This window comes from Kitasatospora sp. NPDC096140 (assembly GCF_040303045.1).
Classification (GTDB): Bacteria; Actinomycetota; Actinomycetes; order Streptomycetales; family Streptomycetaceae; genus Kitasatospora.
In genome coordinates, this window is the sequence record NZ_JBEOUW010000019.1 from 6,108 (window position 1) to 63,076 (window position 56,969).

A 56,969-nucleotide genomic window follows, 5' to 3' on the forward strand; every position below is an offset into this window, starting at 1 on the left:
ACGCCACCGACCTCACCGAACGCACCGCCACCGAGACCGCCCAGGTCCGCGCCGCCGCCGACACCTACGCCACCGAACAGCGCGAGACCGCGGACACCTACGCCACCGGCGTGCGGGCCGAGGCCGAGCAGGCCGCCGGCGAACTGCGGGCCCTCGCCCAGCGCGAGACCACCCAGCAGCGCGAGACCGCCGAGGCCTACGCCGACCGCGTCCGCACCGAGGCCGAACAGCACGCCACCGACCTCACCGAACGCACCGCCACCGAGACCGCCCAGGTCCGCGCCGCCGCCGACACCTACGCCACCGAACAGCGCGAGACCGCGGACGGCTACGTCGCCGAGCAGCGCGAAGCGGCCGACACCTACGCCACCGAGCAGCACGAAGCGGCCGACACCTACGCCACCGAGCAGCACGAGGCCGCCGACGCCTACGTCGCCGAACAGCGCGAGGCCGCCGACGGACTGCTGGAGCGCGCCGCGGCCACCGCCGAGCAGCGCCGGACGGAGGCCGCCAGGGACGCCAAGGCCGTCCGCGAGAAGGCCGCCGCCGAGCTGGCGCTGGCCAACGAGCAGGCCGAGACCGTCCGGGCCGAGGCCGGCCGTGAGCTGTCCGAGGCCCGCGCCACCGCCGACAGCATCCGGGGCGAGGCCGCGGCCGAGCTGGAGCAGGCCGAGGCCGACCGCGCCGAGCTGATCGCCGCCGCGAAGGCCGAGGGCGCCGAACTGGTCGCCGTCGCCGAGGAGGAGGCCGCCGAGGTCCGCCAGTCGGTGGCCGGCATGCACGAGGCCGCCGCCGAGCAGATCGCCGCGCTCAGGGCCACCGCCGAGCAGGAGGCCGCCGAGGTCCGCGAGGCCGCCGCACAGGCCGCCGCCGAGGTCCGCGACCTCGCCGACCGCGAGACGACCGAGCAGCGCGAGCTCACCGACCGGGAGACCGCCGAGCAGCGCGCGACGGCCGAGGCGTACGCCGCCGAGGTCCGCGACCTCGCCGACCGCGAGACCGCCGACCTGCGCGCCCGCACCGAGGCCGAGACCACCGCCCTGCGCGAGCAGACCGAGCTGGAGCTGGCCGCCGAGCGCAAGGCCGCCGAGGCCGAGCTCGACCGGCAGCGCGCGGAGGCCCACGCCTACGACGAGCAGCTGCGCACGGACGCCGAGGCCGAGCTGCGCGCCGCCCAGGAGACCGCCGAGCAGCTGCGCATCGACGCCGACGCCCAGGCCGCCCGTACCGTCTCCGAGGCCGAGGCCCGGGCCGCCCGCACCGTCGCCGACGCCGAGGAGCTGGCCGCCGGGCTGCACGCCGAGGCGGAGGAGTACGCCCTCGCCACCCGCACGCTGGCCGACGAGTACGACAGCGCCACCCACGCCCGGGCCGACGCGTTCGACGCGGAGACCCGGGAGGCCGCCGAGCAGTTCGACAAGTCCACCCGCGAGCGGGCCAAGTCCGTCCTGGAGAAGGCCTTCGCCGACGCCGAGGCGCTCGGCGAGGACGCCCAGACCACCGCGCTGGCCACCACCGCCGCCGCCGAGGAGCAGGCGGACGCGATGGTCGCCGCCGCCCGCAAGGAGGCCGACCGGCTGGTCGCCGCCGGCGAGGCGGGCGGTCTGGCCGAGGTCGAGAAGGGCCGCTCGGACGCCGACGCGCTGCTCGCCGAGGCCCGCCGGGACGCCACCGGGATCCGCGAGCGCGCCGAGGAACTGCGCGAGCGCACCGACGCCGAGGTGGAGGCGCTGCACGAGCGCGCCCGCAAGGAGAACGCGGCGGCCATGAAGTCGGCCGGCGAGCGGGTGGACGCGCTGGTGACGGCCGCCCAGGAGCAGCTGACCGAGGCCGAGGAGCAGGCGGTGGCCACCGTCGCCGAGGCCGAGGACCGCGCCGCGGCGCTGGTCGCCGCCGCCGAGGACCGCGCGAACGAGCTCACCTCGGAGGCCTCCGCCGAGGCCAGCAAGGTCCGTCTCTCGGCGGTCCGCAAGGCCGAGGGCCTGCTCAAGGAGGCGGAGACCAAGCTCGCCACCTCCACCGACCGCGCCGAGGCGCTCATCGAGAAGGCGGAGGCGAAGCTGCAGTCGGCCGAGGCCGAGGCGGAGGAGCGGCTGGAGCGGGCGGCGACGGAGGCGGAGAAGCGCCTGCGGGACGCCGAGGAGACCGCGGACGAGCAGGTCGAGCTGGCGAAGGCGGAGGCCGAGCGGCTGCTCGCCGAGGCCAAGGCCGAGGCGAAGCGGGTCACCGACGAGGGCCGGCGCGAGCTGGACGAGCTGGTGCGCCGCCGCAAGGACATCAACACGGAGATCTCCAGGGTGCAGGACGTGCTGTCCGCACTGGAGGCCTTCGAGGCGCCTGCGCCGGTCGCGCAGACCAACGGGGGAAGCAGCAAGAAGGACGGGGGCGCCAAGGCCGGTGCCGGAGTTGGCTCCCCCCGGTCGGGTGGCAATCGCTCCAAGAACGCACCACCCGATTGAGCGGACATTGTCCGCGAGAGAACGGCATTTCGCCGTCGACACTCCGGTACCGTGTCAGGATTCCCTCAACCACCTCAGCGGTTTGACGACAGGAAGCCCAGAACCCCATGAGCGACAGTCACTCCCCTCACGGCTTCGACCTGGTACGCCGTGGGTACGAGCGCGCCCAGGTCGACGAGCGGATCACCAAGCTGGTGGCCGACCGTGACAGTGCCTTGACCCGGATCAGCGCGCTGGAGAAGCGGATCGAGGAGCTCCACCTGGAGACCCAGACCGCCCAGGCGGCGGTCGTCGAGCAGGAGCCCTCGTACGCCGGTCTCGGTGCCCGGGTCGAGAAGATCCTGCGGCTCGCCGAGGAGGAGGCCAAGGACCTGCGCGACGAGGCGCACCGCGCCGCCGAGCAGCACCGCGAGCTCGCCGAGGCCGCCGCCCAGCAGGTCCGCACCGAGGCCGAGAACTACGCCAAGGACCGCAAGGCCAAGGCGGAGGACGAGGGTCTGCGGATCGTCGACAAGGCCAAGAGCGACGCCGCCCAACTGCGCGCCGAGGCCAACAAGGACGCCCAGAACAAGCGCGAGGAGGCGGACGCCCTCTTCGAGGAGACCCGCACCAAGGCCGCCCAGGCCGCGCTGGAGTTCGAGACCAACCTGGCCAAGCGCCGCGAGCAGTCCGAGCGCGACCTGGCCGCCCGTCAGGCCAAGGCCGAGAAGCGCCTGGCCGAGATCGAGCACCGGGCCGAGCAGCTGCGCCTGGAGGCCGAGAAGCTGCGCACCGACGCCGAGCGCCGCGCCCGCCAGACCGTCGAGACGGCCCAGCGCCAGTCCGAGGACATCGTGGCGGACGCCAACGCCAAGGCCGACCGCATCCGCAGCGAGTCCGAGCGCGAGCTGGCGGCGCTCACCAACCGCCGCGACAGCATCAACGCCCAGCTGACCAACGTCCGCGAGATGCTGGCGACGCTGACCGGCGCGGCCGTGGCCGCCGCCTCGCTGCCGAACGACGACACCATGGGCGTGCCCGCCCAGCAGTCGCGCTGACGCAGCTCCGCACCTGACGGCCGGCAGGCCCTCACCCGCCCGGGTGAGGGCCTGCCGGCCGTCGTGCCGTCATCACCCCGGGCGGTTCTACCGGGGGTAGGCGCCGTCCGGTCGCTGGTGCCCGCTGCTGAGCTGGTTGCCCTCGTCGTCGGAGACGGTGCCGAACCAGGAGGTGCACCAGACCGAGACCGAGTCGGGCCAGTACTGCACCTCGAAGGGGTGGCCGGAGCCGTGGTCGCCGTACGAGGTGACGATGAAGGTCTCCCCCGGGCGCATCCAGTAGTCCTCGCCGAGCGGTTCCAGGGTCAGCTCGACCAGCCCCTCGCTCCGGTTGGTCACGGGCATCCGGCCGCTCACCTCCAGCGCCGAGAAGTCCCAGGCGGCCGCGTCCTCGTTCATCCGGCGGCCACCCGCCGCAGCAGGGCCCGGACGGCGGCGTCGAAGGCCTCGGGCGCCTCCAGGGGGCTCAGGTGGCCCACCCGGGGGATGACGGTCAGCTCGGCGTCCGGCCGGGCCCGCAGCATCAGTTCGGCCTCCTCGGGCGCCACCAGGGCGTCCTGGGCGCCCGCCACCACCGCGACCGGCACCCGCAGCCCGGCGAGCACGTCCAGGGAGTCGGGGCGGGCCGCCATGGCCCGCAGGGCCCAGGCGACGGAGGCCGGCGAGGCGGCGGCGACCATCGACTGCACCCGCTCCACGAGGTGCTGCGAGTCGGGCCCGAGCTGCCCGGCCGCGACCTGCTCGTCCAGCAGCAGCTGCACGCTGTCCCGCGCGGTGACGGCGGCGGCGATCCGTTCCCGGTTGGCCCGGACCGCGTCGCTGTCGGCGGTGGCGCGGGTGTTGGCGAGCAGCAGACCGGCCAGCCGTCCGGGGTGGCGGCGGGCGAAGGCCAGCGCCACGTAGCCGCCCATCGAGATCCCGCCGACCACCGCGCGCTCGATCCCGGCCGCGTCCAGCAGCAGGGCGAGGTCGTCCGCGACCGCGTCCAGCGAGGGCGTGTCGGCGCCCAGCTCGGTGCCGCCGAACCCCCTCTGGTCGGGGGCGAGCACCCGGGCCCCGTCCCCGGTCAGGCCGGGCAGCGCGTCCAGCTGGGACGACCACATCGAGGCGTTCAACGGATAGGCGTGCAGCAGCACGAGGGGTGTTCCGGTACCGCTCTCGCGGACGGACACCGCGGCAGGGAGCTCGGTCATGCGCCCACCGTATTCCGGCACGCCCGATGAACCCACTCAGCGGGCCGCGATATCCCGTTTGTCCTAGCCTGACAGCGAGTAAGGGAGCGCGAATGATCGAGTTGCACGACCTGACAAAACGTTACGGCAAGACGCTCGCGGTGGACCGGCTCAGCTTCACCGTCCCCCGGGGCGTGGTGACCGGCTTCCTCGGCCCGAACGGCGCGGGCAAGTCCACCACCATGCGCATGATCCTCGACCTCGACCGCCCGACCGGCGGCCGGGTCACCATCGACGGCAAGCGCTACGGACAGCTCAGCGAGCCGCTCAAGTACATCGGCGCGCTGCTGGAGGCCAAGGCCGTCCACCCCGGCCGCACCGCCCGCGACCACCTGCTCTGGCTCGCCCAGAGCAACCGCATCCCGGAGCGCCGGGTGGACGAGGTGCTCGCCCTGGTCGGCCTCACCCCCGTCGCCCGCAAGCGGGCTCGCGGCTTCTCGCTCGGCATGGGCCAGCGCCTGGGCATCGCCTCCGCACTGCTCGGCGACCCGGAGATCGTCATGTTCGACGAGCCGGTCAACGGCCTGGACCCGGAGGGCATCCTCTGGATCCGCAACCTGATGAAGCGCCTCGCCGGCGAGGGCCGGACGGTCTTCGTCTCCTCCCACCTGATGAGCGAGATGGCCGTCACCGCCGACCACCTGGTGGTCATCGGCAAGGGCCGACTGCTCGCCGACCTGCCGATGCCGGAGTTCATCCGGCGCAACTCCCGCTCCGCCGTACGGCTGCGCAGCCCCGAGCCCGAGCGGCTGCTCGACCTGCTGGCCGGTGCCGGCCTGCGGCACGAAGCCGGCCCGGACGGCTCCTACGAGGTGGTCGACGGCGACCTCGCCCGGCTCGGCGACCTGGCCGCGGCGAACGGCGTGGTGCTGCACGAACTCAGCCCGCAGCAGGCCTCGTTGGAGGAGGCGTTCATGCAGATGACGGCCGACTCGGTGGAGTACCACGCGGGCGACGGGCCGGGCCTGGACGCGGCCGGCGCGCCCGGCGCCTGGGGCGCCGGCTGGAAGGCGGACGGCGCCCGGCCGGCCGCCGCGGCACAGCAGGAGGAGAACTGAGATGGCGTCCTACCCGGCGATCCTGCGCTCCGAGTGGACGAAGATCCGCAGCGTCCGCTCGACGGTCTGGACGCTCGCGCTGACCTTCGTCGTCACCGTCGGCATCGGCGCGCTGCTGTCCCTGCTCACCAACAACAACTTCACCGAGTTCCGCCGCAACGAGCAGACCCCGTTCGACGCCACCGGAACGGCCTTCGCCGGCATCATGCTCGGCGAGCTGGCCATCATCGTCTTCGGCGTGCTGGCGATCGGCAACGAGTACAGCAGCGGCATGATCCGGGTCACCCTGGCCGCCGTCCCGCAGCGCGCCACCCTGCTCGGCGGCAAGGCCGCGGTCCTCGGCGCGCTGGCCCTGGCGGTCTCACTGGTGACGGCCTTCGTGACCTTCTTCGTCGGCCAGTCGCTGCTCGGCTCGCACTCCACCACGATCGGCGAACCGCACGTGCTGCGCGCGGTGTTCGGCGCCGCGCTGTACCTGACGATGCTCTGCCTGTTCTCGGCGGGCGTCACCACGATGCTGCACAACCAGACGCTCGCGCTCGGCGTGCTGGTGCCGTTCTTCTTCCTGCTCTCGCCGATCCTCTCGGCGGTGCCGAAGGTCAAGACCCTGGCCCACTACTTCCCCGACTACGCGGGCTCGCGGATGCTGCTGGTCTACGAGCAGCACGGCCAGCCGTACGGTCCGTGGGCCGGTTTCCTCATCTGCCTCGCCTGGACCGCGGCGGCCCTGGTCGGCGGCGTGCTGGTGCTCAAGAAGCGCGACGCGTGAGGCGGTTCGGCAGGCCCGGCCCGGTCGGGGGCCGTCAGTACCGCGGAGCGCCGCGGCCTCGCAGGACGTTGGAGGCCCGGCGCTCCCGCGCTCCCCAGCACGCGCGGTGCCAGTGCCGCCGGTCGTCCACCCCCGCGCCGTGCATCGGCCAGGCCACCACGTGGCCCACGCCCGACGGGATCTCCTGGTCGCAGCCCGGGCAGCGGTAGGCCCGCCCCGACGTCCCGGCGACCGTCTGGACCACCCAGTCGTCGCCCTGGTAGCTCTCGGTGCGGCGCAGCGAGCCGCCGAGCGGGGCGGCCGGCTGGCTGCTCTCGCGGGGGGCGGCGCTCTTGATCCGGTTGCGGCGCGGCGACACGGCGGACTGCCTCTCTTCCGGGGGCTCTGGGCCGTTCCAGCCTACGGCCGGCGGGCCCCCCGAACGGCCACTATCACGGGTCCGCCCGACACTCCGGTCTTTTTACCGAGATCCACCCGATCATCAGGGAAATTCGGGGTTCGGCGTGCCATTGGCACATGACATCCGATACCCACAAGGGGTAGAGGCGGGGCTCGCAGACCCTGCGCGCACCCGAGGAGGCCCAAGGATGACCAAGACCAGCGCCCGTGCCGAGACCCGTCGACCCGTCGGGGTCCGGCCGCCGGCCCCCGGCCCGACGCTGGCCACCGTCCCGCCGGTGACGGCCGTCGCGGGCGAGCCGCTGCCCGCGACGCAGCGCGCGGGGGCCCTGTCGGCGGACACCGCGCCGGTGCGGGTCGGCCTGTTCCTGCTGTCCGCGCAGTTCCCCGGGCAGAGCCACGGCGAGGCGCTGGAGCGCACCGTCCGGTCCGCCGTCGAGGCCGAACGGGCCGGCCTGGACAGCGTCTGGCTGGCCGAGCACCACTTCGTCCCGTACGGGGTCTGCCCGGACGCCGCGACGCTCGCCGCGCTCCTGCTCGGCCGCACCCGCCGGATCGGCGTCGGCACGGCGGTCAGCGTGCTGTCGACCCGCCACCCGGTGGCGCTCGGCGAGCAGGCCGCGCTGCTGCACCTCACCTCCGGCGGGCGCTTCACGCTCGGGGTGGGCCGCGGCGGGCCGTGGATCGACCTGGACGTGTTCGGCGACGGCGTGGACGCCTTCGAGAACGGCTTCCCGGAGCGGCTGGACCTGCTGCTGCGTTGGCTGCGCGGCTCCCGGGTGGGCGCGGACGGCCCGCAGTTCAGCTTCCCCGAGGTGGCGGTGGTGCCACGGGCCGCCGAACCGCTGCGGCGGCCCGGCCTGGGCAGCTGGCTCGGCCTCGGCGAGCAGGCGGGCCCGGTGCGCTTCCCGCGCCAGCGCCAGGACGACGAGGGGCTCGGCGAGGAACTCACCGCCACCGGACGGCCGGTGGCCGGCCCGCCGGTGGTGGTCGCCTGCACCTCCCCGGGCGGGGTGAAACTGGCCGCCGAGCGCGGACTGCCGATGCTGCTCGGCATGCACTCCGGGGACGACGACAAGGTGCGGATGCTGGAGCTGTACCGCTCCGCCTGGCTGGCCGCCGGGCGCAGCGAGGAGCAGCTGCGCCGGGTGGGCCGCCGGCACGTGGCGGCCGGGGTCGCGCAGGTCGACGACCGCGCCGCGGCGGCCCGCTCCACCCTGCTGAACGCGATGCCCGGCTGGTTCGAGTACGGGCTCGGCGCCCACCGCACCGTGGACGGCCGCGAGCGCAAGATGCGCGACGCGCACCAGTACACCGAACTCCTCTGCGACCTGCACGCGGTGGGCACCCCGCGGCAGTGCGCCGACCGGCTGCTGGCCACCGCCGAGCGGACCGGCATCCGCCGCTTCGCGCTGCTCGCCGAGGGCAGCGGCGACCACGAGGCGACCCTGCACAACATCGCCCGGCTCGGCTCCGAGGTGCTGCCGCAGCTGGGCTGAGGGGCGCGCCGCCCCCGTCCCCCACCGCCGGGCCCGGGCCGCCGCCCCTCCCCCCGCACCGGGGGACGGGGGCGGCCGGCGCCGCGGTGGCACCGCGTCGGTCGGTTGCCGGGGCTCAGCAGTCCCGCAGTTCGTCGGACTGGTTGAGCAGCTGCTCCCGGACGGAGGTGAAGCGCGTGAACCGTGCGTCGTTGGTCTCCGACGGCAGGAACACCGCCACCCGGTGACAGTTCTGGAAGGCCAGCCGTACGCCGAAGTGGCGCTGCAGGGCGCCCCGGATGGCATCGCTGGCCAGGGCGCGCAGCAGCTGGCCGCGGGCCTGCTCGCTGGGCGGCGGTACCTGGTTGTCGGCGAAGTCGGTGCCGTCGACCTTGGCCTGGGCGACCAGCGAGCTGATCAGCTCCCAGGCGTACGGCAGCGAGACGCGGACGCAGTCGACGAATTCCCGCTCGTCGACCTCGCCCCGCTCAGCCTTTTCCAGCAGGGCCGGTGAGACGTCGAGCGACATGGATTCTCCTCTCGCGGTCCACCCGCGCGGCGCCCGGGTGGTCGTGCGTAGTCCAAGCTCAGTGAGGGTGGGCGAATCGCGTGTGGTGTCCGGAACACCGTGGGACGGGGGCTGCCGGCACCTTCGCGACCAGCGGCGGCGGTACGGGACGTGACGTCCCGAACACCGACCGCGCTCAGAACAGCGTGGCAGTCAACGGCGGAGCAGGCCGGTCATTCCTGGGGATTGCTCCGGAAATACGGTGTGGTGCACCAGATTGGCCGGATCCTGTCGGATCGTTCATCTGAAGTCTCCATCCCCGTTGACAGCGATCCCGCAAGCATGCCGTCACACACCGTAGCGACCGGACGGGACGGGCGCCAGACCGCGGCGGGCAGGAGACGAACAGGAGCGGAATCGCCGGACCTCAATGTTCGCGGGGTTCGCGCTTTCTTCACCCCGTCGTCGCGGAATCGCATCAACTGGCCCCGGTGGGCTAGCGTGGTCGACCGTGCGTCTCGTAATTGCCCGCTGCTCAGTCGACTATGCCGGTCGGCTCTCCGCCCATCTGCCCTCCGCCACCAGGCTCATCCTGGTCAAGGCCGACGGCAGCGTCAGCATCCACGCCGACGACCGCGCCTACAAGCCGCTCAACTGGATGTCCCCGCCGTGCGTCCTCAAGGAGGCCGACGGGGTCTGGACGGTGGAGAACAAGGCCGGCGAGAAGCTCATCATCACGCTGGAGGAGGTGCTTCACGACTCGTCCCACGAACTCGGGGTGGACCCGGGGCTGATCAAGGACGGTGTCGAGGCACACCTCCAGGAGCTGCTCGCGGACCGGATGGAGGTGCTCGGCAGCGGCTGGTCGCTGATCCGCCGCGAGTACCCGACCGCGATCGGCCCGGTGGACATCCTCTGCCGCGACGCCGACGGCACCACGGTGGCCGTCGAGATCAAGCGCCGCGGCGAGATCGACGGCGTCGAGCAGCTCACCCGCTACCTCGAACTCCTCAACCGGGACCCGCTGTTGGCCCCGGTCAAGGGCGTCTTCGCCGCGCAGGAGATCAAGCCCCAGGCCCGCGTGCTGGCCACCGACCGCGGCATCGGCTGCGTGGTGCTGGACTACGACGAGCTGCGCGGCATCGACGACGACAAGCTCAAGCTGTTCTGACCGTTCAGAGCCCGGGAACGGCCGGAGTGGCCGATCCGCTCGGGCTCTGCGACGAGGACGGCGAGGTCGTCGGGCTGCTCGGGGGTGTCACCGGCGGCGTCGACGGGCTGGTCGACGGTGTCGTCGGCACCGTCGTGGGGCGGCTGGTCACCGGCTTCGGCGGCTGCGACTGACCCGGGACGGTCGGCTGCGGCTGCTGGGCGGTCGGCGACTCGCTCGCCCCCGGCGAGGAGCTCGGCTTCCTGGTCGGCGAGGCGCTCGCCGAGTGCGAGGCGCTGCCGCTGACCGACGGCACCGGGCTGCCGCTCGACGCCGTCGGGCTGCCCGGCACGGTGCCGGGCGCGCCCGGGGAGACGCTGCCGGAGGGCTGCGGGAACGGCGCGTCCTGGGTGCCGCCGCCCTGGTCCATCCGGCCGCTGTGCGGGTCGTTCGAACGGTGCTCGTCCGGCCCGGTGAGGCTCATCGCCACCGCCGTCCCGAGCACCCCCATGGTCAGCACGACCGTGGAGACCACGGCGACCCGCCGCCGCCTGCTGGACTTCAGCCGGGCCGGCACCCTGGCCGCGATCTTGCGGATGACCGGCGCCCGGCTGGACACCGCCGGCGCGGCGGCCGACAGCTGCCGCCCGTCGGCGCGCAGCAGGTCGAGCATCCGGCGTGCGGAGGCCACCCCGCGCTGCTCCCCCGCGGACGCCCGCAGGGTGAGCGCGGTCTCCAGCTCCGCGACGGCCCTCGACGGCTGCCGGACGCAGATCGCGTGCACGCCCGCCTCGTGGTGGAACCAGGCCTGGTCGCTCGCCGAGCCGGCCCGGCGGGCCGCCTCCTGGCCGAGCTGCAGCACCCGCTCCCAGGCGCCCCAGCGCAGCGCCAGCGCCAGCGCGGGCGCCGCCGCCCGGGCCAGCCGGACCACCGCCTCGTGGCGTCCGGCGTTCCGGTCGGCGAGCAGGACGCCGATCACCACCTCGGCCTCGGCGGCGATCTGCTCCAGCGTCACCGAGCTGTGCCCGACCCACCAGGCGAAGTGCTGGGCGGCGCCGTCCACGCAGCCGCGGGCCGGCCAGTCCGGGGCGAGCAGGTCGAGCGCACCGGCGGTCAGCCGGTGGTGCCCGCCGATGGACACCGTCAGCCCGGCGTCGGAGAGTTCGGCGAGGGCGGCCTCGCCCAGGCCGACGTCGATCAGCGCGGGCAGGTGCGGCGCGGTGGGGCACTCCCCGCCGAGGGCGACGGCGAGCCGCAGCACGGCCTGCGCGGGCTCGCTCAGGCCCTCGGCGAGCCGGACCGCGGGCGAGGCCGTCTGCGCGACGGAGGGCAGCGGGACGGTGCGACGCAGCGCGTCCTCCCGGACCGCCGGGTCGGGGTCGCGGACGGGCCCCTCGACCGCGCCGAAGACGTCCATCCGGTCGTCCTCGGCGGCGACCAGCGCGTCCACCGAGACGTCCCGCTGGCGCAGCAGGGCGGCGGCCTGGACGAAGCGCAGCGGCAGGCCCTCGGACTCGAACCAGAGGTCGACCGCCCAGGCCTTCTCGGCGACGTCCAGGGGGCGCCCGGCCAGCCGGGCGGTGAGGGCGAGGCAGGCGGAGCGGGAGAGCCCGGCGACGAGGTGGTCCCGCAGCCGGGAGCCGGCCGGCAGCGGCGGGCTGTCCGGGGCGGCCGCGACCAGGAAGGCGCAGCCGGGGGCGACGGCCGGCAGCTGCTCCAGCTCGGCTTCGGAGAGTTCGGCGGCGTCGATCACCACGACGGCTCCGACCTCGGCGAGGTGGACGGCCAGCTGGTCCGGGTCGGGACGGTAGCCGGGGGCGTGGTGGGTGGCCGTGAAGAGGTCTTGGAGCAGGTCGGCGAGGGTGCGGCGGTGGCCGCAGAGCTGGACGACACCGCCGGGGGTGAGGTCGGCGGCGGCCTCGGCGACGGCCGACAGCAGTGCGCTGCGACCGGAGCCGGCCTGGCCGACCAGGCGTATCGAGCGTCCTTCGGAGAGCAGGCCGAGCAGTTCGGCGATGTCCGCCTCGCGGTCCAGCAGCGGCAGGTCGGCCGGGCCGGCGCCGAGTGCGAGCGGGCCGACCGCGCGGCCGACGCCGCCGGCCGGGCCGCGGGCGGGTTCGCTGCGCTCGATCCGGCGCGGGCGGGGCCGCCACTCCTCCGGGCAGGGCCTGGCCTCGGAACCGTCCGGGGCGCCGACTCCCACCAGCAGGCCGCCGGAGACCAGTTCGCCGCCGCGGGTGCGGACGGCCTCCTGCCGGAACTCCCCGGATGGCTGTGCCACGTTCTGCTCCGCATCGTGCTCGGCCGTCGGCGCCCCGGGCCGGTCGGCTGACGTCTCCCGGTCGTGGCCGCGGGCGGTCTGGGGCAGCCCCGGCGGCCGTTTCTGACGGGCAGACTCTTGCACATCCGGGCCCGCCCGTGCAGGGCGGTCCGGGTCGGGGGGCGGTCGTGAACCGCTGACCAGGGACGTTGCGGGGACGTACGGCCCGCGGCGTGCTACATGGCGATGCCGTGCGCCTCGGCGACGCCGCCGTCGACGGCCAGGATGCGGTGCAGTTTGGTGGCCACCAGCAGCCGTTGGAGCTGGGCCGGGACGGAGCGCAGCACCAGTCGGCGGCCGATCCGGCCGGCCCTCCGGTGGGTGCCCATGATCACGCCGAGGCCGGTGGCGTCCCAGAACTCCAGTCGGGCGAGGTCGAGCACGAGGTCGCCGAGGCCGCCGTCCACGGCCTGGTGCAGCTTGGCCCGCGCGTCGGCGGCGGTGCGCACGTCGAGGCGGCCTTCGATGGCCAGCGCCGTGTGGTCGCCGGTGATGCGCATGCTCTCCTCCTTCGCCTGGACGGCCTGGTGCGGGTGGGGCCGACCCGGCCGGACCGGGTGCGGGAGCGGAGTGTGCGTCCGGGCGGGCCGCGGCCCCACGCCCGGATCCGGTCGGAAGGCCGGGTTCCCCCATCTGACGGCGAACCTGCTCCGCAGGTTGCTGGTTCCGGCCGGATCTGAAGCAACTTCACTCGTCCGAGGGAATATACGCAGGAAGTCTCCACACCTACGCTCGATTACCGCCCAAATCACCCGTCTGCGGCACCCGGCGTGAGGAAACTCACCCGACCCGGCGGAGCGGGCCGCGCGACGCTCCGATCGCACGGCCCGCCGGGTCGTTCAGCCCCGTCGGCTCACTTGCCTTCGTACGGGTAGAAGCCGCGGCCGCTCTTGCGGCCCAGGTCACCGGCGGTGACCATGCGGGCCATGATCTCCGGGGCGGCGAACTTCTCGTCCTTGGTCTCGGTGTAGATGTTGTGGGCGGCGTGCAGCAGGATGTCCACGCCGGTCAGGTCGGCGGTCTGCAGCGGGCCCATCGCGTGGCCGAAGCCGAGGCGGCAGGCGGTGTCGATGTCCTCGGCGGTGGCGACGCCCGACTCGTACAGCTTGGCGGCCTCGACGACCAGCGCGGTGATCAGGCGGGTGGTGACGAAGCCGGCCACGTCGCGGTTGACCACCACGACCTCCTTGCCGACGCCCTCGGCGTAGGCGCGGGCGGTGGCCAGCGTCTCGTCGCTGGTCTTGTAGCCGCGGACCAGCTCGACCAGCTTCATCATCGGGACCGGCGAGAAGAAGTGGACGCCGACGACCGACTCCGGGCGCTGGGTGGTGGCCGCGATCCGGGTGATCGGGATGGCGGAGGTGTTGGAGGCCAGCACGGCACCGTCCTTGGCGAGCTTGTCCAGCTCGCGGAAGACGGCCTCCTTGACGTCCAGCTGCTCGAACACGGCCTCGACCACGATGTCGGCCTCGGCGACGGCGCCCAGGTCGGTGGTGGTGGTGATCCGGCCCAGCGCGGCCTCGGCGGCCTCGGCGCTCAGCCGGCCCTTGGCGACGAACTTCTCGTACGAGGCGCGGATGCCCGCGAGTCCGCGCTGCAGCGCCTCCTCGGTGACGTCCCGCAGCACCACCGGGTGGCCGGCCTGCGCGGACACCTGGGCGATGCCGGCGCCCATCAGGCCGGCACCGATCACGGCGATCTGCTTGCTGGACGCATTGCTCATGGCTTGGTCTCCGATGCCGTCGCCGCCCCGCGGGCGGGCCCTGAAGGCGGCTCAGGGCAGGGGTGACCGCCGTGGAGCCGCATCGCTCGATCTTCCTGCCTCGCCTGCGCTCGGCAGTCGCTTGCGCGGAGCTCGCTGCTTCGTTCGTTCACTCGCTCCGCTCGCTCACGCGGACTCTAGTGCCCGAATCCCCCACGCAGTAGCAATCGGGAGTGTGATCTGCAACCGACCTGGTCAGCCGCCCGGGTGACCGGTCGGAGCCCGTCGGCCGGGCGCCCGGGCGCCCGGAAGCTCCGGCGGCCGGATGGTCGGACGGTCAGATGGTCAGGCCGAGGTCCTGGGCCAGGATCGCCGCCTGCACCCGGTTGCGCAGGCGCAGCTTCGCCAGGATCCGGCTCACGTGCGTCTTGGTGGTCGCCTCCGCCATCGCCAGCCGGGTCGCGATCTCCCCGTTGGACAGCCCGGCCCCGATGCAGGCCAGCACCTCCCGCTCACGGACGGTCAGCCCGGACACCGCCTCCCGGGCCTCGGGCCCGACCGGCCGATCCGGACGGGCGAAGGCGCCGATCAGCCGCCTCGTCACCGAGGGCGCCAGCATGCCGTCCCCGCGGGCCACCGTCCGGATGCCCTCGATCAGGGTGTCCGCCTCCAGGTCCTTGAGCAGGAACCCGGCCGCGCCCGCCCGCAGCGCGCCGTAGACGTACTCGTCCAGGTCGAAGGTGGTCAGCACGAGCACCTGGCCGGCCCCGGCGGCGACCACCTCGCGGGTCGCCGAGACGCCGTCCAGCCGGGGCATCTGCACGTCCATCAGCACCACGTCGGGCCGCAGCTCCAGCGCCAGCCGGACGGCCTCCTCGCCGTCGGCGGCCTGCCCGACCACCTCGAACTCCGGCTCGGCCCGCAGGATCATCACCAGCGCCGCCCGCACCGCCGCCTGGTCCTCGGCCACCAGCACCCGGATCGTCATGCCCGCCCCTCGCTCCCCTGCGTGTGCGGCAGTACCGCGCGCACGCTCCAGTACCCGTCCTTCGGGCCGGCCTCGAAGCTGCCGCCGAGCAGCCCGACCCGTTCCGCCATGCCCACCAGTCCGGCCCGGGCGCCGGGCAGTTCGCGGCCCGGCTCGCCGCGGTACGGGCTGTCGACCGCGATCCGCAGGTCCTGCGGCCCGAACTCCAGCCGCAGCCGCACCAGTCCGGGCCCGGCGTGCTTCAGCGCGTTGGTCAGCGACTCCTGGACGATCCGGTACGCGGCCAGCCCGACCGGCACCGGCACCTCCCCGCGCTCGCCGTGCTCGGCCAGCTCGAACTCCAGCCCGACGTCCTGGCCGGCCGCCCGGGCCTTGGCCAGCAGGGCGTCCACCGCGGCGAGGTCGGGCGCCGCGTACGACTCGTCGACCTCTCCCCCGCCGCTGTCCCGGAGCAGTCCGATCATGCGACGCATTTCGGCCAATCCCTGGACGCTGTTCTCCCGGATCACCGCCAGCACCTCCACCAGCGGGTCGTCCGCGGGCAGGCTCCGGCGCTTGGCGACGGACTGCGCGCCGGTGGCGTGGATCGCGATCGCCGACAGGTGGTTGGCCACCACGTCGTGCAACTCCCGTGCCATCCGGGCCCGTTCCGCGCCGACGGCCTCGCGCCGGTCCATCTCCGAGAGCAGCGCGGTCTGTTCGGCCCGCAGCCGCTCGGCCTCCGCCTCCTGCCGGTGCTTGCGCACCACGTCGCCGGTCCACACCGGCGCCAGGAAGACCAGCGAGCTGATCACCGCGACCAGCAGCCCGGACGGGGTGCCGGCGGCGTACCAGGCCAGGCTGGAGAGCACCAGCACGGTCGAGCCGCCGGTCAGGTGCAGCACCCGCGACATCCGGCGGTTGCCGTAGATCACCGCGGCGTACAGCAGATCGGTGTACATGATCAGGGTCGCCAGCAGGCTGCCGGTGAACAGGCTGGCCGCGAAGGCCAACCCGCCGAGCGACACCGCGAGCACCGGCCTGGTGCGCCGGCACAGCTCCAGCCCGGACATCACCAGCATCGGCAGCACCACCGCCCACAGCTGCACGTGGTCGGCGTTGTCGTACACCCGGAAGACGATCAGCACGGCGCCGCCGAGCAGCCCGCAGAGGGCGATCAGCTGGTCCTGCCGGCGCGGGGAGAGAGACGGGACGGGAACGGGCACGCCCCCATCCCACCATCCCCGGCGGACCGTCCGGCTCCGGTCCACGGAGGAGCCCGCTACATCGAAAGATGCAGACCGGGACGGCACCGCACGACGACGACACGGGCGCACCCGCGCACGAGGCTGGACACACCGCCGAACGTCCGGGAGCAGAACGTGATCGTCACCCTCATCGTCGCGGCCGAGATCTCCTGGTGGATCGTCCTCGGCCTGGCCCTCTCCACCCGCTACCTGCTGCGGTGGCGCCGCACCAGCACCGTCCTGCTGCTCGGCCTCCCGGCCGTCGACCTCGCGCTGTACGCGCTCACCGTGCTCGACCTGCGCGGCGGCGCCGAGGCGAGCTGGACGCACGCGCTCGCCGCGAGCTACGCCGGGTTCTCGGTCGGCTACGGCCCCTCGCTGGTCCGCTGGGCCGACCGGCGCTTCCAGCACCGTTTCGCCGGCGGCCCCAAGCCGCTGCCCTCGCCGAAGTACGGCCCCGAGCGGACCAGGCACGAGTGGCAGATCGCCGGCCGCACCGTCGTCTCCGCCGCGATCACCCTCGGCCTGATCACCCTGCTCGTCCCGCTCTCCGCGGGCTCCGCCCACTACGGCACGTTCCTGCAGTGGTACCTCAAGCTGGGCATCGCGGCCGTGGTCAACGTGGTCGTGGCCGGCTGCTACTCGCTGTGGCCCAAGGAGGCGCCGGCCGGCGTCCTGGTCGAGAACGGCCGCGTGGTGGAGCCGGAGAAGGCCCCGGCGGAGTCGTCGCGCTAGCGCGCGCGGCTAGCGGTTCTCGCCCGGCACCCAGAGCACGTCGCCGCGCTCCTTGTTGGCGACCCGGGCCAGGATGAACAGCAGGTCGGACAGCCGGTTGAGGTACTTCGCGGTCAGCGGGTTGACGGTGTCCCCGTGCTCCGCGATCGCCGCCCAGGTCGAGCGCTCGGCCCGCCGCACCACCGTGCAGGCCAGGTGCAGGTGGGCCGCGCCGGGCGTGCCGCCGGGCAGGATGAAGCTGCGCAGCTTCTCGACCTGCTCCAGGTAGTGGTCGCAGTCCTGCTCCAGGCGGTCGACGTAGGACTGCAGCACCCGCAGCGGCGGGTACTTCGGGTCCTCCACCACCGGGGTGGACAGGTCGGCGCCGACGTCGAAGAGGTCGTTCTGGACCCGCACCAGCACCGCCGCGACGTCCTCCGAGAGCGCCCCGACCGCCAGGGCCACCCCGATCGCCGCGTTCGCCTCGTTGGCGTCCGCGTAGGCGATCAGCCGCGGGTCGGTCTTGGTGGTCCGGCTCATGTCGCCGAGCGCGGTGGTGCCGTCGTCGCCGGTACGGGTGTAGATGCGCGTCAGATTGACCATGCGGCCACCCTAGCCCGCGACGTTAGGCGGCGTTAACCCCGCAAGGACATCGCACGCCCCGACCCGAGGGTCTCGTCGCTACGCGACGTTGACCTCCCCCAGCCTCCGGCCGGGGGCGCCCCCACCCCGAGGGTCTCGTCGCTACGCGACGTTGACCCTCTGCCCGGGCGGGGCCGCCTCCAGCCAGGCCAGGAAGCCGGTCAGCGCGTCCTCGCTCATCGCCAGCTCCAGCGGCTCCCCGCTGTGCAGGCAGCGCAGCACCACCGAGCCGGAGAGCAGAGCCAGCTCCTCCTGGCCCTCCGGGTAGCGCCGGCCGAGGACCTCGATCTCCCGGCGCGGCAGCACCTTGCGCGGCCGCGGGGCGTACGAGAAGACCCGGAACCACTCGATCGAGTCGCCGCTGTACCGGCCGATACCAAAAACCCACCCCTTGCCGTCGGTCGGGGGGACCGGGGCGGAGGTGGGCTTCCCGTTCTCGTCGAGGTCGGGCTGCGTCGAGGCGTCGGCGGGCATTTTAAGCCGGTAACTGCAGTCGAACGTTCCGCCTACCCGCTGGATCAGCCGGCGGCGGACGGCGAAGGCCACCAGGCCGATCACACCCAGGGCCACGACCGCCGCACACACCACAAGCGCGAGGACCATGCTCACCTACCTCCTCGCTACCCGCGTTCCCCGTAGCGGTCGTATCAAGCGACCGCGCTGACCTACCAACTACGACGACAGTCCCGGGGTCACGCTCACGCGTCCCCGGGACCGTCGGTCGACCCCGCTAAGCCGGGGTCCGGCGCACTCAGGCGTGGGCCTTGAGGCCGCGCGCCGCGAACAGACGGACCTCGGCGCGCCGCTCGGCGTGCTCGTCCAGGCCCGACTTGGCCTTCTCCAGTGCGCGCTCGGCACGCGCGACGTCGATCTCGTCCGCCAGCTCGGCGATCTCCGCGAGCAGAGACAGCTTGTTGTCGGCGAAGGAGATGAAGCCGCCGTGCACCGCGGCGATCACGGTGCCGCCGTCCACCGTGCGGATGGTGACCGGACCGGTCTCCAGCACGCTCAGCACCGGGGTGTGGCCCGGCATGATGCCGGTGTCACCGGAGGCCGTACGGGCGACGACGATGGTGGCCGCACCGGACCACACCTTGCGGTCGGCTGCGACCAGCTCGACGTGCAGCTCAGCCAACGTGGGCTCCTAGGCTCATGCAACGCCCGATTACTCGGGAGTTTCGGTAAGAATAACGGCCCCGCACCCTCGGCATGAAACCGGCGGCACGGATTTGACCGGAATCACAGCCGATGCGACGCGAGGGGTGGTCCCCAGGCTCGGGGGCCACCCCTCACGGTCACTCAGCTGCTACCGGCCGCGATTACTTCTTCGCCAGCTCGGCGGCGTTCTTCTCCAGGTCCTCGATGCCACCGCACATGAAGAAGGCCTGCTCCGGGACGGAGTCGTACTTACCGTCGGCGATCGAGTTGAAGGCCTCGATGGTCTCCGACAGCGGCACGGTCGAACCCTCGACGCCGGTGAACTGCTTCGCCACGTAGGTGTTCTGCGAGAGGAAGCGCTCGATGCGACGGGCACGGTGCACCGTGATCTTGTCCTCTTCGGACAGCTCGTCGATGCCGAGGATCGCGATGATGTCCTGGAGGTCCTTGTACTTCTGCAGGATCCCCTTGATACGGATGGCCGTGTCGTAGTGGGTCTGCGCGATGTACCGCGGGTCGAGGATGCGGGACGTGGAGTCCAGCGGGTCGACGGCCGGGTAGATGCCCTTCTCCGAGATCGGGCGCGACAGAACGGTGGTCGCGTCCAGGTGGGCGAAGGTGGTGGCCGGGGCCGGGTCGGTCAGGTCGTCCGCGGGGACGTAGATCGCCTGCATCGAGGTGATCGAGTGACCGCGGGTCGAGGTGATGCGCTCCTGCAGGAGGCCCATCTCGTCGGCCAGGTTCGGCTGGTAACCCACCGCGGAGGGCATGCGGCCGAGCAGGGTCGACACCTCGGAACCGGCCTGGGTGAACCGGAAGATGTTGTCGATGAAGAGGAGCACGTCCTGCTTCTCGACGTCACGGAAGTACTCCGCCATGGTCAGCGCGGACAGCGCGACGCGCAGACGGGTGCCCGGCGGCTCGTCCATCTGGCCGAAGACCAGCGCGGTCTTGTCCAGAACGCCCGAGTCGACCATCTCGTCGATGAGGTCGTTGCCCTCACGGGTGCGCTCGCCGACGCCGGCGAACACCGACACACCACCGAAGTTCTCGGCGACGCGGTAGATCATCTCCTGGATCAGAACGGTCTTGCCGACACCGGCACCACCGAACAGACCGATCTTGCCACCCTGGACGTACGGGGTGAGCAGGTCGATGACCTTGATGCCGGTCTCGAACATCTCGGTCTTGGACTCAAGGTCCTTGAACTCGGGGGCCTTGCGGTGGATCGGCCACCGGACCTCGACCTGGGAGTCGAACTCCGCCTGGTCGACGTTCAGCACGTCACCGAGGGCGTTGAACACCTTGCCCTTGGTGATCTGGCCGACCGGCACGGAGATCGCGGCACCGGTGTCGGTGACCTGCGAACCGCGGACCAGGCCGTCGGTCGGCTGCATCGAGATGCCGCGGACCATGCCGTCGCCGAGGTGCTGGGCGACCTCAAGGGTCAGGGTCTTCTTGCCCGTGCCGTCGGGGTTGTCCACCTCGACGTGCAGGGCGTTGTACATGTCCGGAATCGCGTCGACGGGGAACTCCACGTCGACGACCGGGCCGATGACCCGCGCGACGCGGCCCGTCGCCGTGGTCGGCTCAACAGTGGTGGTCATACTCATTCGCTCCCGCGGCTCGCGTCAGCGAGCGCGTTGGCGCCACCGACGATCTCGCTGATTTCCTGGGTGATCTCGGCCTGACGGGCCGAGTTGGCAAGCCGCGTGAGCGACTTGATGAGCTCGCCGGCGTTGTCCGTCGCGCTCTTCATCGCACGGCGGCGGGCGGCGTGCTCGGAAGCGGCCGACTGCAGCAGCGCGTTGTAGATCCGGCTCTCGACGTACCGCGGCAGCAGCGCGTCCAGGACGCCCTCCGCCGACGGCTCGAAGTCGTAGAGCGGGAAGATCTCCGACTTGGCCGGCGACTGGTCGCTGAGCTGGACCTCGTCCAGCTTCAGCGGCAGCAGCCGGGCCTCCACCGCGTTCTGCGTCAGCATCGACACGAACTCGGTCGAGATCAGGTGGAGCTCGTCCACGCCGCCGGTCTCGGCCGTGAAGGCCTCGATCAGGTCGGCTGCCACGGTCTTCGCGTCACCGTAGGTCGGCTTGTCCGAGAATCCCGTCCACGAGTCCGCGATCGTGAGATTGCGGAACGTGTAGTACGAGACACCCTTGCGACCGATGATGTACGTCACCACGTCCTTGCCCTCGGACCGCAGGCGCTCGGTGAGCGTCTGGGCGGCCTTGATGGCGTTGGTCGAGTAACCGCCCGCCAGGCCGCGGTCCGCCGTGATCAGCAGGACGGCGGCACGCGAGGCGTTCGGGTTCTCGGTGGTGAGCGGGTGCTTGGCGTTGGACCGGGTGGCCACCGCCGTCACCGCCCGGGTGAGCTCATCGGCGTACGGAGTGGAGGCGGCCACCGCGCGCTGCGCCTTGACGATGCGCGACGCGGAGATCATCTCCATCGCCTTGGTGATCTTCTTCGTCGCGGTGACAGAGCGGATCCGGCGCTTGTAGACCCGAAGCTGTGCTCCCATGGGTCGTTACGTCCTTTCCCTCGCTACCGGACTCAGGCCTGCTCGGAGAGCAGCTTGCCGTCAGCGGTCTGGTAACCCTGCTTGAAGGCCTCGATCGCGGTGGTGAGCGCGTCGACGGTGCCGTCGGCCAGCAGACCGGTCTCGACGATGCCGGCCAGCAGGTCCTTGTGCTGCAGGCGGACGTGGTCCAGGAACTCGCGCTCGAAGCGACGGACCTCGGCGACCGGGACGTCGTCCATCTTGCCGGTGGTGCCGGCCCAGATGGAGACGACCTGCTCCTCGACCGGGAACGGCTGGTACTGGCCCTGCTTCAGCAGCTCGACCATGCGCGCACCGCGCTCCAGCTGGGCCTTGGAGGCCGCGTCCAGGTCGGAACCGAAGGCGGCGAAGGCCTCCAGCTCGCGGTACTGGGCGAGGTCCAGGCGCAGACGGCCGGCGACCGAGCGCATGGCCTTGATCTGGGCGGAGCCACCGACGCGGGAGACCGAGATACCGACGTTCACGGCCGGGCGGATGCCGGCGTTGAACAGGTCGGACTCCAGGAAGCACTGGCCGTCGGTGATGGAGATGACGTTGGTCGGGATGTACGCCGAGACGTCGTTGGCCTTGGTCTCGATGATCGGCAGACCGGTCATCGAGCCGCCGCCCAGGGCGTCGTTCAGCTTGGCGCAGCGCTCCAGCAGGCGGGAGTGCAGGTAGAAGACGTCACCCGGGTAGGCCTCGCGGCCCGGCGGGCGGCGCAGCAGCAGGGAGACGGAGCGGTAGGCCTCGGCCTGCTTCGACAGGTCGTCGAAGATGATCAGGACGTGCTTGCCGTCGTACATCCACTCCTGGCCGATGGCCGAACCGGTGTACGGGGCGAGGTACTTGAAGCCGGCCGGGTCGGAGGCGGGAGCAGCCACGATGGTGGTGTACTCCAGCGCGCCGGCCTCCTCCAGGGCGCCGCGGACGGACGCGATGGTGGAGCCCTTCTGGCCCACGGCGACGTAGATGCAGCGGACCTGCTTCTCCGGGTCGCCCGAGCGCCAGTTGTCACGCTGGTTGATGATCGTGTCGACGGCCACCGCGGTCTTGCCGGTCTGGCGGTCGCCGATGATCAGCTGACGCTGGCCGCGGCCGATCGGGGTCATCGCGTCGATGGCCTTGATGCCGGTCTGCAGCGGCTGCTTGACCGACTTGCGGGCCATGACGCCGGGGGCCTGCAGCTCCAGGGCGCGACGGCCGGTGGCCGCGATGTCGCCGAGACCGTCGATCGGGTTGCCCAGCGGGTCCACGACGCGGCCGAGGTAGCCGTCGCCGACCGGAACCGAGAGGACCTCGCCGGTGCGGCGCACGGTCTGGCCCTCTTCGATGCCGCCGAACTCACCGAGGACGACGACACCGATCTCGCGGGTGTCGAGGTTCAGCGCGAGGCCGAGGGTGCCGTCCTCGAACTTCAGCAGCTCGTTCGCCATGACCGAGGGCAGGCCCTCGACATGCGCGATGCCGTCCGCCGCGTCAGTGACCGTGCCGACCTCTTCCACAGAAGCGGCGTCCGGCTGGTACGACTGGACAAAGTCGGCCAGCGCGTCCCGGATCTCCTCCGGACGGATCGTAAGCTCCGCCATCAGGCTTCCCTGCTCTCCTAGTTTGCGATCCTCGGCCCGCCATTGAGGGCCGCAAGTATTCGACTCTCGGCCGGGTCTTTCGAACCGGCCGTACGATTTGCCGGCTCCTTGGGGAGCCGGTTTCCCGACCGAGGGTCGGATGTGCTGCTTCGGTGCTCAGCCTTCGAGCGACTGGCGAGCGCCCTCAAGGCGGCTCGACACGGTGCCGTTGATGATCTCGTCGCCGATCTGCACCCGGACACCGCCGACGACCTCGGGGTCGACGTCGATGTTCAGGTGGACCTGGCGGCCGTACATCCGGCCCAGAGCACCGGACAGGCGCTCCTTCTGGGTGTCCGACAGCGGCACCGCGGTGGTGACCAGGGCCACCACGCGGCCGCGGCGAGCGGCGGCGAGCTTCGAGTAGGACTCAAGGCCCTGCTCCAGGCTACGGCCACGCGGCGCGTTCACGAGGGCGGTGACCAGCCGGACGGTGCCGGCGTTGGCGCGGCCGCCCAGCAGCTTCTTGATCAGCTCGGCCTTGGCGACGGCGCCGGCCTTCGGCTCGGTCAGCGCGGCGCGCAGCTCGTGCGAGCCGCTCACCACCCGGCCGAAGCGGAACAGCTCGTCCTCGACGTCGTCCAGGACGCCGGCCTTGTCCGCGGCGATGATCTCGGCGTACGCGGCGAGTTCCTCGGTCGCGTCCACCAGGTCGCGCGAGCCCGACCAGCGGGAGCGGACCAGACCGGAGACCAGGTCGACGGCCTCGCCGGAGACCTGGCCGGTCAGCAGCGAGGTGACCAGCTGGGCCTTGTCCTGGCCCGACCGGGACGGGTCGGTCAGGACACGGCGCAGCGAGACCTCACGGTCCAGCACGGCCGTGACGGCGGTGAGCTCCTCGGCGAGCTTGGCCGCGTCCACCGAGGTGGAGTCGGTCAGGCTCTCCAGGTTCTGCCGGCCGGCGGCGAGAGCCTCGCGGCTGGCGCCGATCACTTGGCCGCACCCTGAGCAACGGCGGCCTTGGCCTCCAGCTCGTCCAGGAAGCGGTCGATGACACCGCTCTGCCGGGCGTGGTCCTCAAGGGACTCGCCCACGATGCGGGACGCCAGCTGGGTGGCCAGCGAGCCCACGTCCTGGCGCAGGGCGGCAGTCGCCTGCTTCTTGTCGGCCTCGATCTGGGCGTGACCGGCCGCGACGATGGCCTCGCGCTGGCGCTGGCCCTCCTCGCGCATCTCGGCGAGCTGGGCGGCGCCCTGCTCGCGAGCCTGCTCGACGATGCGGGCGGCCTCGTGGCGCGCCTCGGCAAGCTCGGCACGGTACTGCTCAAGCACGGCCTGGGCCTCGGCCTGAGCGGCCTCGGCGCGCTCCATGCCGCCCTCGATGGCGTCCCGGCGCTCCGACAGCACCTTCTCGATGCTGGGGAGGAGCTTCTTGCCGAGGAGACCGAAGACGATGAAGAAGCAGAGCAGGCCGATAACGATCTCGGGCCAGTTGGGGAGGAGCGGATTCATCTGCTCCTCGGCCGCGAGCGTGGCCGCGATGCTCATATCTGGACCTTCCTCAGAAAGGGGCTACGGCGAAATTACTTGCCGGTGCCGAAGACGAACGGCATGACGATGCCGATCAGGGCGAGCGCCTCGGTCAGCGCGAAGCCGATGAACATGTTGGAACGGATCAGACCGGCAGCCTCGGGCTGACGGGCCATGGCCTGAACGCCGTTGCCGAAGATCAGACCAACGCCGATGCCGGGGCCGATGGCCGCGAGGCCGTAACCGACGGAGGCGATGGAACCGACGACGCCCTCAGCGAGCATGCTCATTGCGATTGTCCTTTGCAGGGGTGGTGAACCGGTGGTGATTGGCCACCGGGCGTTCCGGGGGGTGGTTCACGGGAGGCCAGGGCCTCGGGCTCAGTGCGCCTCTTCCAGGGCACCGGCGATGTAGCTGCTGGCCAGCATCACGAAGATGTAGGCCTGCAGGAACTGGACCAGCAGCTCGAAGGCGGTCAGGCCGACGGCGACGACGAACGAGGCCGAGCCGTACAGCGCGCCCAGGGTCGGGCTGAGCAGGTACCAGGAGGCGACGGAGAACATCACGATCAGCAGGTGGCCGGCGAACATGTTCGCGAAGGCTCGGACCGCGAGCGTGAAGGGGCGCACGAAGATGTTCGAGAAGAACTCGATCGGCACCAGGATGAACATGACCCAGCCGGGGATGCCCGACGGCCAGCAGAGGTTCTTCAGACCGCCGACGAAGCCGTGCTTCTTGAAGGTCAGCGTCATGTAGGTGACCCACACGACCGCCGCGAGGCCGGCCGGGAACGCGATCGCCGCCGTCACGGGGAACTGCGCGAACGGGATGACCGACATGATGTTCATCAACCAGATGAAGAAGAACATCGAGACCAGCATCGGGACGTACTTCTCGCCCTTCTTGCCGATCGTCTCCAGCACGATGGAGCGCTTGACGAAGTCGTAGCCGATCTCACCGACCAGCTGCAGCTTGCCCGGCACCAGGCGCGGCTTGGCGAACGAGGCCCAGAAGAAGACGACCACCAGCACTGCGACGACCATCGACAGCAGCATCGGCTTGTTGAAGTAGAAGCTGCCGATGGTGAAGATCGGCTTGAAGTCGAATTCGTTCAGACCCGGAGCCGGGAAGCCACAGCCAGCGTCCCCGAAGTGGCAACTGCCTGAGGCGAGGTACGACGTGAGTTCAGCACTCACCACGGACTCCTTCGTCGTGACGCATGGATACGGCACCCTCGGTGTGTCGGCGTGGCCTTGGGCCACGGAGCGGCACTGGAACTTGATGGGTTTCTCGCCGACCCCGCGCGACGGCGCTCTGCGCGACTGCGGGATCATCGAAGACTGCGCGGGTCCGGGGGGCGATCGGTCCGCTCTGCGGACAGACCAGGCCTCTTCCCGAACTCCGTTGTTGCGACGGACGATAGCAGGCCGTCAGTGCGGCATAAACACCGCCCCCCTCGTTGGAGGGACAGTTGGGCCTCGTCACTGTTGACGTCCCGAGTCCGAGGGCTTGTCGCCCTTCTTTTCCGAGGCGTCGGTGTCGACGTAGAAGGTCTTGGCCTTGAGAGCGCCGCGCACCTGGAAGCCCGTCCAGATCAGGGCGCAGCCCAGCAGGGTGAAGGCGAAGGCCTGCCGGTTGAACAGCTCGGTGTTCTTGAAGATCGCGAGCACGATGCCGACCAGCAGGATCTGGGTGGTGTACACCAGCAGTCCGGCGGCCATCAGGATGTGCGGGTTCGACCTGGTCAGCCGGTCGAGCGCGACCTGGCCGAAGCTGAAGAAGGCCATCACGAGCAGTGCGCCGAACAGGGCGCCGAGCAGGCCCTTCCCGCCGGCGACAGCGAACGAGATCGCCATGGCGATGATCCCGGCGACCGCAGTGGGAATCGCGGCGCCTCGGAGGATCCGGGCGTCGGTGGACGGCATGTCGGCAGCTCCGGCGGCATGTCGATGTGGCGGGGGACGGGCACAGATGGTGGCGGGTGACACCGGACCGAGGCATCGCCGCCGGGCCGCCCGCGAGGACGGCGGGCCCGTCGAAGGAGACCGACAGGGACGGAAGTCATCCACCTGTCAGGTCTTTCGGCGTGTTCTCGGTACTCGTGAACGGTATCACAAACTATTTGATGAGAGCTTTACCATGATTGTGTGGCACCTGTCACACCAACAGCGCAACGAATCCGCCGTACGGGTGAGGCCATCTGACGGAACGCCAACTCCCCCGTCAGCGGCGGCCGCTGGCCGGACCATGGTCGGCGCGCTCGGAGGAGTCCACCCCGGCTTCACCCAGAAGTTGCTTGTCCTTCGCGGACAGTTCGGCCATCGGGCCGGAGGACTGGCGGCGGTAGCGGGGCGGGACGAAGGACTGCACCGCCCGCGGGGCGCGCGGCCGGAACCGCGGGGTGAGCAGCACCACCAGGCCGAGCAGGCAGAGCCCGGCGAGCGTCAGGACCACGGTGCGACCGGTGTTGGTCACCGAGAAGGCCACCGAGCCGAAGGCGATCAGCGCGGCCCAGAAGTACATGATCAGCACGGCCCGGCTGTGCGAGTGCCCGACCTGCAGCAGCCGGTGGTGCAGGTGGCGCTTGTCGGCGGCGAACGGCGACTGGCCGGCCCAGGTGCGGCGCACCACCGCGAGCAGCAGGTCCGCCAGCGGCAGCGCGATGACCGTCAGCGGCAGCAGCAGCGGGATGTAGATCGGCACCAGGGCGTGCACGGTGGCGGTCTGCGAACCGGTCTCGTTGTTGATCAGGTCCGGGTCGACCCGGCCGGTGATGGAGATCGCGGCGACGGCCAGCATCAGGCCCAGCATCATCGAGCCGGAGTCGCCCATGAAGATCCGCGCGGGGTGCATGTTGTGCGCCAGGAAGCCCAGGCACATGCCGATCAGCAGCACGCTGAACAGCACGGCGGGGGCCGCGTCGGTGATCGCGTAGCCGTACCAGAGCCGGTAGCTGTACAGGAAGAACGCCATCGCGGCGATGCAGACCATGCCGCCGGCCAGGCCGTCCAGACCGTCGATGAAGTTCACCGCGTTGACCATGACGACGACCAGGGTGACCGAGATGACCATGCCCTGGGTCGGACTCACCGCGACCGCGCCGACGCCGGGCACCGGGAGGGTGATCACCGTGACGCCCTGCCAGACCATCACACCGGCGGCGATCATCTGGCCGCCGAGCTTCACCAGCGCGTCCACGCCCCACTTGTCGTCGAGCACACCGAGCAGCCACATGATCCCGGCGCCGGACAGCAGCGCGCGGATGTCGGTGCCCTGGGTGAACACCTTGCTCAGGTTGTCGAGCTGCGAGGCGACCAGGATGCCCGCGCAGAGCCCGCCGAACATCGCGATGCCGCCGAGCCGCGGCGTGGGCTCGCGGTGCACGTCGCGGGCGCGCACCGGCGGCATGGCGCCGGCGGCGATGGCGAACTTCCGGACCGGGCCGGTCAGCAGGTAGGTCACGGCGGCGGTGCAGAACAGCACCAGCAGATACTCACGCACCACTGGCCTCCTGCATCACTGTCGAACGGGGAAGTACCGAAGGTACTCCCCTGCCTTCCCGGGGTTCGAGGTGCGTCGCCACGCACACACCTTATTGAGTCGGACGCCGGGGACGCGCATCGCGGTTCGCCCTCCCGGGTAGGAGATCCGGAATGCCCCTGGACGGGTCGCCGTCAGGCCCGGCCGGCGAACGCCAGCGCGAGCTCGCGGATCCGCGCCGCGGTGGGAGCGACCGCGCCCCCGGCGAGCACCCGTGCGATCAGCCCGGCGATCTCGGACAGCTCCGCCGTACCCATCCCCTGGCTGGTCACGGTGCCCGTCCCGAGCCGGATCCCGGAGGCGTCGGCGGGCGGCGCCGGGTCGAACGGCAGTGCGCACTTGCCGAGCAGCAGTCCGGCGGCCGCGCAGCGCCGCTCGGCCTCCGCGCCGGTCACCCCGAGCGGGCTCACGTCGGCCGTCACCAGGTGGGTGTCGGTACCGCCCGTCAGAGGGCGCATTCCGGCCGCTGCGAGCCCCTCGGCCAGCACCCGCGCCCCGGACACCACCCGCTCCGCGTACGCCCGGTAGGCGGGCGTCGACGCCTCCGCGAGGGCGACCGCCTTGCCCGCCACCTCGTTCATCGCCGCGCCGCCCTGGCTGAACGGGAACACCGCCCGGTCGACCCGCTCGGCCAGCTCCGCGGTGCACAGCAGCAGGCCGCCGCGCGGGCCGCGCAGCAGCTTGTGGGTGGCCGCCACGGTGACGTCCGCGTACGGCACCGGGGAGGGCGCCACCCCGGCCGCGATCAGGCCGGTGGTCTGCGCGGCGGAGGCGATCAGGTAGGCGTCCACCTCGTCGGCGATCTCCCGGAAGGCCGCCCAGTCCGGGTGCCGGGGGTGGGAGATCGAGCCCGCCACGATCGCCTTGGGGCGGTGCAACCGGGCCAGTTCGCGCACCTGGTCGAGGTCGATCAGCCCGTCGGTCTCGCGCACGCCGTAGCCGGTGAAGGCGAACCAGCGGCCGGAGAAGTTGGCGCGCGAGCCGCAGCTGAGGTGGCCGCCGTGCTCCAGCGACATCGCCAGCACCCCGTCGCCGGGCCGCAGCAGCGCCGCGTACGCCGCCAGCATCGCCGAAGTCGCCGACCGGGGCTGGACGTTGGCGTGCGGGGCGGCGAACAGCTCGCGGGCCCGGTCGATCGCCAGCAGCTCGGCGGCGTCCGCCAGCGCGCAGCCGGTGTGGTGCCGGCGGCCCGGGTAGCCCTCGGCGTACTTGTCGATCAGCGGGCCGGTGAGGGCCGCCAGGACGGCGGGGCTGGTGAGGTTCTCCCCCGCCAGCAGCTGGATCGTCTCGGCGCGCCGCTCGGCCTCCGCGGCCAGCAGGTCGGCCAGCTGCGGATCCGCCCGGTACAGGGCCTCGGACGCCCACGGGCGCCCCTTCGTCGAGGTCGAGCCGGTCGGGGCGTCGGTGACGGTCATGGCGGGGCTCCCGGGCGCTGCGGGGACGGTGGATCCAGCGTAGGACCGCCACCGCCGCCCGGCCCGTCGGAACGCGGCCGGACGGGCCAGAACACCTACCTGCGCGCCGGAACGCCCGTCAGCGCGGTGACCACCGGGTCGACCGCGTGGAATATCTCCTCGCCGCAGTTGCGGAACATGCCGATCGGTGCGCCGTACGGGTCGTCGACCTCGTCCGACTCCGGCGTGGCGGCCAGCAGCCAGCCGCGCAGCGCGGCCGCCGCGCGGACCAGCGCGCGGGCCCGCTCGGTGACGTCGGCGCCGCGCCGGGGGTCGGGCAGCGTGCCCGGGTCTATCGTCCGCACCAGGCGGGTGAACTCCTTCAGCGTGAAGGTGCGCAGTCCCGCCTCGTGGCCCATCGAGATCACCTGGGCGCGGTGGTCCAGGGTCGCGGTGAGCACCAGGTCGGCCTCGACCACGTGCTCGTCCAGCAGCTCGCGGCCGGTGAAGCCGCCGCTGTCGGCGCCGTACTCGTCGAGCACGGTCGCCGCGTGGTCCTCCATCGGCGCACCCACGTGGCCCCAGGTGCCGGCGCTCTCGACCAGGATCCGCCCGGCCACCCGGGGGCTCAGCCGGGTGTCCAGCTCACGCCGGGTGAGCCGCTCGGCGATCGGCGAGCGGCAGATGTTCCCGGTGCAGACGAAGAGGATCCGGAAGTGGTCCAGCGGCCTGGGGTCCACGCTCAGGTACGGCGCTATGCCGGGCCCGGAACGGAGCGAGGCGGTGGGCGTCAACTGCCGGCCTCCAGGTCGGGGACGACCTCCCTCAGCTGCTCGACGCTGATCGCGCCGGCCCGCAGCAGGACCGGGACCTTGCCGGTGACGTCGACGATGGACGAGGCGGCGGCGTGGTCGGCCGACCCGCCGTCCAGGTAGACCGAGACGGCGTCGCCGAGCTGCGACTGCGCCTCGTCGCAGGTCAGCGGGGACGATCCGCCGGTCAGGTTGGCGCTGGAGACGGCCATCGGGCCGGTGGCGTTCAGCAGCTCGATGGCGACCGGGTGCAGCGGCATCCGGACCGCGACGGTGCCGCGGGTCTCGCCGAGGTCCCAGCGCAGCGAGGGCTGGTGCCGGGCGACCAGGGTCAGCCCGCCGGGCCAGAAGGCGTCGACCAGTTCCCAGGCCTGCTCGGAGAAGTCGGTGACCAGGCCGTGCAGGGTGGTCGGCGAGCCGACCAGCACCGGCGACGGGGTGTTGCGGCCGCGGCCACGGGCGGCCATCAGCTCGCCGACGGCCTCCGGGGAGAAGGCGTCCGCGCCGACCCCGTAGAGGGTGTCGGTGGGCAGCACGACGAGTTCGCCGCGGCGGACGGCCGAGGCGGCCTCGCGCAGGCCGGTGGCGCGGTCCCCGGCATCGGCACAGTCGTAGCGGCGGCTCATCGGTGCGGTCCCCTTCCGAAGTGGCTCTTGGCGGTCACTGCGGCCGTCGCCGTCGTCGCTGCCGTCACGACGGCGCCCTGCGGGCGGTCGTGCTGCGTTCGACTGTTCACAACGACGCCCGTCGGGCGGTCGTGAAGCGCGGCCGGTTGTTCAGGTCGCGGTGGTCGGCGGTGTCCGTCCAGCCGCGTTCCTCGTTGAAGATCCACGGCACCTGGCCGCCCTGCTGGTCGGCGTGCTCGATGACCACCGCGCCGCCCGGGCGCAGCAGCCGCGCGGCGACCCGCTCGATGCCGCGGATGGTGTCCAGGCCGTCCTCGCCGGAGAACAGCGACATCTGCGGGTCGTGGTCGCGGGCCTCCGGCGCGACGTACTCCCACTCGGTGAGCGGGATGTACGGCGGGTTGGAGATCACCAGGTCGAAGCGGCCGTCCCAGGAGCGGTCGTCCTCGAAGGCCCTGGTGGCGTCCCCGGCGTGCAGGGTGACCCGGGCGCGGTCGGGGCTGGCCTCGATGTTGCGCCGGGTGTACTCCAGCGCGCCCTCGTCCAGCTCGAAGGCGTGCACGGTGGAGCGCGGCAGTTCCTGGGCCAGGGCGAGGGCGATCGCGCCGGAGCCGGAGCAGAGGTCCACCACCAGCGGCTCGGCCACGTCCATGTCGCGCACCGCGTCTATGGCCCACTCGACAACCGACTCGGTCTCCGGCCGGGGCACGAACACCCCGGGGCCGACCTCCAGTTCGAGGTAGCGGAAGAACGCCCGTCCGGTGATGTGCTGGAGCGGCTCGCGCGCCTCGCGGCGCGAGACCGCCTCCCAGTAGCGGGCGTCGAAGTCGGCGTCCTTCACCGTGTGCAGCTGGCTGCGCTTGACGTGGTGGACGTAGGCGGCGAGTTCCTCCGCGTCGAAGCGCGGCGACGGCACGCCGGCCGCGGCCAACCGCTGGGTGGCCTGGGCCACCTCGGCGAGCAGCAGGTTCATCCGTACGACCTCTTGTTTCTGCGCTCCGGCTACGGACTGCGCGTGGGCTGGGGCGCGCCGGTCTCAGTTCTCTTGGGCCGCGGCGAGCTTCGCCGCCGCGTCCTTGTCGACGCAGGACTGGATCACCGCGTTCAGCTCGCCGTCCAGGACCTGGTCCAGGTTGTACGACTTGAACCCCGTGCGGTGGTCCGAGATGCGGTTCTCGGGGTAGTTGTACGTCCGGATCCGCTCCGAGCGGTCCACCGTGCGGACCTGGCTGCGGCGCGCGTCCGACGCCTCCCGCTCGGCCTCCTCCTGCGCGGCGGCCAGCAGCCGCGAACGCAGGATGCGCATCGCCTGCTCCTTGTTCTGCAGCTGGCTCTTCTCGTTCTGGCAGGACGCCACGATACCGGTCGGCAGGTGGGTGATCCGGACCGCGGAGTCGGTGGTGTTGACCGACTGGCCGCCGGGGCCGGAGGAGCGGTAGACGTCGATCCGCAGGTCGTTGGCGACGATCTCGACCTCGACCTCCTCCGCCTCGGGGGTGACCAGCACGCCCGCCGCGGAGGTGTGGATGCGGCCCTGGGACTCGGTGGCGGGGACGCGCTGCACGCGGTGCACGCCGCCCTCGTACTTCAGCCGGGCCCAGACGCCCTGGCCGGGCTCGGTGTTGCCCCTGGTCTTCACGGCCACCGAGACGTCCTTGTAGCCGCCGAGGTCGGACTCGTTGGAGTCGATGATCTCGGTCTTCCAGCCGATCCGCTCCGCGTAGCGCAGGTACATCCGGAGCAGGTCACCGGCGAACAGGGCGGACTCCTCGCCGCCCTCGCCCGCCTTGATCTCCAGGATGACGTCCTTGTCGTCGCTCGGGTCGCGCGGCACCAGCAGCAGCCGCAGTTCCTCGGTGAGCTCGTCGCGACGCGCCTCGGACTCCTTCACCTCGGAGATGAACTCCGGGTCCTCCGCGGCGAGTTCGCGCGCGGCCTCGATGTCCTCGCCGGTCTGTCGCCACTGCCGGTAGACCCGGGTGATCGGGGTCAGCTCGGCGTACCGCTTGGCCAGCTTGCGCGCGTTGGCCTGGTCGGCGTGGACGGACGGATCGGCCAGCCTCTTTTCGAGGTCGGCGTGCTCGACGAGGAGCTCTTCGACTGCCTCGAACATGGGGTGGCCTTCTTCCCGGGGGCTCGGATCGGGTTGGGGAGGGGGGAACGCGCGGGGGGACGCGAACGGCGCCGGCCCCCGACGCCCCCGACAACGAGTACGGGGGCGCCGGGAACCGGCGCCGAGTGAGCGCTAGGCCTTCGCGCTGTGCTGCTTGCCGAAGCGGGCCTCGAAGCGGGCCACGCGGCCACCGGTGTCGAGGATCTTCTGCTTGCCGGTGTAGAACGGGTGGCACTGCGAGCAGACCTCGGCGCGGATCTCGCCACTGGTCTCGGTCGAGCGGGTGGTGAACTCGGCGCCGCAGGTGCAGGTCACGCGGGTGACCACGTACTCGGGGTGAACGTTGGGCTTCAAGGGGTTCTCCTAGGTTTCGGGAGGGCACCGGGTCGGCGGCTGGAGTGCCGCACGTGAACCGGGACCGACGGACCAGTCTGCCAGGACGGGCCGCATCTTCCCAAACCGGGTCGCGTTCCGGGATATTCCGGGCCCGCTCAGTGCGTGGCGCCGGCCTTCGCGCTCGCCTTCGCAGTCGCCTTCCCCGCGGCCCGCCCGGGGGTCGACGGCGCGGCCGCGGAGGCCGTGGGGGCCGCCTGGGCGGGGTTCTCCGGCTGCGCGGAGACGACCGCCTGCGGGAACTCCCGGTCGGCCTTGAGGGCCGCCCAGAGCTGGTCGGCCTGCGGCTGCAGCTCGACCACCCGGTTCGGGTCGCCGGGAGCGGTCTGCACCGGCAGGGTCACCATGCCGAGCTGGTCCGGCCCGATCCCCTTGAGCTCCTGGAAGAGCCCCACCAGGGCGTTCACCGAGCCGAGCGCGGAGTCGGTGGTGATGCTCCTGGTCATGGTGTCGCCGATCGACCACAGCTTGACCGGGTCGGTGAACAGTCCCGCCCCGCCGGCCTGCCGGAGCAGCGACTTCACCATCTGCTTCTGCAGCTCGATCCGGCCGAGGTCGCTGCCGTCGCCGACGCCGTGCCGGGTGCGGACGAAGGCGAGCGCCTGCTGACCGTCCAGGTGGTGCTGCCCGGGCGGCAGGTCGAGCCCGCTGTCCTTGTCGTGGATGGCCACCGTGGTGGTCACGGTGGCCCCGCCTATCGCGTCCACGACCCGGGCGAAGCCGGCGAAGTCGATCTGCAGGTAGTGGTCCATCCGGAGCCCGGTGAGCTGCTCGGTGGTCTTGACCGCGCAGGCCGCGCCGCCGGTCTCGAAGGCGCTGTTGTACATCGCGCGCTTGGCGCCGGGCACGGCCGTGCCGTTCGCGCCGGTGCAGTCGGGGCGGGCCACCAGGGTGTCGCGCGGTATCGAGACGATCTGCGCGCGCGAGTGGTCCTGGTTGACGTGCACCACCATCGCGGTGTCCGAGCGGGCGGTGTCGCCGGTGTCCCCGCCGGCCAGGTCGCCGTTCTCGCCGCTGCGCGAGTCGGAGCCCAGCACCAGGACGTTGAAGGACCCGTCGGTGGCGGCCGGCGGCCGGGCGTCGCCGAGGCGGCCGTCGATGTCGACGCTCTTGATGTTGCCGTTGAGCTTCACGTACGCGTAGACGGCCGCGCCGGTGCCGAGGACGACGAGCGCGACGAACGCACAGGCAGCCGTCCGCAGGACCTTGCGGCGGCGACTGGGGACCCTCTTGTGCTCGGCCATACGGTCCAGAATAAATCGGACAACATGATCCAAAGAGCCTCAATTGTCCCGACTCTGGAACAACCCGGGTGCGAACGCACGGAACCCCGGACCGCTCGCGCGATCCGGGGTTCCGTGCTTCGACAGCCGTCCGGCTACGGTCAGTCGCCGGAGCCGGGGGTGGTCTTGGCGATCTGCATCAGGAACTCGGCGTTGCTCTTGGTCTGCTTCATCTTGTCCAGGAGCAGCTCGATCGCCTGCTGCGAGTCGAGCGCGTGCAGCACCCGGCGGAGCTTCCAGACGATGGCCAACTCCTCGTTGCCGAGCAGGATCTCCTCCTTGCGGGTGCTGGAGGCGTCCACGTCGACGGCCGGGAAGATGCGCTTGTCCGAGAGCTTCCGGTCGAGCTTGAGCTCCATGTTGCCGGTGCCCTTGAACTCCTCGAAGATCACCTCGTCCATGCGCGAGCCGGTCTCGACCAGCGCGGTGGCCAGGATGGTCAGCGAGCCGCCGTTCTCGATGTTGCGCGCGGCACCGAAGAACTTCTTCGGCGGGTAGAGCGCGGTCGAGTCGACACCACCGGACAGGATGCGGCCGGAGGCCGGCGCCGCCAGGTTGTAGGCGCGGCCCAGGCGGGTGATCGAGTCCAGCAGGATGACCACGTCGTGGCCCAGCTCCACCAGGCGCTTGGCGCGCTCGATGGCCAGCTCGGCGACGGTGGTGTGGTCCTCCGCCGGGCGGTCGAAGGTCGAGGAGATGACCTCGCCCTTCACCGACCGCTGCATGTCGGTGACCTCTTCCGGACGCTCGTCGACCAGGACGACCATCAGGTGGCACTCGGGGTTGTTGTGGGTGATCGCGTTGGCGACCGCCTGCAGCACCATCGTCTTGCCGGTCTTCGGCGGCGCGACGATCAGACCGCGCTGGCCCTTGCCGATCGGCGACACGAGGTCGATGATGCGGGTGGTCAGCACGCCCGGGTCGGTCTCCAGGCGCAGCCGCTCCTGCGGGTAGAGCGGGGTGAGCTTGTTGAACTCGGGGCGGCCGCGGCCGCTCTCCGGGTCCATGCCGTTGACGGAGTCCAGCCGCACCATGGCGTTGAACTTCTCGCGGCGCTCGCCGTCGCGCGGCTGGCGCACCGCACCGGTGATGGCGTCACCCTTGCGCAGGCCGTTCTTGCGGACCTGGGCGAGCGAGACGTAGACGTCGTTCTGGCCCGGCAGGTAGCCGGAGGTGCGCACGAACGCGTAGTTGTCGAGGATGTCGAGGATGCCCGCGACCGGGATCAGGACGTCGTCCTCGCCGATCTGCGGCTCGGCCGGGCCGGCCTCGAAGCCGTCGCGGCCACGACGGCCCCGGCGGTCGCGGTAACGGCCCCGACGGCCACGACGGCCCTCGCCGAACTCGTCGTCGTCGTAACCGCCCTGGCCCTGCTGGACCTGCGGCTGCTGGGCCTGCTGGCCCTGGCGGCCCTGCTGGTCGCCCTGGCCGCTGCCCGGCTGCTGGGTCTGCTGACCCTGGCGGTCGGCGCGCTCGCGGCGGTTGCGGCGGTCGCGACGCGACTCGCGCGTGTCGCCGTCCTGGGCCTCGCCGGCCTCCGGACGCTCGGTGCGCTCGGTGCGCTCGCCGCCCTCGCGGCGGTCACGGCGCTCGCGGCGGTCGCGACGGCTCTCGCGGCCGTCCTCGCGGCCCTCGAAGCCGCGGGTCTCGGCCGGGCGGGCCTCGGCCTGCTTCGACTCGGCGACCGCGACGGTGGCGGCCTCGGCCGCGGCCTCGGCGGCCGGGGCGACGGGCGCGCCGGCGGCCGAGGTGGCCCGGCGGCGGGTGCGCTCGGCACGGGCCGGCGCGGCGGTCTCGGCGGCGGCCTGGACCGGGATCTCGATCTGGGCCTGCGGCTCGGCGGCGGCCGGGGCCTCGGCGGCGGCCTTGGCGGCGGCGGCCTTGGTGCGGCGGGCCGGCTTCTCGGCCGGGGCCTCGGCGTCCGCCTTGGCGGCGGTGCGCTTCGCGGCGGCCGGGGCGCCACCGGCGGCGAGCAGCGGGTCCCCGCCGCTCTTCTCCTTGATGGTCTCGATCAGCTGGCTCTTGCGCATGCGTCCGGTACCGGTGATGCCAAGGTCCGCGGCGAGCTTCTGCAGCTCGGCCAGGACCATGCCGTCCAGGCCCGCGGCGGCACTGCGGCGGCGCCGCGCCGGGGCAGCGGGGGCGGCTGCGTCCGACGCGTCGGCGTCCGGGCGCGCGCCCATCAGATCGGTGGAGTCGCTCACTAAGGGTCCTTCCCTGGAGCGGACGTCGGCCTGTCTGGCTCGGCGACCGGTTGTGCTGTCCTGACCAACGCTCGACTGCGTCGGTCCGAGGCGGTGATCCCTCGAATGGCGGGAGCCCGTCGAGGGAGAGCTGCGAGGTGCGGTGCTTGAAGCACGGTGGTGCTGAGTGGCGCGGTGGGCCGGTCGTGTGTCGACCTCCCCTTGAGGGCGTAACCCCCACGCTCCCTGCGAATCCCGGGCCCCCGTCGCGTGACGGTGGCCCGCGCTCCGCCCGTCCTGGCCTCTTAGGTGGGAGGCCGCGGGTGGGAGTCAGGTGCCGTCACGGCTTCGGGATGCGGCCGCATGTCGCGCAGGCAGGCTGCGTACGCGCTGCGGTGGGCTCCCGGAGAATCGTCGCCCCGTGCATCGCCGGGACTCCACGGCAGTGGAGTGCTGGGATCGGGACGCGGCGCACCGAGCCCCGGAGGGCACCTGGTGCAGCAATGAGGTTAACACTACCGACCCCCTCAGACATTCCCCAGCCTTGCGCTTGCCAATCGTGTCCGGCCCGGCCCGCTCGACGCGGGCCGGTGCCGGGCCCGTACGGGCTGCTCAGACGTCCAGCGGGAGCACGACGGCCCCGGCGCGGTCGACGTCCAGCCGGTGCGCGGCGAACGCCGGGTCGCCGCCGTGTCCGTGGTGCCCGGCGAAGGAGAGCACCTTGTCGGCGCCCGCCTCGTCGGTGAGCGCGAGGACGGTCGGGCCGGCCCCGGAGATGACCGCGGGGATGCCCTCCGCGCGCAGCGCGCCGACCAGGCCGGCGCTGTCCGGCATGGCCGAGGCGCGGTAGTCCTGGTGCAGCCGGTCCTCGGTGGCGGCGAAGAGCAGCTCGGGGCGCCTGGTCAGCGCCTCCACCAGCAGCGCGGAGCGGCCGGCGTTGACCGCGGCGTCGGCCAGCGGGACGGTCTTCGGCAGCAGGCCGCGGGCGGTCTCGGTGAGCACCTCGCCGGCCGGGACGAACACCACCGGGACGACCTGCTCGGCGGGCTCCAGGGCGACGGCCTTGGCGCACTCGTCGTCGGTCCAGGCGATGGTGAAGTTGCCGCGCAGGCAGGCCGCGACGTTGTCCGGGTGGCCCTCCAGCTCGGAGGCGAGGGCCAGCAGCGCGTCGTCGTCCAGTGCGGACGGACCCCCGATGGTGACCGCGCGGGCGGCCACGATCCCGGCGCAGATGGCGGCGGAGGAGGAACCGAGGCCCCGGCCGTGCGGTATCCGGTTGGCGCAGACCACTTCGAGGCCGCGCGGCTGGCCGCCGAGCCGGTCGAACGCGGCGCGCATCGAGCGGACCAGCAGGTGGCGCTCGTCGCGCGGCAGCGTCTCGGCGCCCTCGCCGGCGATGTCGACGGACAGGCCGGAGTCGGCGACCCGGACGACCACGTCGTCGTACAGACCCAGCGCGAGTCCGAAGGCGTCGAAGCCCGGGCCGAGGTTGGCGCTGGTCGCCGGAACCCGGACGCGGACGGCGGCGGCACGGAACGCAGGACCGGCCATGCGGTGGACTCTCCTGGGGAAATCGGGCGGCGCGGAGCGCGTCGTCGGTGCGAAGGTGGGGGAACGGGCCGCAGGCCCTTCGGGGCGGGCGGCCGCAGTCGTCGGCGCGGCCCGGACGGTACCGGGCCCGGGGCATGTGCCACACGGCCGGACCCAGAGTATCGAAGAGAGGTTCCCGAGCGGTACACCCCGTGGGCCTTCGATCTGGTGTGTTGCCGGTTGTGGCCGGAATGCACACCCCACTCCGTCAAAGAGCGGGGCGAAAACGCCTCGGAATGCACAGCGGAATTGACACAAAAGTGTCAGCGGAGAACTTTGACGGGCCGACCCCCGAAAGGGTCGGCCCGTCGAAGCGTCGGACCCGTCAGCGGTCGAGCAGACCGAGGCTCCGGGCCGCGGTCTCCGGGTCGACCGGGACGACCTGCGGCTGCGGCGCGCCGGCCACCGCCCAGTCGGGGTCCTTGAGGCCGTTGCCGGTCACGGTGCAGACGATCCGCTGGCCCGGGTCGACCAGGCCGGCCTCCGCCTTGGCCAGCAGGCCGGCCACCGAGGCGGCCGAGGCGGGCTCCACGAAGACGCCCTCCTGCGAGGCCAACAGTCGGTAGGCGGACAGGATCTGACGATCCGTCACCTTGTCGATGAGGCCGCCGGACTCGTCCCGCGCGGCGAGCGCGAAGTCCCAGGAGGCCGGGTTGCCGATCCGGATCGCGGTGGCGATGGTCTGCGGCTTGAGCACCGGGGCGCCGTCCACGATCGGGGCCGAGCCGGCCGCCTGGAAGCCCCACATCCGCGGGGTGCGCGAGGCCAGGCCGTCCGCGGCGTATTCGCGGTAACCCTTCCAGTACGCGGTGATGTTGCCCGCGTTGCCGACCGGCAGGACGTGGATGTCCGGGGCGTCGCCGAGCATGTCGACGATCTCGAAGGCCGCGGTCTTCTGGCCCTCGATCCGCACCGGGTTCACCGAGTTGACCAGGGCCACCGGATACTTCTCGGACAGTTCACGCGCAAGGGTGAGGCAGTCGTCGAAGTTCCCGTCGACCTGCAGGATCTTCGCGCCGTGCACCAGCGCCTGGCCCATCTTGCCGAGGGCGATCTTGCCCTGCGGGACGAGCACGGCGGAGACCATCCCGGCCCGCACCGCGTACGCGGCGGCGGAGGCCGAGGTGTTGCCGGTGGACGCACAGATGACGGCCTGTGCGCCCTCCTCCTTGGCCTTGGAGATGGCCATCGTCATCCCGCGGTCCTTGAAGGACCCGGTCGGGTTGGCGCCCTCGACCTTGAGGTAGACCTCGCAGCCGGTGCGCTCGGAGAGCACCTGGGCGGGGACCAGGGGCGTGCCGCCCTCCAGCAGGGTGACCACCGGGGTGGCCGCGGTGACCGGCAGGCGGTCCCGGTACTCCTCGATCAGGCCGCGCCACTGGTGGGTGTGCGCGCCTCGGACGACGTTCTCGGCAACGGCGTTCATGGCAGTTCCTTATTCCCCTTCGACCCGCATGATGCTGGCCACGTCCCGCACGCTGTCCAGCGCACGGAGCTTGTCGACCGTCGCCGACAGCGCGGCGTCGGTGGCACGGTGGGTGACCACGACGAGCGAGGCGTCGCCGTCGCGGCCCTGCTGGCGCACGGTGTCGATGGAGACGCCGTGCTCGGCGAAGACGGACGCCACCTGGGCGAGCACACCCGCACGGTCGTCCACGTCCAGGCTGACGTGGTAGCGGGTGACGACCTCGTCCATCGGCTTGGCCGGCAGCTGCGTGTACACGGAGTCACCGGGGCCGGTGGCGCCGGCCAGCTTGTTGCGGCAGACCGCGACCAGGTCGCCCAGCACCGCGGAGGCGGTCGGCGAGCCGCCCGCGCCCGGGCCGTAGAACATCAGCCGGCCGGCCGCCTCGGCCTCGACGAACACCGCGTTGTACGCCTCGCGGACCGAGGCCAGCGGGTGCGAGAGCGGGATCATCGCCGGGTGGACGCGCGCGGTGACGGACTCGCCGTGGGCCGCCCGCTCGCAGATCGCGAGCAGCTTGACCACGCAGCCCATCTCCTTGGCCGAGGCGATGTCGGCCGCGGTCACCTCGGTGATGCCCTCGCGGTAGACGTCCGCGGCGGTGACCTTGGTGTGGAAGGCGATGCCGGCCAGGATCGCGGCCTTGGCGGCGGCGTCGAAGCCCTCGACGTCGGCCGTCGGGTCGGCCTCGGCGTAGCCCAGCGCGGTGGCCTCCTCCAGCGCCTCCGAGTAGCCGGCGCCGGTGGTGTCCATCTTGTCGAGGATGAAGTTGGTGGTGCCGTTGACGATGCCCAGCACCCGGTTGACCTTGTCGCCCGCGAGGGACTCGCGCAGCGGGCGCAGCAGCGGGATCGCGCCCGCCACCGCGGCCTCGTAGTACAGGTCCACCCCGGCCGCGGCGGCCGCGGTGTGCAGCTCGGCGCCGTCCTGGGCGAGCAGGGCCTTGTTGGCGCTGACCACCGAGGCGCCGTGCTTGAACGCCGCCAGGATGTGCTGTTTGGCCGGCTCGATGCCGCCCACCACCTCGACCACGACGTCGATGTCGCCCCGGTTGATCAGGGCCTCGGCGTCGGTGGTGATGAGGTGCTCGGGCACACCGGGGCGGGCCCGGCCGGCCCGGCGGACCGCGATCCCGGCCAGCTCCACCGGGGCACCGATGCGAGCGGCGAGGTCGTCGGCCGTCGTCGTCATGATGCGCGCCACCTCGGAGCCCACCACACCACAACCCAGCAACGCCACCTTCAGCGGGCGCGTACGCATCATCCGACTCCGCTCTGCATTCATCGTGCTTCGGTATTTCCGGCGGTTTTCCGGCGCCGCCGGGAACTTCGGTCCGTACCAGTCTCCGGGACTTTCCGTACGGATCTACGGTCGTTCCATGATCTGAGACAAGGATTTCGTCATCCGATATCCAGACGCAGGAGATCTTCCTCCGTCTCGCGCCGGACGATCACCCGCGCCGCACCGTCCTTGACGGCCACCACGGGAGGCCTGAGGGCGTGGTTGTAGTTGCTCGCCATCGAGCGGCAGTAGGCGCCGGTGGCGGGCACCGCGATCAGGTCGCCCGCGGCCAGGTCGGACGGCAGGAAGGCGTCCCGCACGACGATGTCGCCGGACTCGCAGTGCTTGCCGACCACCCTGACCAGCATCGGCTCGGCGTCGCTGGTGCGCGACACCAGGGCCACCGAGTACTCGGCGTCGTACAGCGCGGTGCGGATGTTGTCGGACATCCCGCCGTCCACGCTGACGTAGGTGCGCAGGCCCGGCAGCTCCTTGACGGTGCCGACCTCGTACAGCGTGAACGCCGTCGGGCCGACGATCGCCCGGCCCGGCTCCACGCACAGCCGCGGGGCGTTCAGGTTCGCGGCGGCGCACTCGCGGCGGACGATGTCGGCCAGCGCGGCCGCGATCTCGGCCGGCTCGCGCGGGTCGTCGTCGCTGGTGTACGCGATGCCGAGGCCGCCGCCGAGGTCGATCTCGGGCAGCTCGACGCCGTGCTCGTCGCGGATCTGAGCCAGCAGGCCGACCACCCGGCGGGCGGCGACCTCGAAGCCCGCCGTGTCGAAGATCTGCGAGCCGATGTGCGAGTGGATGCCGCGCAGCTCCAGGCTGTCGTGGCCGAGCACGCGGCGCACCGCCTCGGCGGCGGCTCCCCCGGTCAGCGACAGGCCGAACTTCTGGTCCTCGTGCGCCGTGGCGATGAACTCGTGGGTGTGCGCCTCGACGCCGACCGTGATCCGGATCAGCACCTGCTGGCGCACGCCCTGGCGGGCCGCGATCGCGGCGAGCCGCTCGATCTCCTCGTACGAGTCGACCACGATGTGGCCGACGCCGGTCTTCACCGCGTGTTCGAGCTCGTCCACCGACTTGTTGTTGCCGTGCAGCGCGATCCGCGCCGACGGCATCCCGGCGGCCAGCGCCACCGCCAACTCGCCCGCGCTGCACACGTCGAGGTTGAGGCCCTCCTCGTGCAGCCAGCGCACGACGGCCTTGGAGAGGAACGCCTTGCCGGCGTAGTAGACGTCCGCGTCGGTGCCGAAGGCGTCCCGCCAGGCGCGCGCCCGGGAGCGGAAGTCCTCCTCGTCCAGCAGGTACGCCGGGGTGCCGAACTCGGCCGCCAGCTGCTTGACGTCGATCCCGCCGACGGTGGCCACGCCCTCGGCGTCGCGGGTGACGGTGCGCGACCAGACCTTCGGGTCGAGCGCGTTGAGGTCGGCGGGCGGGGCCTGGTAGTGGCCCTCGGGCAGGACGTCTCCGTGACGGGGGCCTGCCGGGTGTGCGGAACGACTCATGCTGGTTCGTCCTTCGAGAGACCTATGGCGAGGGGCGGCGACGGTCCCCGTTGACCGTCAGCCGCCCCCGCTCTGCGCTTGGGGGTGGTGCCTACATCCGCTCGGGCGCCGTCACGCCCAGGAGCGTGAGGCCGTTGGCCATGACCGTGCGCGTGGCCTCGACCAGCCAGAGCCGGGCCCGGTGCGTGTCGTTGAGCTCCTCGTCGCCCTTGGGCAGGAACATGCAGTTCTCGTACAGGCGGTGGTACTTGCCCGCGAGGTCCTCCAGGTAGCGCGCGACCCGGTGCGGCTCGCGCAGCTCGCCGGCCGTGGCGAGGATGCGCGGGAACTCGCCGAGGGCGCCGAGGATGTCGCTCTCCCACTCGGTCGCGAGCAGCTCGGGTTTGAACTGCTCGGCCGTGCCCTTGTCCACGCCCAGCTCGGCGGCCTTGCGCGCCACGCCGCACATCCGGGTGTGGGCGTACTGGACGTAGTAGACCGGGTTCTCGTTGGTCTGGCTGGTGAGGACGTTGATGTCCAGCGTGATGGTCGAGTCCGTGGAGGAGCGCGCCAGGGTGTAGCGGGCGGCGTCCACGCCGATCCACTCGACCACGTCGTCGATCGTGATGATGTTGCCCGCACGCTTGGACATGCGGACCTCTTCGCCGTCGCGAAGCATCTTCACGAACTGGCCGATCTTCACCTCGATGTTGTGGTTCATGTCGTCGCCCGCGCAGGCCGAGATGGCCTTGAGGCGGTTGACGTAGCCGTGGTGGTCGGCGCCCAGCATGTAGAGCGCGACCTCGGCACCGCGGTCCCGCTTGGACAGGTAGTACGCGGCGTCGGCGGCGAAGTAGGTCTTGTCGCCGTCGGCCTTGATCAGGACGCGGTCCTTGTCGTCGCCGAAGTCGGTGGTGCGCAGGAAGACCGCACCGTCCTGCTCGAAGACGTGGCCCTGCTCGCGCAGCCGCTCGATGGCCTTCTCGACGGCGCCCGAGTCGTGCAGCGTCTTCTCCGAGAACCACACGTCGAAGTGGGTGCCGAACTCGTCCATCGAGCGCTTGATCTCGGCCACCATGAGCTTGAGGCCCTCGGTGCGGAAGACCTCCAGCTGCTCGGCCTCGGAGAGGTCGAGCACGCCCGGGATCGCGTCGGTCAGCGCCTTGGCGATGTCGACGATGTACTCGCCGACGTACCCGCCCTCGGGCACCTCGCGGCCGTTCGCGGCGGCCTGCAGCGAGGCGGCGAACTTGGTGATCTGCACACCGGCGTCGTTGAGGTAGTACTCGGTGGTGACGTCGGCGCCGGAGGCCCGCAGCACGCGCGCCATCGAGTCGCCGACGGCGGCCCAGCGGACGCCGCCGATGTGGATCGGGCCGGTCGGGTTGGCGGAGACGAACTCCAGGTTGATCTTCAGGCCGTTCAGGGCGTCGTTGCGGCCGTAGGCCTCGCCCGCCTCGACGACGGTGCGGGCGAGCGCGCCGGCGGTGGCGGTGTCCAGGGTGATGTTCAGGAAGCCCGGACCGGCGATGTCGACCGCGGAGACGCCGGTGATCCCTCGCAGGCGCTCGGCCAGGACCTCGGCAACGGCTCGCGGCGGCTTGCCGGCCGCCTTGGCGAGCTGGAGGGCCACGTTGGTCGCGTAGTCGCCGTGGTCCCTGTTCTTGGGCCGCTCGACCGTCACGTGCTCGGGCACGGCGACGGCCAGCTCGCCCGCCTCGACGGCGGTGCTCACTGCGGCCTGGATTGCCTGGGAAAGGTCTGCGGGGGTCACGACGCCAAGCGTAGGCGAGACGGGGTACCCGCCCGCCACTCGGTTTACCGGTTGAGACGCCCGGAGGCGCCGACGCGCCGTCCGCCGCGGGGTCTCAGCCGCGATCGGTCCGCTCCGTTCGCTCAGGGCGAAACTCGCGGGACCTTTTGCCGAACCGCCCGTCGGACCGGGCGTCGAGCGCGCCGCCGTCCGCGCCGAGCAGCATCAGACGGCGGACCATGGCCACCAGGTCGGCCGGGTCGAAGGGCTTGCCGAGGTAGCCGTCCACGCCGGCCGCCTCCCCCAGGTCCAGGTCCGCCGGGGTGCAGGCGCTCACGATCGCGATCGGCAGTCGACTGGTGTCCGGTGTCGCGCGCAGCCGGGCCGCCGTCCGCAGGCCGTCCAGCCGCGGCATCATCACGTCCAGCGTCACCACGTCCGGCTTCACCCGGCGGACGACCTCCAGGCACTCGGCGCCGTCGGCGGCGGTCACCACCTCGAAGCCCTCAAGCTCCAGGTTGACCCTGATCAGCTGGCGGATCACCTCGCTGTCGTCCACCACGAGGACCCGCCCGGACACTCCCGACACCTCACCGAGGGTATCCGCGGCCCCGCCGCCCCGTCCGGCCTTTGGGCACTTCCGCTCCCCCGGCCGCCCGGCCGCCGCCCCGCCCACCGCCCCGACGATCTTCCGGGAAACCCGTGCACGGACCACGGCCCCGGCCTGGTAGTGTTCTCCACGTCGGAAGCGCGAGCGTCCGACAGGCCAGTAGGCCCCCGTAGCTCAGGGGATAGAGCACCGCCCTCCGGAGGCGGGTGCGTAGGTTCGAATCCTACCGGGGGCACTTCGCAGGAAGTGCAACAGAGGCCCAGATCAGTGGAGTTGATCCACGGATCTGGGCCTTCGTCATGTCCGGGCCGCGCGGCTCCGGGCCCTGCCGCTCCGGCCCGCCCGGGTGGTGCGAGCGGGCCGGAGCGGTCAGGACTCGGCGGACTCGACCTGGCTGTAGAGCGTCGCGATGGTGTGGTCGAAGTAGGCGCTGTAGGAGACGTCGTCGGTGTCGCCGCCCTGCTGGTAGCCGCCGATGGCGCCGACCACGTCGCCCGTGGCGGTGTTGATCCAGGGGCCGCCGCTGGTGCCCGCCGGGTAGGACGGGCAGTCGATGACCCGCTCGTAGGTGCTCTTCCGGTCGGTCGTGTTGGTGCACAGCTCGGGCGTCTCGGAGTCGGCGGGGTAGCCGTAGAGGCGGACGGTCGAGCCGAAGGGCTCGTCGGTGCCCAGGCGGTTGCCGCCGACCACGTCCTCGACCTTGCGACCGTTGCTCGGGGCGGTCTCCAGGATCGCGAAGTCCTCGTCCACGTCGCCCTTCTGGGACCAGCCGGTGGTGGTGTGGACCGCGGTGACCCGCCAGGTGCCGTACGGGGCGGAGCCGTCGCGGTAGCCGGGGGCGAAGGTGACGCCGTCGGTGCTGTCGAGGCAGTGCGCGGCGGTCAGCAGCAGGTTCCCGGTGGCGCTGTGCAGCACGCTGGCGGTGCAGAAGTGGTTGCCGGCCTCCACCGAGCCGCTGAACAGCGCACCGACGGTGGCGGTTTCGCGGATGTCGGCGGAGGCGGCGGCGGTCTTCCCGAGGACGGCGCCGCGGGTGTCGGGGGTGGCGGCCGCGGCGGCCGTCGGGCTGTCACCGGGGGTGGGGGTGGCGGTGGCCGCGGGCGGGTCGGCCGGGATCGCGGTGTCCGTCGGGGTCGGGGTGTCGGTCGGCGTGGGGGCGGCGACCGGGGCGGGCAGCGCGTCCGCGGTGGTGGTCGGGGTGGGCACGACGACGGCGCGGGTGCTGCGCGCGGCCTTCCCGGCGGCCGTGGCGTCGGACAGGTCGAGGCCGTGCGTCCCGGCGACGACGGCGGCCACCACGACCGCGGACAGCGCGGTGAACAGGGAGGGAGCCAGCAGGCGGCGGCGTGACCTCGGGCGGCGGTGCTGACCCATGCCTGACTCTCCTGCCGGGTTCGGTGGCGGTGTTCGGTCAACGACTATGACGCCTCCGACTGGAAAGGTCGTTATCGGTGCCTTGGAGGTCGATGAGAAATCCGTCACTCGGGCGCCGACGGCCGCCGCCCCCGGGTCATCCGCCGTTCAGCACCGCGTCGAGCCCGGCCGCGTCGACGAAGGCGGTGTGCGTCCCGGCGGAGGTGCAGGCGAAGGCGCCGGCCGCCGAGCCGGCGCGGGCGCAGTCCAGCGGCGGACGGCCCCGGAACCAGCCGTACAGGAAGCCGGTGACGAAGGCGTCCCCGGCACCGTTGGTGTCCACCACCGGGCGGCCCGGGTCGACGGCCGGCAGGTGGCGGAGCACGCCGTCCTCCCGGGTGAGCAGATGGCAGCCGTCGGCGCCGGCGGTGGCGACGACCACCCGCGCGCGGCCCTCGGCGAGGATCGCGCGCATCACCTCCTCGTACCGGCCGCGGCAGCCCGCCACCGAGAGGAAGACCAGATCGGAGCCGAGCGCGTAGTCGCGGTGGTGCGGGTCGGCGCCGTCCCAGTCGTGCAGGTCGGTGGAGGTGGTGCGACCGAGCCGGTGCAGGTCGCCGTACATGTCCCGGTTGACGCCGGTGATGGAGAGGTGGACGTGCCGGCTGCGCTCGGCGTACGGCAGGTAGAAGTCGCGCGGAAGTCGCAGGTCGGCCGGGTGGCGGCCGTCGTAGAAGGAGAACCGGCGGCCCGCGGCGTCGACCAGGTTGACCCCGCGCGGGGTGCCGTGCGGGCTCACCAGGTGCCCGAAGTGCAGGCCGTGGCGCTCGTAGGCGGCCCGGATCAGGGCGCCCTGCGGGTCATCGCCGAGGAAGTCCAGGAAGGCGGTGCGCAGGCCGAGGTGGTGGGCGCCGAGGGCGACGCCGTTGCCGGTGTGGCCGACGTAGTCGTGCACCGGGCCGACGAACTGCGAGTCGCCGGGCGGGATCTCCAGCCGCTCGACCCGGACGACGGTGTCCACGCCGGCGCCGCCGACGACGAGCAGGTCGAACTCGGGCCGCGCGGGTCCGGACGGCACCGGCTCGGGAGCCGTGGTCGCGGACGGCACGGGCGCGGACGGCGTGGTCTCGGACGGCGTGGTCTCGGGCAGCACGGCGGCGCCTCCTTGATCCCTGGACGGTGGCCAGGAGTCAAGCAGGCGCCGGAGGTTGACTGCAAGACCTTGCTGCAAACGTCAATCGGCCGGTGGGCGCTCCACCCCCGCTTCGGAGCGGACCTCGCCGCCCGCCCGGACGTTGGCCCGGACGTCCGCCATGGCGGCCTCCCGGGGGCTCGGCCGGCCGTCCACGGCCCGCACGGCGGAGACCGCCGTGGCGCCCGCTCCCGTGCCGGCCTCGACGGCGCCGGTCCCGACGGCACCCGCCTCGACGGCGGTGGCCTCACCGGGCGCCGGCCGGTGGTCGATCATCAGGAAGGCGACCAGCGCGGCCAGCAACAGGATGCCCATCGCCACCCAGGTCGCGACCACGTACCCGTGCACCGCGCCCTGGGCCTGCACCGCCGGGTCGGAGGCGATCCGGGTGGCCAGGAAGGTCGCGGTGGCACTGGCCGCAATGGTGTTCAGCAGTGCCGTGCCGAAGGAACCGCCCACCTGCTGGGCCGAGTTGATGGTGGCCGAGGCCGCGCCGGCCTCGTTCGGGGCGACCCCGAGGGTGGCCAGGCTCATCGACGGCATGAACACCAGGCCCATGCCGAAACCCAGCAGCAGCTCGGCGGGCAGCACCATGCCGGCCCACGGGCTGTCCACGTGCATCTGGGTCAGCCAGGCCATGCCGCCACCGGCGAGCAGCAGTCCCGGCGCGATCAGGTTCCGGGACGGCACCCTGGTCATCAGCCGGGCCGCGATCCCGGTCGAACTGATCACGATGGCGGCCGTCATGGGCAGGAAGGAGAGGCCGGACACGATCGGCGAGAAGTGCTTGATGGCCTGCAGGTAGTAGGTCAGGAACAGGAACAGGCCGAACATGCCGACCATGGCCAGGCCGACCGACAGGGCGCCGCCACCGCGGTTGCGGTCGGCGATGATGTGCGTCGGCAGCAGCGCGTGCGGGGTGCGCTTCTCGACCAGGACGAACACCGCGAGCAGCGCCACGCCCAGGAACAGCGATCCCAGCACCAGCGCGTCGCCCCAGCCCCGGGTGACGGCCTCGGAGGTGCCGAAGACGATCGCCAGCAGGCCGCCGCAGCCGAGCAGCGCCCCGGGCAGGTCCAGCTTGACCCGGTGCCCCTTGGCGACGTGGTCGCGCTGGAGCACGGAGAACGCGGCGAAGGCGGTGGCGATGGCGATCGGGGTGTTGACGAACAGGCACCAGCGCCAGTTCAGGTACTCGGTCAGCAGGCCACCGGCGATGAAGCCGATCGCGGCGCCGCCGCCGGCGATCGCACCGAAGATGCCGAAGGCCGTACTGCGTTCCTTCGGGTCGGAGAAGGTGGTGGAGAGCAGCCCCAGCGCGGAGGGGGCGAGCAGGGCGCCGAACGCGCCCTGGAGGGCGCGGGCACCGAAGAGCATGGACGGGTCGGCCGCCGCGCCGCCGAGCGCGGAGGCGAGGGCGAAGCCCAGCAGCCCGATGGTGAAGACGCGCTTGCGCCCGAAGAGGTCGCCCAGCCGTCCGCCGAGCAGCAGCAGACCGCCGAAGGCCAGCGTGTAGGCGGTGATCACCCACTGCCGGTCGGCGTCGGATATGCCCAGGTCCCGCTGGGCGGACGGCAGTGCGATGTTCACGATGGTGATGTCGAGGACGATCATGAGCTGGGCGACGGCGATGACGGCCAGCGCCCACCAGCGCCGGCTGTCCGCGTTCTCATGACCGATGGCAGGTTGCTCAGTCACGGTCGAGCCTTCCGGAGTGTGGCGGAGAGGTCACGCAGTCGCCTTCCAGCCAATACCCGGGTCCGACGGAATGGCAAGGAAAAACCTCACCAAATCAGACTTTTGGGACAAAAGAACCAGGAGTCTGGGACTTCGGGACGAGCCCCCGGGACCCCGGTCCGGTACGGCTCCCGCACCCGTGCGCGCGGGAGCCGTACCGGCGGCCGGCTACAGCGCCGAGAGCTCGTCGACCAGGTCGTCCAGCCCCAGCGAGCCCTGCGACAGCGCCGCCATGTGCCAGGCCTTGAGGTCGAACTCCTCGCCGCGCGCCTCGTGCGCCGCCTTCGCCGCCGCCCGGCCGCGCAGCCAGGCGCGCTCGCCCAGCTTGTAGCCGATCGCCTGGCCGGGCATGCCCAGGTAGCGGACCAGCTCGCTGTCCAGGAAGTCGTCGGACAGGCCGCAGTACTGCCCGAAGAACTCGCGGGCGTGCTCCGGGCTCACCGGCTCGCCCGGCTTGTACGGGGAGTCGGCCGGGAAGTCCAGGCCCGCGTGCATGCCGATGTCGACGATGACCCGCAGCGCCCGCATCATCTGCGCGTTGAGGTAGCCGAGGCGCTGGCCCGGGTCGGTGAGGTAGCCGAGCTCGTCCATCAGGCGCTCGGCGTACAGCGCCCAGCCCTCCAGGTTGGCGCTGACCCCGCCGAGGCTCACCTGGTAGGTGGAGAGCCGGTCGGCGACGTAGTTCCACTGCGCGAGCTGCAGGTGGTGGCCCGGGACGCCCTCGTGGTACCAGATCGACACCAGGTCCCAGAGCGGGAAGCGCTCCCGGCCGAGCAGCGGCAGCCAGGTCCGCCCGGGCCGGACGAAGTCCAGCGACGGCGGGGTGTAGTACGGCGCGGCGGCGCTGCCGGCCGGGGCGATCTTCGACTCGACCCGGGTGACCGGCTCGGCCAGGTCGAAGTGGGTGCCCTGGAGGTCCCGGATCGCCTGGTCCATCAGGCTCTGCAGGTGCTCCCGGATGCCCTCGGCGCCCTCGACGGCCGGGCCGTCGGTGCCCAGCCAGGTCATCGCCGCCATCGGGTCGGCGCCCGGGAGGACCTTCTCGGCCTCGACGCGCATCTGCGCCAGCAGGTCGTGGAACTCGGTCCAGGCCCAGGCGTACGCCTCGTCCAGGTCGAGGTCGGCGCCGGCCCAGTAGCGGACCCACCGGCGGTAGCGCTCGCGGCCCACCGCGTCCGGGGTGCCGGCCGCGGCCGGGCCGTAGACGTCGCGCAGCCAGTCGCGCAGCGCGGCCAGGCCCTCGGTGGCGGCCACCGCGTGCTCGGACAGCCCGGCGCGCAGGCCCTCCGGCGCGTCCTGGACGAACTGGCCGAACCAGCCCCCGGCGACTTCCCCGTCCAGCCACTCGCCGATCTGCCCGACCACCGTCTCCACCTGGCGCGGACCGGCGAGCAGGCCTCGCTCGACGCCCTCGGCCAGGGTCTGCCGGTACTGCTCCAGCGCGACCGGGACCTTCGCCAGCCGGCGGCCGACCACCTGCCACTCGGCCTCGGTGCCGGTGGCCATCAGGGTGAAGGACTCCCGCAGTTCGTGCACCGGGGAGGCCAGGTTGCGCACCGCGCGGAAGTTCTCGCCCGCCTCGTGGACCGCGAGTTCGGCGGTCAGCCGCTCGCGCAGCAGCCGGGCGCAGCGGCGCTCGGCCTCGTCCCCGGCGGCACCGGCCCGCTCGGCGTCGCCGAGCTGCGCCAGGGTGCGGCGGGCGAGGTCGGCGATCGCCTCGCGGCCGGCCGGGGAGAGATCGGGCAGTCGGTCGTCCTCGGGGTTGAGGCCGAGGTAGACCGCGGTCAGCGGATCGAGTTCGGCCAGGGCACGGACGTACCCGTCCGCGATGCGGCGCGGGGTGGTGCCGTCGGCGGTGATCAGTTCTTCAACCATCCGGACATCATTTCGTGGCGCGGCCCGTTTGCAACCCCTTTGCCACCGGCTTCCATCGGCCCGGATGCGAGGACGACCCGCGGAAATCCGTTCGGCGGGACAGGATCCGATCGGTCCGACGCCCATTACGCTGACCGCCATGGAAGCCCGCCCCACCTCGGCATCCGACCAGGTGCCCGCCCCGGCCGTACCCCCGACGCGCCCCCGACGCACCGGCTACCGGCGACTGCCGGTCCAACAGCGGCGCGAGCAGTTGATCTCGGTCGCCCTGGAGCTGTTCGCCTCCCGACCACCCGAGGAGGTGAGCCTGGACGACGTCGCCGAGGCCGCCGAGGCCTCCCGCCCGCTGGTCTACCGCTACTTCGCGGGCGGCAAGCAGCAGTTGTACGAGGCCGCGCTGCGCACCGCGGCCGACGAGCTGACCAGCCGCTTCGTCGTCCCGCTGACCGGCACGCCGTCCGAGCAGCTGGCGGCCGTGCTGGACGGCTACTTCGCCTTCGTCGCCGAGCACGACGCCGGCTACTCGGCGCTGCTGCGCGGCGGTTCGGTGGTGGAGACGGCCCGCACCTCGGCGATCGTGGACGACGTCCGGCGGGCCGCGCTGCGGCGCACGCTGCGCCACCTCGGCGTGCGGGAGGCCGGACCGCGGCTGACGCTGCTGGTGCGCTCGTGGATCGCGGTGGTCGAGGGCGCGTCGCTGACCTGGCTGGACGAGGGGCGCACGCTGCCGGTGGCGGAGCTGCGCGACTGGCTGGTGGACCAGTTCACCGCGATGGCGGCGGCGACCGCGCTGCACGACCCGCAGACGGCGGAGGTGCTGGCGGGGCTGCTCGCGCTGGAGGGCCCGCAGGCGCCGCGGGCCGCGCGGCTGCGGGAGGTCCTGGACGACGGGCGCTGACGCTCCCGACCCCCGTGCCCGGGGTCGGGGCCGTCCGGCGCGACCGGGCCCGGCCGTCCTCGGCAGGGACCGGGCGGCCGCCCGCGTCAGGCCTTGCCCAGCACCTGACGCTGGCGGCCGAGGCCGTCGATCTCGATCTCGACGACGTCGCCCGGAGCGAGGAACGGCGTGCCCGGGCGGCCCAGGGTGACCCCGGCCGGAGTGCCGGTGATGACGACGTCCCCGGGCTCCAGCACCATGAACCGGCTCGCGTAGCGGACCAGTTCGAGCACCGGGAAGATCATCTCGGCAGTGCTGCCGGACTGCCGCTGCTCGCCGTTGACCCAGAGCCGCAGCGCCAGGCCCTGCGGGTCCGCCACCTCGTCGGCGGTGACCAGCCAGGGCCCGAGCGGGGTGAAGGTCTCCGCCGACTTGCCCTTGTCCCACTGGCCGCCGCGCTCGAACTGGAAGGCCCGCTCGGTGACGTCGTTGGCGATCGTGTAGCCGGCGATCACCTCGGCGGCCTCGGCGTGCGAGTCCAGGTAGCGGGCGGTACGGCCGATCACCACGGCCAGCTCGGCCTCGTAGTCGGTCTTCTCGCCGCCGCGCGGCACCAGCACCTCGTCGTACGGGCCGACCACCGTGGAGCTCGGCTTGAGGAAGATCACCGGCTCGTCCGGGATCGCGGCCCCGGCCTCGGCCGCGTGGTCGCGGTAGTTGAGCCCGATCCCGACGACCTTGCCCGGGCGGGCCACCGGCGCGCCCACGCGCTGCCCGGCCAGGTCCACCACCGGCAGGACGCCGGCGGCCACGTCCCGGGCCAGCGCGGCCGGGTCCAGCCCGGCCAGGAAGGCCCCGTCGAGGTCGCGGGCCCGCCCGGAGAGGTCGTACGCGGTACCGTCCTCGCCCAGGACGACCGGGCGCTCGGCGCCCGGGGGTCCGACGCGCAGGAGCTTCATCGATCCGTCACCAGCCTTTCGTCGCAGCTCACGGGGCGGTTCGGACACCGCACCCGAGTCCGGCAACGAGGTATACCAACGCGCCGGGGCGGCGGACCAGACCGTCCCGATGGGCGAAATCCTCCCGGTTCCGGTCGCGGCCCGGGGCCCGGATCGGGTGGCCGCACGGTTGACATCGGGGCCCGGGTCGGCAGCGCCCTTGCCTTCGCCTTCGCCACCACCTCCGCCACAGCCGCCACCGCCTCCGTCACCGCCCGACCGGGCCGGGGGCGCCTCAGCCGGCCTGGGCGCCGCCGAGAAGCTCCCCCAGGCTCAGCGCGCGCGGCCGGCCCGGGCCGAGCCGGGCGACCTCCCGCTGCCAGTGCGCGAGGTCCCGCCGGGCGTCGGCCCAGGCCTCCGGGGCGGCGCCCGGCGCCCGGGTCAGCTCGGTCAGCAGGGCGACCGCCGCACCCGGGCTGCCGTCCCGGGCGAGCCAGAGGGCCAGGTCGTGGCAGGTGCGCAGGGTGCGCGGATCGCTCGGGCCGCAGATCCGGGCGAAGTCGGGGACGAGCGCGGTGAGGATCTCCACCGCCTCGGCCGGCTCGCCCGCCGTGCCGTACTGCCAGGCGCGGTCGGCCCGCTTGCGCAGCTGGTCCGGGCTGGGGTCGCCCGGGCCCAGCATCCCGGGGCGGACGGCGCGCAGCCGCTCCAGGACCTCGGCGGCGCTGGACGGCCGGTCCGCGGGCCGCTTGGCGAGCAGCTCGGCGACCAGGTCGGCCAGCGCCGGGTCCTTGCTGCGCACCCGCGGCGGGACCTCCTCCAGGTGCTTGTACATGTACTCGGTGGGCTGCGCGGCACGGAAGGGCCGCTCGCCGGTGCAGACCTGGTACAGCATGACGCCGAGCGCGTAGAGGTCGGCCCGGCCGTCCACCGGGCCGCCGGACCAGCACTCGGGCGCGAGGTACGGGACGGTGCCGATCACGTTGCCGGTGGAGGTGAGCCGGACGGTCTGGGTGACCAGCCGGGCGATGCCGAAGTCCAGGACCTTGGCCCGCTCCCCGTCCCGCACGATCATCACGTTCTCGGGCTTGATGTCCCGGTGCACGACGTCCGAGCGGTGCGAGGCGTCCAGCGCCTTGCAGACGTGCCGCATCCAGCGCAGCGCCTTCGCGTGGTCCGGCAGGCCGTCCTTGAGCACGTCGGACAGCGCCTCGCCGAGGACCAGCTCCATCACCAGGTAGGGGATCCGCCCGGAGCCGGCCGCCGTCCACCCGTAGTCGTACACGGTGACGATGTGCGGGTTGTTGAGGCCGCCGGCCGTCCTGGCCTCGCTGACGAACCGGCTGACCGCCTCCTGGTCGGTGGCGTGTTCGGCGAGCAGCACCTTGACCGCGACCTGCCGGTCGATGGTCGTGTCGGTCGCGCGCCAGACCACGCCGAAGCCGCCCCGGCCCAGCCGCTCCTCCAGCCGGAAGCGACCGCCGAGCACCTCGTCCTTCTCCATGCCCTCCCCCAACTCGACCGCGCCCGCCCGGGGTTCACGTCGGAGGGTCACCATAGCGGCGGGCGGGGACGAACGGGTGAACGGTCGGCTGCTCGACCCGGCCCTGGGCGGCACCCCGCACCCGCGCCCGCGCCGCGCTCGGCCCGCACACCGGCCTGCGCTCGGCCGCCGCCTTCGCCCGCCCGCGCACCGACGCCCCGGGTTTCCGGCAGAACGACGCGGCCGCCCGGGCGCTGCTGCGGGCGCCGGCCGCGCTCCCGGCCGCGGCACCGGCGGCCTGAGCACGTGGCCTGAGCACGCGGCCTACGGCCCGAAGATCTCCTCCACCAGGTCCTCGTCCGAGACGTGGTCCGGGGCCTGGAACACCACGTCCGCGACGCCCTTCAGGCCGATCCCGCGGTCCAGCGCGGCCATGCAGGCCCGGGCCTCCTCGTCGGTGGCGAAGTCCCAGACCCGGAGCCGGCGCACCAGCACCAGCGCCTCCATCGGGCTCATCCTCGGTGCCCGGCGCCGGTGCGGGCCGCCCGCGCCGCGGCGGCCCGACTGGGCGAGCCGCTGCTGGTAGCCGGCCAGGTCCTGCCAGGCCTGGACGGTGCTCGGGTGGTGCTCGCCCAGCACCCGGGCGAGGTCCGGCAGCAGGCCGTGCAGTTCGAGCACGGCGCCCTGCAGGTCGTCCCGGTTGGCCCGGTGCACCGCGAGGTCGTGCCGGGCCTTCAGGACGCGGGTGTCCTGCGGGCCCCAGACGGCGTGCAGGTCGGGCAGCAGCTCGCACAGCAGCCGGATCGCGGTGACCGCCGCGCCGCTCTCGCCGACGCACCAGACCAGGTGGTAGCGGGCGCCGAGGGTGTCCGGGTCGTGCGGGCCGAGCGCCGAGCGCATGTCGTCGACGACGCTCGTCAGCAGTCGGATCGCGCCGTCCAGGTCCCCGGTGCGGCTGAGGTACCAGGTGAAGTCCCGCCAGGTGCCGAGGGTGTCGCGGTCGCTCGCGCCGAGCGCGGCCACGCATTCCTGGGCGACCGCCTGCAGCTGGATCGCCGACTCCCCGGCCGTCGCCGCCCGGTACGCGGCGGACCGCCGCTCGCGCAGCGCGGCCCGTACGGCGTCCGGCGGCGACGCGGCGAGCACCGGCGGCGTGGTCAGCGGCGACAGCACCGACGGGGGCGTGCCCGGCACGGCCGGCGGCGCGGCCGGCGGGGCCACGGGGGCCACCGGGGGCGCGGCCGGCGGCGCGACCGGGGGCGCAGCGGGCGGGGGCACCGCAGGCGGCGCGGGAGGCGCGGGAGGCACCACCGGTCCGACCGGCGCCACCGCGTCGACCGGCGCGACGGCCTCGGCCGGGGCCCGGTCCACCACCGTCGGCACCGCCGCCACCGACCCGGCCCCAGCCCCGGCGACCGGCGCCGCGGCCAGCTCGGCCAACCGCCGCTCGACCGCCCGGGCGTCGGCCGGACGGTCCGCCGGGTCCTTCGCCAGCAGCTCCGCGACCAGCCCGGCCACCTGCGGCGGCAGCCCGAACTGCGCCGGATCCAGCGCCGGGGGCGCCTCGTTGAGGTGCTGGTACATCAGCACCGGCGTCGAGTCCCCGCCGAACGGCCTTGCCCCGGTGAAGAGTTCGACCAGCACGCAGCCGAGCGCGTACAGGTCGGCCCGGCCGTCCACCCGGCCGCCGGTCCACCGCTCGGGCGCCATGTACGCCGGGCTGCCGACGATCGTCCCGGTGGTGGTCAGCCCGCCCGCGCCGGTGTCCAGCTGGGCGATGCCGAAGTCCAGCACCTTCAGGTGCCCGGCATCGGTGATCATCACGTTGTCCGGCTTGATGTCCCGGTGCACCATGCCCGCGTCGTGCGCCGCCGCCAGCGCGCCGCTGATCTGGCGCCCCCAGCGCAGGCCGAGCGCGGGCTCGGGCAGCCCCTCGCGCAGCACCTCGGTCAGGGTGCGGCCGGTGAGCAGCTCCATCACCAGGAAGGTGACCTCCCGGTCGCCGACCTCGCACTGGCCGAGGTCGTGGACGGTGACGATGTGCGGGTGCGACAGGTTGCCGGCCGCGCAGGCCTCCCGCACGAACCGCAGCGCCGCCTTCGCCTGGTCGCCACCGTGGTGCCCGATGACCTTGACCGCCACCGGCCGCCGCATCCGGGCGTCCTGGGCCCGCCACACCACTCCGAAACCGCCCTGGCCGAGCTTCTCCACCAGCTCGTACCGGCCGTCCAGGACGTCACCGACTCGCACGCGCCCCTCCCCCATCCGCCATGACGCACAGGACTCTACCGACGCCGTCCACCGCCCCGGCCCGTGGCCTCCCGCCGCTCCCCGTCGCCGTCCGCCCGACCACCGCACCGGTGCCCCGGCCCGCACCGGAACCCGCCCCTCCGAGGCCCCTCCCCCCGCCCGCGGCCAGGTGCGAGGATGGGCACCGGGCCCCGCGACGGCGCGGACGGCCCGCACCGGCAGAACCCGAGGAGCCCAGTCATGGCCAAGCAG

At 72.6% G+C, this 56,969-nt stretch carries 51 protein-coding genes and 1 tRNA gene (1 of these 52 only partly in view); 10 read left to right on the plus strand and 42 right to left on the minus strand.

All coding sequences use genetic code 11. From position 1 onward, the window contains the following. Positions 1 to 2,459, plus strand: a 2,459-nt coding sequence (locus ABT048_RS20740; RefSeq protein WP_502894046.1) for a polarized growth protein Scy-related protein, incomplete at its 5' end; no start/stop codon positions are given. Positions 2,460 to 2,566: 107 nt separating this feature from the next. Further along, positions 2,567 to 3,496, plus strand: a complete 930-nt coding sequence (locus tag ABT048_RS20745) for a coiled-coil domain-containing protein (protein ID WP_030057505.1) — start codon at positions 2,567 to 2,569, stop codon at positions 3,494 to 3,496. 87 nt (positions 3,497 to 3,583) lie between these two features. Here ABT048_RS20745 and ABT048_RS20750 read toward each other — a convergent pair whose 3' ends face one another. After that, positions 3,584 to 3,895 carry a hypothetical protein gene (locus tag ABT048_RS20750; RefSeq protein WP_350522900.1) on the minus strand — a complete coding sequence of 104 codons (312 nt, stop codon included), beginning with the start codon at positions 3,893 to 3,895 and terminating at the stop codon, positions 3,584 to 3,586. Continuing rightward, positions 3,892 to 4,689: an alpha/beta fold hydrolase gene (locus ABT048_RS20755; RefSeq protein ID WP_350522901.1), complete on the minus strand. Its 798-nt coding sequence runs from the start codon at positions 4,687 to 4,689 to the stop codon at positions 3,892 to 3,894. The genes ABT048_RS20750 and ABT048_RS20755 overlap by 4 nt, the downstream gene beginning before the upstream one ends. A gap of 92 nt (positions 4,690 to 4,781) precedes the next feature. On the opposite strand from ABT048_RS20755, the gene ABT048_RS20760 reads away from it, so the two are divergent. Together ABT048_RS20760 and ABT048_RS20765 are read left to right on the plus strand one after the other, a co-directional pair. Continuing rightward, the gene (locus tag ABT048_RS20760; RefSeq protein WP_350522902.1) at positions 4,782 to 5,786 is read left to right on the plus strand and encodes an ABC transporter ATP-binding protein; all 1,005 of its coding nucleotides are present in this window, start codon (positions 4,782 to 4,784) and stop codon (positions 5,784 to 5,786) included. A gap of 1 nt (position 5,787) precedes the next feature. Then, positions 5,788 to 6,555 carry an ABC transporter permease gene (locus ABT048_RS20765; RefSeq protein WP_350522903.1) on the plus strand — a complete coding sequence of 256 codons (768 nt, stop codon included), beginning with the start codon at positions 5,788 to 5,790 and terminating at the stop codon, positions 6,553 to 6,555. Between the two features lie 34 nt (positions 6,556 to 6,589). On the opposite strand, the gene ABT048_RS20770 is transcribed toward ABT048_RS20765, so the two are convergent. Then, on the minus strand, positions 6,590 to 6,913 hold the full coding sequence (locus ABT048_RS20770; protein WP_350522904.1) for an Rv1322 family protein: 324 nt from the start codon (positions 6,911 to 6,913) through the stop codon (positions 6,590 to 6,592). A 391-nt stretch (positions 6,914 to 7,304) separates the two neighbouring features. On the opposite strand from ABT048_RS20770, the gene ABT048_RS20775 reads away from it, so the two are divergent. Further along, complete coding sequence (locus ABT048_RS20775) at positions 7,305 to 8,453, plus strand: LLM class flavin-dependent oxidoreductase (protein ID WP_350523029.1); 1,149 nt, start codon at positions 7,305 to 7,307, stop codon at positions 8,451 to 8,453. Positions 8,454 to 8,568: 115 nt separating this feature from the next. On the opposite strand, the gene ABT048_RS20780 is transcribed toward ABT048_RS20775, so the two are convergent. Then, positions 8,569 to 8,961, minus strand: coding sequence for an SCO5389 family protein (locus ABT048_RS20780; protein ID WP_350522905.1), 393 nt, complete (start codon positions 8,959 to 8,961; stop codon positions 8,569 to 8,571). A 490-nt stretch (positions 8,962 to 9,451) separates the two neighbouring features. On the opposite strand from ABT048_RS20780, the gene nucS reads away from it, so the two are divergent. Beyond that, a complete protein-coding gene (nucS, locus tag ABT048_RS20785; RefSeq protein ID WP_350522906.1) occupies positions 9,452 to 10,111 on the plus strand; it encodes an endonuclease NucS in 660 nt (219 codons plus the stop codon). A 4-nt stretch (positions 10,112 to 10,115) separates the two neighbouring features. On the opposite strand, the gene ABT048_RS20790 is transcribed toward nucS, so the two are convergent. The 5 genes from ABT048_RS20790 to ABT048_RS20810 form a co-directional block, all read right to left on the minus strand. Next, the gene (locus ABT048_RS20790) at positions 10,116 to 12,371 is read right to left on the minus strand and encodes an ATP-binding protein (protein WP_350522907.1); all 2,256 of its coding nucleotides are present in this window, start codon (positions 12,369 to 12,371) and stop codon (positions 10,116 to 10,118) included. Between the two features lie 215 nt (positions 12,372 to 12,586). Continuing rightward, the gene (locus ABT048_RS20795) at positions 12,587 to 12,910 is read right to left on the minus strand and encodes an STAS domain-containing protein (RefSeq protein ID WP_350522908.1); all 324 of its coding nucleotides are present in this window, start codon (positions 12,908 to 12,910) and stop codon (positions 12,587 to 12,589) included. A 353-nt stretch (positions 12,911 to 13,263) separates the two neighbouring features. Then, on the minus strand, positions 13,264 to 14,133 hold the full coding sequence (locus tag ABT048_RS20800) for a 3-hydroxyacyl-CoA dehydrogenase family protein (RefSeq protein ID WP_350522909.1): 870 nt from the start codon (positions 14,131 to 14,133) through the stop codon (positions 13,264 to 13,266). Positions 14,134 to 14,449: 316 nt separating this feature from the next. Further along, a complete protein-coding gene (locus ABT048_RS20805; RefSeq protein ID WP_350522910.1) occupies positions 14,450 to 15,100 on the minus strand; it encodes a response regulator in 651 nt (216 codons plus the stop codon). Then, positions 15,097 to 16,305 carry a sensor histidine kinase gene (locus ABT048_RS20810; protein ID WP_350522911.1) on the minus strand — a complete coding sequence of 403 codons (1,209 nt, stop codon included), beginning with the start codon at positions 16,303 to 16,305 and terminating at the stop codon, positions 15,097 to 15,099. Before ABT048_RS20810 ends, ABT048_RS20805 begins: the two co-directional genes overlap by 4 nt. 156 nt (positions 16,306 to 16,461) lie before the next feature. Here ABT048_RS20810 and ABT048_RS20815 point away from each other — a divergent pair, with 156 nt between their 5' ends. Continuing rightward, positions 16,462 to 17,061: a hypothetical protein gene (locus ABT048_RS20815; protein ID WP_350522912.1), complete on the plus strand. Its 600-nt coding sequence runs from the start codon at positions 16,462 to 16,464 to the stop codon at positions 17,059 to 17,061. Between the two features lie 9 nt (positions 17,062 to 17,070). Here ABT048_RS20815 and ABT048_RS20820 read toward each other — a convergent pair whose 3' ends face one another. The 26 genes from ABT048_RS20820 to ABT048_RS20945 all read right to left on the minus strand — a co-directional run bounded on the left by ABT048_RS20820 (position 17,071) and on the right by ABT048_RS20945 (position 44,982). After that, positions 17,071 to 17,643 carry a cob(I)yrinic acid a,c-diamide adenosyltransferase gene (locus ABT048_RS20820; protein ID WP_350522913.1) on the minus strand — a complete coding sequence of 191 codons (573 nt, stop codon included), beginning with the start codon at positions 17,641 to 17,643 and terminating at the stop codon, positions 17,071 to 17,073. Positions 17,644 to 17,784: 141 nt separating this feature from the next. Further along, on the minus strand, positions 17,785 to 18,285 hold the full coding sequence (locus ABT048_RS20825) for a DUF2550 domain-containing protein (protein ID WP_350522914.1): 501 nt from the start codon (positions 18,283 to 18,285) through the stop codon (positions 17,785 to 17,787). A gap of 148 nt (positions 18,286 to 18,433) precedes the next feature. Then, the gene (locus tag ABT048_RS20830) at positions 18,434 to 18,817 is read right to left on the minus strand and encodes a F0F1 ATP synthase subunit epsilon (protein WP_030235805.1); all 384 of its coding nucleotides are present in this window, start codon (positions 18,815 to 18,817) and stop codon (positions 18,434 to 18,436) included. Between the two features lie 184 nt (positions 18,818 to 19,001). After that, positions 19,002 to 20,447, minus strand: coding sequence for a F0F1 ATP synthase subunit beta (gene atpD, locus ABT048_RS20835; RefSeq protein ID WP_350522915.1), 1,446 nt, complete (start codon positions 20,445 to 20,447; stop codon positions 19,002 to 19,004). Between the two features lie 2 nt (positions 20,448 to 20,449). Beyond that, on the minus strand, positions 20,450 to 21,364 hold the full coding sequence (locus ABT048_RS20840) for a F0F1 ATP synthase subunit gamma (protein WP_350522916.1): 915 nt from the start codon (positions 21,362 to 21,364) through the stop codon (positions 20,450 to 20,452). A gap of 32 nt (positions 21,365 to 21,396) precedes the next feature. After that, positions 21,397 to 22,971 carry a F0F1 ATP synthase subunit alpha gene (atpA, locus tag ABT048_RS20845; RefSeq protein ID WP_350522917.1) on the minus strand — a complete coding sequence of 525 codons (1,575 nt, stop codon included), beginning with the start codon at positions 22,969 to 22,971 and terminating at the stop codon, positions 21,397 to 21,399. 156 nt (positions 22,972 to 23,127) lie between these two features. Then, positions 23,128 to 23,943, minus strand: coding sequence for a F0F1 ATP synthase subunit delta (locus tag ABT048_RS20850; RefSeq protein WP_350522918.1), 816 nt, complete (start codon positions 23,941 to 23,943; stop codon positions 23,128 to 23,130). Continuing rightward, positions 23,940 to 24,497 (minus strand): F0F1 ATP synthase subunit B, encoded by a 558-nt coding sequence (locus ABT048_RS20855; protein WP_350522919.1) that lies wholly within the window; start codon positions 24,495 to 24,497, stop codon positions 23,940 to 23,942. The genes ABT048_RS20850 and ABT048_RS20855 overlap by 4 nt, the downstream gene beginning before the upstream one ends. Positions 24,498 to 24,532: 35 nt before the next feature. Beyond that, positions 24,533 to 24,769 carry an ATP synthase F0 subunit C gene (gene atpE / locus ABT048_RS20860; protein WP_030235786.1) on the minus strand — a complete coding sequence of 79 codons (237 nt, stop codon included), beginning with the start codon at positions 24,767 to 24,769 and terminating at the stop codon, positions 24,533 to 24,535. Between the two features lie 90 nt (positions 24,770 to 24,859). Continuing rightward, positions 24,860 to 25,675 (minus strand): F0F1 ATP synthase subunit A, encoded by an 816-nt coding sequence (gene atpB / locus ABT048_RS20865; protein ID WP_350522920.1) that lies wholly within the window; start codon positions 25,673 to 25,675, stop codon positions 24,860 to 24,862. A 285-nt stretch (positions 25,676 to 25,960) separates the two neighbouring features. Beyond that, complete coding sequence (locus tag ABT048_RS20870; RefSeq protein WP_350522921.1) at positions 25,961 to 26,404, minus strand: Cg1360 family ATP-synthase-associated protein; 444 nt, start codon at positions 26,402 to 26,404, stop codon at positions 25,961 to 25,963. A 298-nt stretch (positions 26,405 to 26,702) separates the two neighbouring features. Continuing rightward, a complete protein-coding gene (locus ABT048_RS20875) occupies positions 26,703 to 27,980 on the minus strand; it encodes an MraY family glycosyltransferase (RefSeq protein ID WP_350522922.1) in 1,278 nt (425 codons plus the stop codon). 173 nt (positions 27,981 to 28,153) lie between these two features. Continuing rightward, the gene (glyA, locus tag ABT048_RS20880) at positions 28,154 to 29,434 is read right to left on the minus strand and encodes a serine hydroxymethyltransferase (RefSeq protein ID WP_350522923.1); all 1,281 of its coding nucleotides are present in this window, start codon (positions 29,432 to 29,434) and stop codon (positions 28,154 to 28,156) included. A gap of 95 nt (positions 29,435 to 29,529) precedes the next feature. Next, entirely contained in the window at positions 29,530 to 30,171 is a 642-nt protein-coding gene (locus tag ABT048_RS20885; RefSeq protein WP_350523030.1) for an arsenate reductase/protein-tyrosine-phosphatase family protein, read from the minus strand. Positions 30,172 to 30,203: 32 nt separating this feature from the next. After that, positions 30,204 to 30,851: an L-threonylcarbamoyladenylate synthase gene (locus ABT048_RS20890; protein WP_350522924.1), complete on the minus strand. Its 648-nt coding sequence runs from the start codon at positions 30,849 to 30,851 to the stop codon at positions 30,204 to 30,206. Positions 30,852 to 30,957: 106 nt separating this feature from the next. After that, entirely contained in the window at positions 30,958 to 31,824 is an 867-nt protein-coding gene (gene prmC, locus ABT048_RS20895; protein ID WP_350522925.1) for a peptide chain release factor N(5)-glutamine methyltransferase, read from the minus strand. 63 nt (positions 31,825 to 31,887) lie between these two features. After that, entirely contained in the window at positions 31,888 to 32,964 is a 1,077-nt protein-coding gene (gene prfA / locus ABT048_RS20900; RefSeq protein ID WP_350522926.1) for a peptide chain release factor 1, read from the minus strand. A 132-nt stretch (positions 32,965 to 33,096) separates the two neighbouring features. Then, positions 33,097 to 33,318 carry a 50S ribosomal protein L31 gene (gene rpmE / locus ABT048_RS20905; protein ID WP_030057539.1) on the minus strand — a complete coding sequence of 74 codons (222 nt, stop codon included), beginning with the start codon at positions 33,316 to 33,318 and terminating at the stop codon, positions 33,097 to 33,099. A 137-nt stretch (positions 33,319 to 33,455) separates the two neighbouring features. Then, complete coding sequence (locus ABT048_RS20910; protein ID WP_350522927.1) at positions 33,456 to 34,601, minus strand: LCP family protein; 1,146 nt, start codon at positions 34,599 to 34,601, stop codon at positions 33,456 to 33,458. A 140-nt stretch (positions 34,602 to 34,741) separates the two neighbouring features. After that, entirely contained in the window at positions 34,742 to 36,844 is a 2,103-nt protein-coding gene (gene rho, locus ABT048_RS20915) for a transcription termination factor Rho (protein WP_350522928.1), read from the minus strand. Positions 36,845 to 37,435: 591 nt separating this feature from the next. Then, on the minus strand, positions 37,436 to 38,374 hold the full coding sequence (gene thrB / locus ABT048_RS20920; RefSeq protein WP_350522929.1) for a homoserine kinase: 939 nt from the start codon (positions 38,372 to 38,374) through the stop codon (positions 37,436 to 37,438). 364 nt (positions 38,375 to 38,738) lie between these two features. Next, positions 38,739 to 39,839, minus strand: coding sequence for a threonine synthase (thrC, locus tag ABT048_RS20925; protein ID WP_350522930.1), 1,101 nt, complete (start codon positions 39,837 to 39,839; stop codon positions 38,739 to 38,741). A gap of 9 nt (positions 39,840 to 39,848) precedes the next feature. Next, positions 39,849 to 41,141, minus strand: coding sequence for a homoserine dehydrogenase (locus tag ABT048_RS20930; protein ID WP_350522931.1), 1,293 nt, complete (start codon positions 41,139 to 41,141; stop codon positions 39,849 to 39,851). Between the two features lie 137 nt (positions 41,142 to 41,278). Next, a complete protein-coding gene (gene lysA, locus ABT048_RS20935; RefSeq protein WP_350522932.1) occupies positions 41,279 to 42,670 on the minus strand; it encodes a diaminopimelate decarboxylase in 1,392 nt (463 codons plus the stop codon). Between the two features lie 91 nt (positions 42,671 to 42,761). Beyond that, on the minus strand, positions 42,762 to 44,423 hold the full coding sequence (gene argS / locus ABT048_RS20940) for an arginine--tRNA ligase (protein ID WP_350522933.1): 1,662 nt from the start codon (positions 44,421 to 44,423) through the stop codon (positions 42,762 to 42,764). 94 nt (positions 44,424 to 44,517) lie between these two features. Continuing rightward, positions 44,518 to 44,982, minus strand: coding sequence for a response regulator (locus ABT048_RS20945; protein WP_502894047.1), 465 nt, complete (start codon positions 44,980 to 44,982; stop codon positions 44,518 to 44,520). A gap of 193 nt (positions 44,983 to 45,175) precedes the next feature. Between ABT048_RS20945 and ABT048_RS20950 the strand changes: the two genes are divergently transcribed. Next, positions 45,176 to 45,247: transfer RNA gene (locus ABT048_RS20950), tRNA-Arg, on the plus strand. A gap of 134 nt (positions 45,248 to 45,381) precedes the next feature. On the opposite strand, the gene ABT048_RS20955 is transcribed toward ABT048_RS20950, so the two are convergent. The 4 genes from ABT048_RS20955 to ABT048_RS20970 all read right to left on the minus strand — a co-directional run bounded on the left by ABT048_RS20955 (position 45,382) and on the right by ABT048_RS20970 (position 51,169). Next, a complete protein-coding gene (locus ABT048_RS20955) occupies positions 45,382 to 46,386 on the minus strand; it encodes a trypsin-like serine peptidase (protein ID WP_350522935.1) in 1,005 nt (334 codons plus the stop codon). A gap of 136 nt (positions 46,387 to 46,522) precedes the next feature. Beyond that, a complete protein-coding gene (locus ABT048_RS20960; RefSeq protein WP_350523031.1) occupies positions 46,523 to 47,443 on the minus strand; it encodes a carbohydrate kinase family protein in 921 nt (306 codons plus the stop codon). Positions 47,444 to 47,599: 156 nt separating this feature from the next. Further along, positions 47,600 to 49,255, minus strand: coding sequence for an MFS transporter (locus ABT048_RS20965; protein WP_350522936.1), 1,656 nt, complete (start codon positions 49,253 to 49,255; stop codon positions 47,600 to 47,602). Between the two features lie 207 nt (positions 49,256 to 49,462). Then, entirely contained in the window at positions 49,463 to 51,169 is a 1,707-nt protein-coding gene (locus tag ABT048_RS20970) for a DUF885 domain-containing protein (protein ID WP_350522937.1), read from the minus strand. 139 nt (positions 51,170 to 51,308) lie between these two features. Here ABT048_RS20970 and ABT048_RS20975 point away from each other — a divergent pair, with 139 nt between their 5' ends. Continuing rightward, positions 51,309 to 52,067 (plus strand): TetR/AcrR family transcriptional regulator, encoded by a 759-nt coding sequence (locus tag ABT048_RS20975; protein WP_350522938.1) that lies wholly within the window; start codon positions 51,309 to 51,311, stop codon positions 52,065 to 52,067. A gap of 86 nt (positions 52,068 to 52,153) precedes the next feature. On the opposite strand, the gene ABT048_RS20980 is transcribed toward ABT048_RS20975, so the two are convergent. The 3 genes from ABT048_RS20980 to ABT048_RS20995 all read right to left on the minus strand — a co-directional run bounded on the left by ABT048_RS20980 (position 52,154) and on the right by ABT048_RS20995 (position 56,717). Beyond that, positions 52,154 to 53,005 carry a fumarylacetoacetate hydrolase family protein gene (locus ABT048_RS20980; protein WP_350522939.1) on the minus strand — a complete coding sequence of 284 codons (852 nt, stop codon included), beginning with the start codon at positions 53,003 to 53,005 and terminating at the stop codon, positions 52,154 to 52,156. A gap of 274 nt (positions 53,006 to 53,279) precedes the next feature. Then, positions 53,280 to 54,488, minus strand: coding sequence for a serine/threonine-protein kinase (locus ABT048_RS20985; protein WP_350522940.1), 1,209 nt, complete (start codon positions 54,486 to 54,488; stop codon positions 53,280 to 53,282). Positions 54,489 to 54,791: 303 nt separating this feature from the next. Continuing rightward, entirely contained in the window at positions 54,792 to 56,717 is a 1,926-nt protein-coding gene (locus ABT048_RS20995; protein WP_350522941.1) for a serine/threonine-protein kinase, read from the minus strand. Between the two features lie 240 nt (positions 56,718 to 56,957). On the opposite strand from ABT048_RS20995, the gene ABT048_RS21000 reads away from it, so the two are divergent. Next, a protein-coding gene (locus ABT048_RS21000; RefSeq protein WP_350522942.1) for an FdhF/YdeP family oxidoreductase crosses the window boundary here: on the plus strand, positions 56,958 to 56,969 show its 5' end (the start). The gene runs 2,268 nt beyond the window's last position; only the first 12 of its 2,280 coding nucleotides appear in the window; it begins with the start codon at positions 56,958 to 56,960; the stop codon falls past the right edge of the window.

Excerpts from the sequence above, each read along its gene's own strand:
- ABT048_RS20970 (WP_350522937.1), bottom strand. The coding sequence starts at position 51,169 with ATGGTTGAAGAACTGATCACCGCCGACGGCACCACCCCGCGCCGCATC.
- ABT048_RS20825 (WP_350522914.1), bottom strand. The coding sequence starts at position 18,285 with ATGGTCCTCGCGCTTGTGGTGTGTGCGGCGGTCGTGGCCCTGGGTGTG.
- ABT048_RS20840 (WP_350522916.1), bottom strand. The coding sequence starts at position 21,364 with ATGGGAGCACAGCTTCGGGTCTACAAGCGCCGGATCCGCTCTGTCACC.
- glyA (WP_350522923.1), bottom strand. The coding sequence starts at position 29,434 with ATGACCGTCACCGACGCCCCGACCGGCTCGACCTCGACGAAGGGGCGC.
- thrB (WP_350522929.1), bottom strand. The coding sequence starts at position 38,374 with ATGGCCGGTCCTGCGTTCCGTGCCGCCGCCGTCCGCGTCCGGGTTCCG.
- ABT048_RS20760 (WP_350522902.1), top strand. The coding sequence starts at position 4,782 with ATGATCGAGTTGCACGACCTGACAAAACGTTACGGCAAGACGCTCGCG.
- ABT048_RS20750 (WP_350522900.1), bottom strand. The coding sequence starts at position 3,895 with ATGAACGAGGACGCGGCCGCCTGGGACTTCTCGGCGCTGGAGGTGAGC.
- atpD (WP_350522915.1), bottom strand. The coding sequence starts at position 20,447 with ATGACCACCACTGTTGAGCCGACCACGGCGACGGGCCGCGTCGCGCGG.
- ABT048_RS20820 (WP_350522913.1), bottom strand. The coding sequence starts at position 17,643 with ATGGTCAATCTGACGCGCATCTACACCCGTACCGGCGACGACGGCACC.
- ABT048_RS20975 (WP_350522938.1), top strand. The coding sequence starts at position 51,309 with ATGGAAGCCCGCCCCACCTCGGCATCCGACCAGGTGCCCGCCCCGGCC.
- prmC (WP_350522925.1), bottom strand. The coding sequence starts at position 31,824 with ATGAACCTGCTGCTCGCCGAGGTGGCCCAGGCCACCCAGCGGTTGGCC.
- ABT048_RS20930 (WP_350522931.1), bottom strand. The coding sequence starts at position 41,141 with ATGATGCGTACGCGCCCGCTGAAGGTGGCGTTGCTGGGTTGTGGTGTG.
- ABT048_RS20805 (WP_350522910.1), bottom strand. The coding sequence starts at position 15,100 with ATGACGATCCGGGTGCTGGTGGCCGAGGACCAGGCGGCGGTGCGGGCG.
- ABT048_RS20795 (WP_350522908.1), bottom strand. The coding sequence starts at position 12,910 with ATGCGCATCACCGGCGACCACACGGCGCTGGCCATCGAAGGCCGCCTC.
- ABT048_RS20780 (WP_350522905.1), bottom strand. The coding sequence starts at position 8,961 with ATGTCGCTCGACGTCTCACCGGCCCTGCTGGAAAAGGCTGAGCGGGGC.
- ABT048_RS20980 (WP_350522939.1), bottom strand. The coding sequence starts at position 53,005 with ATGAAGCTCCTGCGCGTCGGACCCCCGGGCGCCGAGCGCCCGGTCGTC.
- ABT048_RS20745 (WP_030057505.1), top strand. The coding sequence starts at position 2,567 with ATGAGCGACAGTCACTCCCCTCACGGCTTCGACCTGGTACGCCGTGGG.
- prfA (WP_350522926.1), bottom strand. The coding sequence starts at position 32,964 with ATGTTCGAGGCAGTCGAAGAGCTCCTCGTCGAGCACGCCGACCTCGAA.
- ABT048_RS20910 (WP_350522927.1), bottom strand. The coding sequence starts at position 34,601 with ATGGCCGAGCACAAGAGGGTCCCCAGTCGCCGCCGCAAGGTCCTGCGG.
- ABT048_RS20890 (WP_350522924.1), bottom strand. The coding sequence starts at position 30,851 with ATGAGCCGCCGCTACGACTGTGCCGATGCCGGGGACCGCGCCACCGGC.
- ABT048_RS20800 (WP_350522909.1), bottom strand. The coding sequence starts at position 14,133 with ATGAGCAATGCGTCCAGCAAGCAGATCGCCGTGATCGGTGCCGGCCTG.
- ABT048_RS20765 (WP_350522903.1), top strand. The coding sequence starts at position 5,788 with ATGGCGTCCTACCCGGCGATCCTGCGCTCCGAGTGGACGAAGATCCGC.
- ABT048_RS20870 (WP_350522921.1), bottom strand. The coding sequence starts at position 26,404 with ATGCCGTCCACCGACGCCCGGATCCTCCGAGGCGCCGCGATTCCCACT.
- ABT048_RS20755 (WP_350522901.1), bottom strand. The coding sequence starts at position 4,689 with ATGACCGAGCTCCCTGCCGCGGTGTCCGTCCGCGAGAGCGGTACCGGA.
- thrC (WP_350522930.1), bottom strand. The coding sequence starts at position 39,839 with ATGAACGCCGTTGCCGAGAACGTCGTCCGAGGCGCGCACACCCACCAG.
- atpA (WP_350522917.1), bottom strand. The coding sequence starts at position 22,971 with ATGGCGGAGCTTACGATCCGTCCGGAGGAGATCCGGGACGCGCTGGCC.
- ABT048_RS20855 (WP_350522919.1), bottom strand. The coding sequence starts at position 24,497 with ATGAGCATCGCGGCCACGCTCGCGGCCGAGGAGCAGATGAATCCGCTC.
- ABT048_RS20985 (WP_350522940.1), bottom strand. The coding sequence starts at position 54,488 with ATGGAGAAGGACGAGGTGCTCGGCGGTCGCTTCCGGCTGGAGGAGCGG.
- atpE (WP_030235786.1), bottom strand. The coding sequence starts at position 24,769 with ATGAGCATGCTCGCTGAGGGCGTCGTCGGTTCCATCGCCTCCGTCGGT.
- ABT048_RS20955 (WP_350522935.1), bottom strand. The coding sequence starts at position 46,386 with ATGGGTCAGCACCGCCGCCCGAGGTCACGCCGCCGCCTGCTGGCTCCC.
- lysA (WP_350522932.1), bottom strand. The coding sequence starts at position 42,670 with ATGAGTCGTTCCGCACACCCGGCAGGCCCCCGTCACGGAGACGTCCTG.